This is a genomic window from uncultured Sunxiuqinia sp. (assembly GCF_963974515.1).
In the GTDB taxonomy this organism is placed as follows: Bacteria; Bacteroidota; Bacteroidia; order Bacteroidales; family Prolixibacteraceae; genus Sunxiuqinia.
Genome location: NZ_CAXBDD010000016.1, coordinates 1 through 57635, shown reverse-complemented (window position 1 = coordinate 57635; position 57635 = coordinate 1). Strand labels below are relative to the sequence as shown.

43 protein-coding genes are annotated in these 57635 nt (G+C 45.5%); 19 read left to right on the top strand and 24 right to left on the bottom strand.

Annotation, left to right across the window (positions count from 1 at the left end; translation table 11 throughout):
• Window positions 1-60: 60 nt before the first annotated feature.
• The 3 genes from AAC033_RS06360 (at window position 61) to AAC033_RS06350 (ending at window position 1767) form a co-directional block, all read left to right on the top strand.
• Entirely contained in the window at window positions 61-636 is a 576-nt protein-coding gene (locus tag AAC033_RS06360) for a DJ-1/PfpI family protein (protein WP_339736509.1), read from the top strand.
• A 32-nt stretch (window positions 637-668) separates the two neighbouring features.
• Window positions 669-1088, top strand: coding sequence for a DUF3788 domain-containing protein (locus AAC033_RS06355; protein ID WP_339736508.1), 420 nt, complete (start codon window positions 669-671; stop codon window positions 1086-1088).
• Between the two features lie 97 nt (window positions 1089-1185).
• Window positions 1186-1767, top strand: a complete 582-nt coding sequence (locus AAC033_RS06350) for a YdeI/OmpD-associated family protein (RefSeq protein ID WP_339736507.1) — start codon at window positions 1186-1188, stop codon at window positions 1765-1767.
• A 432-nt stretch (window positions 1768-2199) separates the two neighbouring features.
• Here the strand turns inward: AAC033_RS06350 and rocD are convergent, their stop codons facing one another.
• Window positions 2200-3423, bottom strand: coding sequence for an ornithine--oxo-acid transaminase (gene rocD, locus AAC033_RS06345; RefSeq protein WP_339736506.1), 1224 nt, complete (start codon window positions 3421-3423; stop codon window positions 2200-2202).
• Window positions 3424-3638: 215 nt separating this feature from the next.
• On the opposite strand from rocD, the gene AAC033_RS06340 reads away from it, so the two are divergent.
• Entirely contained in the window at window positions 3639-5546 is a 1908-nt protein-coding gene (locus tag AAC033_RS06340) for a tetratricopeptide repeat protein (RefSeq protein WP_339736505.1), read from the top strand.
• Between the two features lie 55 nt (window positions 5547-5601).
• Here the strand turns inward: AAC033_RS06340 and AAC033_RS06335 are convergent, their stop codons facing one another.
• Entirely contained in the window at window positions 5602-7659 is a 2058-nt protein-coding gene (locus AAC033_RS06335; protein ID WP_339736504.1) for a BatA domain-containing protein, read from the bottom strand.
• Window positions 7660-7903: 244 nt separating this feature from the next.
• On the opposite strand from AAC033_RS06335, the gene AAC033_RS06330 reads away from it, so the two are divergent.
• Window positions 7904-8785: a MerR family transcriptional regulator gene (locus tag AAC033_RS06330; protein WP_339736503.1), complete on the top strand. Its 882-nt coding sequence runs from the start codon at window positions 7904-7906 to the stop codon at window positions 8783-8785.
• 34 nt (window positions 8786-8819) lie between these two features.
• On the opposite strand, the gene AAC033_RS06325 is transcribed toward AAC033_RS06330, so the two are convergent.
• The 4 genes from AAC033_RS06325 to AAC033_RS06310 form a co-directional block, all read right to left on the bottom strand.
• A complete protein-coding gene (locus tag AAC033_RS06325; RefSeq protein ID WP_339736502.1) occupies window positions 8820-11639 on the bottom strand; it encodes a PAS domain S-box protein in 2820 nt (939 codons plus the stop codon).
• Between the two features lie 439 nt (window positions 11640-12078).
• Window positions 12079-12576, bottom strand: a complete 498-nt coding sequence (locus AAC033_RS06320; protein ID WP_339736501.1) for a DUF4625 domain-containing protein — start codon at window positions 12574-12576, stop codon at window positions 12079-12081.
• 28 nt (window positions 12577-12604) lie between these two features.
• Window positions 12605-12901, bottom strand: a complete 297-nt coding sequence (locus AAC033_RS06315) for a hypothetical protein (protein ID WP_339736500.1) — start codon at window positions 12899-12901, stop codon at window positions 12605-12607.
• Window positions 12902-12974: 73 nt separating this feature from the next.
• Window positions 12975-15359, bottom strand: coding sequence for a TonB-dependent receptor (locus AAC033_RS06310; RefSeq protein WP_339736499.1), 2385 nt, complete (start codon window positions 15357-15359; stop codon window positions 12975-12977).
• Between the two features lie 591 nt (window positions 15360-15950).
• On the opposite strand from AAC033_RS06310, the gene AAC033_RS06305 reads away from it, so the two are divergent.
• From AAC033_RS06305 to AAC033_RS06295, 3 genes are all read left to right on the top strand, one after another.
• The gene (locus AAC033_RS06305; RefSeq protein ID WP_339736498.1) at window positions 15951-16337 is read left to right on the top strand and encodes a hypothetical protein; all 387 of its coding nucleotides are present in this window, start codon (window positions 15951-15953) and stop codon (window positions 16335-16337) included.
• 82 nt (window positions 16338-16419) lie between these two features.
• On the top strand, window positions 16420-16782 hold the full coding sequence (locus AAC033_RS06300) for a cation transporter (protein WP_339736497.1): 363 nt from the start codon (window positions 16420-16422) through the stop codon (window positions 16780-16782).
• Window positions 16783-16793: 11 nt separating this feature from the next.
• Entirely contained in the window at window positions 16794-19037 is a 2244-nt protein-coding gene (locus AAC033_RS06295; RefSeq protein WP_339736496.1) for a TonB-dependent receptor, read from the top strand.
• A gap of 118 nt (window positions 19038-19155) precedes the next feature.
• Here the strand turns inward: AAC033_RS06295 and AAC033_RS06290 are convergent, their stop codons facing one another.
• Window positions 19156-19743: a DUF3365 domain-containing protein gene (locus tag AAC033_RS06290; protein ID WP_339736495.1), complete on the bottom strand. Its 588-nt coding sequence runs from the start codon at window positions 19741-19743 to the stop codon at window positions 19156-19158.
• A gap of 262 nt (window positions 19744-20005) precedes the next feature.
• Here AAC033_RS06290 and AAC033_RS06285 point away from each other — a divergent pair, with 262 nt between their 5' ends.
• The gene (locus AAC033_RS06285; RefSeq protein WP_339736494.1) at window positions 20006-21175 is read left to right on the top strand and encodes an MFS transporter; all 1170 of its coding nucleotides are present in this window, start codon (window positions 20006-20008) and stop codon (window positions 21173-21175) included.
• A 336-nt stretch (window positions 21176-21511) separates the two neighbouring features.
• Here the strand turns inward: AAC033_RS06285 and AAC033_RS06280 are convergent, their stop codons facing one another.
• The 3 genes from AAC033_RS06280 to AAC033_RS06270 all read right to left on the bottom strand — a co-directional run bounded on the left by AAC033_RS06280 (window position 21512) and on the right by AAC033_RS06270 (window position 25335).
• Window positions 21512-22564 (bottom strand): acyltransferase, encoded by a 1053-nt coding sequence (locus tag AAC033_RS06280; protein ID WP_339736493.1) that lies wholly within the window; start codon window positions 22562-22564, stop codon window positions 21512-21514.
• A 571-nt stretch (window positions 22565-23135) separates the two neighbouring features.
• Window positions 23136-23873 (bottom strand): hypothetical protein, encoded by a 738-nt coding sequence (locus AAC033_RS06275; protein WP_339736492.1) that lies wholly within the window; start codon window positions 23871-23873, stop codon window positions 23136-23138.
• 751 nt (window positions 23874-24624) lie between these two features.
• Window positions 24625-25335, bottom strand: a complete 711-nt coding sequence (locus AAC033_RS06270) for a DUF4386 domain-containing protein (RefSeq protein WP_339736491.1) — start codon at window positions 25333-25335, stop codon at window positions 24625-24627.
• A 371-nt stretch (window positions 25336-25706) separates the two neighbouring features.
• Between AAC033_RS06270 and AAC033_RS06265 the strand changes: the two genes are divergently transcribed.
• The gene (locus AAC033_RS06265) at window positions 25707-27269 is read left to right on the top strand and encodes a family 43 glycosylhydrolase (RefSeq protein ID WP_339736490.1); all 1563 of its coding nucleotides are present in this window, start codon (window positions 25707-25709) and stop codon (window positions 27267-27269) included.
• A 124-nt stretch (window positions 27270-27393) separates the two neighbouring features.
• Window positions 27394-28497, top strand: a complete 1104-nt coding sequence (locus AAC033_RS06260) for a Gfo/Idh/MocA family oxidoreductase (RefSeq protein ID WP_339736489.1) — start codon at window positions 27394-27396, stop codon at window positions 28495-28497.
• Between the two features lie 575 nt (window positions 28498-29072).
• Here the strand turns inward: AAC033_RS06260 and floA are convergent.
• The 4 genes from floA to AAC033_RS06240 form a co-directional block, all read right to left on the bottom strand.
• The gene (floA, locus tag AAC033_RS06255; protein ID WP_339736488.1) at window positions 29073-30053 is read right to left on the bottom strand and encodes a flotillin-like protein FloA; all 981 of its coding nucleotides are present in this window, start codon (window positions 30051-30053) and stop codon (window positions 29073-29075) included.
• On the bottom strand, window positions 30053-30526 hold the full coding sequence (locus AAC033_RS06250; RefSeq protein WP_339736487.1) for an NfeD family protein: 474 nt from the start codon (window positions 30524-30526) through the stop codon (window positions 30053-30055). The genes floA and AAC033_RS06250 overlap by 1 nt, the downstream gene beginning before the upstream one ends.
• An 11-nt stretch (window positions 30527-30537) precedes the next feature.
• Complete coding sequence (locus AAC033_RS06245) at window positions 30538-30819, bottom strand: ATP-dependent Clp protease adaptor ClpS (RefSeq protein WP_339736486.1); 282 nt, start codon at window positions 30817-30819, stop codon at window positions 30538-30540.
• A 66-nt stretch (window positions 30820-30885) separates the two neighbouring features.
• The gene (locus AAC033_RS06240) at window positions 30886-32199 is read right to left on the bottom strand and encodes a tetratricopeptide repeat protein (RefSeq protein ID WP_339736485.1); all 1314 of its coding nucleotides are present in this window, start codon (window positions 32197-32199) and stop codon (window positions 30886-30888) included.
• A 150-nt stretch (window positions 32200-32349) separates the two neighbouring features.
• Here AAC033_RS06240 and bcp point away from each other — a divergent pair, with 150 nt between their 5' ends.
• The 5 genes from bcp (at window position 32350) to thrC (ending at window position 39110) form a co-directional block, all read left to right on the top strand.
• The gene (bcp, locus tag AAC033_RS06235) at window positions 32350-32817 is read left to right on the top strand and encodes a thioredoxin-dependent thiol peroxidase (protein WP_339736484.1); all 468 of its coding nucleotides are present in this window, start codon (window positions 32350-32352) and stop codon (window positions 32815-32817) included.
• A gap of 2 nt (window positions 32818-32819) precedes the next feature.
• Window positions 32820-33845, top strand: a complete 1026-nt coding sequence (gene recA / locus AAC033_RS06230; RefSeq protein ID WP_339736483.1) for a recombinase RecA — start codon at window positions 32820-32822, stop codon at window positions 33843-33845.
• Window positions 33846-34069: 224 nt separating this feature from the next.
• A complete protein-coding gene (thrA, locus tag AAC033_RS06225; RefSeq protein WP_339736482.1) occupies window positions 34070-36499 on the top strand; it encodes a bifunctional aspartate kinase/homoserine dehydrogenase I in 2430 nt (809 codons plus the stop codon).
• Between the two features lie 74 nt (window positions 36500-36573).
• Window positions 36574-37782, top strand: coding sequence for a cofactor-independent phosphoglycerate mutase (locus tag AAC033_RS06220; protein WP_339736481.1), 1209 nt, complete (start codon window positions 36574-36576; stop codon window positions 37780-37782).
• Window positions 37783-37808: 26 nt separating this feature from the next.
• A complete protein-coding gene (gene thrC, locus AAC033_RS06215; protein WP_339736480.1) occupies window positions 37809-39110 on the top strand; it encodes a threonine synthase in 1302 nt (433 codons plus the stop codon).
• Between the two features lie 66 nt (window positions 39111-39176).
• Here thrC and AAC033_RS06210 read toward each other — a convergent pair whose 3' ends face one another.
• From AAC033_RS06210 to AAC033_RS06190, 5 genes are all read right to left on the bottom strand, one after another.
• The gene (locus tag AAC033_RS06210; protein WP_339736479.1) at window positions 39177-42974 is read right to left on the bottom strand and encodes a glycoside hydrolase family 2 TIM barrel-domain containing protein; all 3798 of its coding nucleotides are present in this window, start codon (window positions 42972-42974) and stop codon (window positions 39177-39179) included.
• Window positions 42975-43067: 93 nt separating this feature from the next.
• Complete coding sequence (locus AAC033_RS06205; RefSeq protein ID WP_339736478.1) at window positions 43068-43652, bottom strand: isoprenylcysteine carboxylmethyltransferase family protein; 585 nt, start codon at window positions 43650-43652, stop codon at window positions 43068-43070.
• Window positions 43649-44971: an SO_0444 family Cu/Zn efflux transporter gene (locus tag AAC033_RS06200; RefSeq protein ID WP_339736477.1), complete on the bottom strand. Its 1323-nt coding sequence runs from the start codon at window positions 44969-44971 to the stop codon at window positions 43649-43651. The genes AAC033_RS06205 and AAC033_RS06200 overlap by 4 nt, the downstream gene beginning before the upstream one ends.
• 243 nt (window positions 44972-45214) lie before the next feature.
• The gene (locus AAC033_RS06195) at window positions 45215-46639 is read right to left on the bottom strand and encodes an NfeD family protein (RefSeq protein WP_339736476.1); all 1425 of its coding nucleotides are present in this window, start codon (window positions 46637-46639) and stop codon (window positions 45215-45217) included.
• A gap of 104 nt (window positions 46640-46743) precedes the next feature.
• Complete coding sequence (locus tag AAC033_RS06190) at window positions 46744-47271, bottom strand: lipocalin family protein (protein ID WP_339736475.1); 528 nt, start codon at window positions 47269-47271, stop codon at window positions 46744-46746.
• A 353-nt stretch (window positions 47272-47624) separates the two neighbouring features.
• On the opposite strand from AAC033_RS06190, the gene lipA reads away from it, so the two are divergent.
• The 3 genes from lipA to AAC033_RS06175 all read left to right on the top strand — a co-directional run bounded on the left by lipA (window position 47625) and on the right by AAC033_RS06175 (window position 50207).
• Window positions 47625-48488: a lipoyl synthase gene (lipA, locus tag AAC033_RS06185; protein ID WP_339736474.1), complete on the top strand. Its 864-nt coding sequence runs from the start codon at window positions 47625-47627 to the stop codon at window positions 48486-48488.
• A gap of 77 nt (window positions 48489-48565) precedes the next feature.
• Window positions 48566-49234: a lipoyl(octanoyl) transferase LipB gene (gene lipB / locus AAC033_RS06180; RefSeq protein WP_339736473.1), complete on the top strand. Its 669-nt coding sequence runs from the start codon at window positions 48566-48568 to the stop codon at window positions 49232-49234.
• A gap of 61 nt (window positions 49235-49295) precedes the next feature.
• Complete coding sequence (locus AAC033_RS06175) at window positions 49296-50207, top strand: D-hexose-6-phosphate mutarotase (protein WP_339736472.1); 912 nt, start codon at window positions 49296-49298, stop codon at window positions 50205-50207.
• Between the two features lie 199 nt (window positions 50208-50406).
• Here the strand turns inward: AAC033_RS06175 and AAC033_RS06170 are convergent, their stop codons facing one another.
• The 5 genes from AAC033_RS06170 to AAC033_RS06150 all read right to left on the bottom strand — a co-directional run.
• Window positions 50407-51816: a putative oxidoreductase C-terminal domain-containing protein gene (locus tag AAC033_RS06170; RefSeq protein WP_339736471.1), complete on the bottom strand. Its 1410-nt coding sequence runs from the start codon at window positions 51814-51816 to the stop codon at window positions 50407-50409.
• 109 nt (window positions 51817-51925) lie between these two features.
• Entirely contained in the window at window positions 51926-53980 is a 2055-nt protein-coding gene (locus tag AAC033_RS06165) for a DUF2264 domain-containing protein (protein ID WP_339736470.1), read from the bottom strand.
• A gap of 107 nt (window positions 53981-54087) precedes the next feature.
• Window positions 54088-55461 carry a Gfo/Idh/MocA family oxidoreductase gene (locus tag AAC033_RS06160; protein ID WP_339736469.1) on the bottom strand — a complete coding sequence of 458 codons (1374 nt, stop codon included), beginning with the start codon at window positions 55459-55461 and terminating at the stop codon, window positions 54088-54090.
• A 23-nt stretch (window positions 55462-55484) separates the two neighbouring features.
• Window positions 55485-56411, bottom strand: a complete 927-nt coding sequence (locus tag AAC033_RS06155; protein WP_339736468.1) for a ThuA domain-containing protein — start codon at window positions 56409-56411, stop codon at window positions 55485-55487.
• 50 nt (window positions 56412-56461) lie between these two features.
• Window positions 56462-57635 (bottom strand): PmoA family protein (locus AAC033_RS06150; protein WP_339736467.1); only part of this gene is annotated, 1174 nt, incomplete at its 5' end.

Sequence of the window (57635 nt, the reverse complement as noted above, 5' to 3'; positions counted from 1 at the left end):
TTAAAAGCCCTTCATCCGCTTGAACCAACCATTTTAGTAATCCTTTAAAACCGCAAACCAATGAAGAAAATTTTGTTTTTAACCGGAGATTTTACTGAAGATTACGAAACCATGGTGCCCTTTCAAATGCTGGTCATGGTAGGTTACGAAGTGCATACTGTTTGTCCTGACAAAAAGAAAGGACAAACGGTAAAAACGGCCATTCATGATTTTGAAGGCGACCAAACCTACTCCGAAAAACCCGGTCACCTTTTTACCTTAAACTACAGTTTTGCTGATGTTGATGCTTCGCAGTACGACGGGCTGGTCATTGCCGGAGGTCGGGCGCCGGAGTATTTGCGTCTCAATCCGAAGGTCATCGAAATCGTGAAGCACTTTTTCGAAGCCAATAAGCCGGTAGCTGCCATCTGCCATGGCATCCAGATTCTAACTGCTGCCGGGGTTGTAAAAGGCCGTAAACTGACCTGCTATCCGGCAGTTGGTCCGGAAGTAACTTTGGCTGGTGGAGAATATCAGGACATTTCGGTCGATGACGCCTTTGTTGATGGGAAGTTGGTGACTGCGCCGGCCTGGCCCGCACATCCGGCTTTTATGCGTGAATTTTTGAAAGTGATGGGAGCCAAAATTGAATTGTAGCACTTTTCCCAACTTCTTGGAATTGAACGAAGATGACCCTCAGCATTTTTACCGACAAAGCCCGGCAGCCAAATCCCAATGATTTGGTTGCTCCACTGGGCAAAACCTATGCATTGTGGAAACAGATCCGGCAGTTTATTCTGGAAAAATATCCACGCGGAGTGGAAGAGTGGACCTATCCGGGGAAAACCTATGGCTGGAACTTCCGAATCAAAGACAAGCGACGCGCTATTGCCTATATGCTGCCTCGCGAGGGCTACTTTAAAGTGGCTTTTGTATTCGGGCAAAAAGCGACCGACCAGGTTCTGGCAAGCACGGTGGGCCCGAAAATTAAACAGGAATTGTTGCAGGCCCGTGTTTATGCCGAAGGACGTGGAATTCGGATTGATGTGCGTGACGAGCGAATAGTGCCTGACATTCAGCAACTGGTTGAAATTAAGTTGGCGAACTAGGATTTGGAGTGAGAAGTAAACTTAACTCGAGACAGAACGCCCCGCCAAACAATCCAAGCAAACTGCCTGTTTATAGAGCATTCAAACGAAGTTGAAAATGGAAGCAATTAATCAACCAATATTTTTTGAATCGGCTGCCGAATTCAGGCGTTGGCTCGAGGAAAACCACAAAACAGCCAGCGAAGTACTGGTTGGTTATTACAAGGTGAAAAGCGGGAAAAAGAGTATGAACTGGAGCGAATCAGTTGACCAGGCCATTTGTTTTGGTTGGATTGATGGAATCCGGAAGTCGATTGACGAGGAGCGCTACATGAACCGGTTTACACCACGCCGTCCGAACAGCAACTGGAGCGCCGTCAATATTCGAAAAGTGGATCAATTAACCAAGCTCGGACTGATGAGACCATCGGGATTGGCAGCCTTTCAAATCCGCAAGGAAAGTCGATCGGAAATTTACAGTTTTGAACGAAAAGCGCCCCGCCTGTCGGAGGAATTTGAAAGACAATTTCGGGCCAACAAAAAAGCATGGGCTTTCTTTGAAACGCTTGCGCCTTCGTACCAAAAAGCAGCCATCAACTGGGTAATGAGCGCCAAGCAGGAGGTTACCCGGGACAGACGCTTGGCCGAATTGATGGCCGACAGCGAATCGGGACTTAAAATCAAAGCTATGAGGCGCTGATAAGCTGGTTTTCAGCACCGAAGATTTTGAAAGAAAGAATTATACCCAACGGCTCTTTGAGATCGAATAAAAATGTAATTTTACAAAGGATTGAATGCCCGAATGGATTCATTCCGGATTTCTAAAATTAACCTTTTAAAAAGGAACGTTATGGCAAAATCACACGACACGAAGAAAAGCGAAAAAAAGGAACCTCTCAAGACGCCAAAAGAACGAAAAGCTGAAAAGAGGGAGAAAAAAGCAAATCGCAATTCGTTTTGATCGGTGTTAAGTTCAACAAAGAACGAATGATCGGGTATGAATAGTTACTCCGATGTGATCAAAGCGACCGGGTAAATAATAAATGGGTCAGTGACCTTAGCTCTGCTGATGGAGCCAAACATAAAAATGTTTGGCTCCATTTTTTTCAACACGAAGGGAAGCAGGCTTATACTAAACCCCGAATTCGTCAAAGGTTTTTTTAATCCGCCCAATGGCTTCCATCATTTGCACCTCGTTGATGATAAGCGGTGGCGTAAACCGGATGATATGCTCATGGGTTGGTTTGGCCAGAACACCATTTCCTTTCATGGCCAGGCAAACATCCCAGGCTGTTTTTCCTTTCACCGGTTTAATAGCAATCGCATTCAACAAGCCTTTTCCGCGAACAATTTCAATCATTTTCGAATCGATCTTCACCATTTCACTGCGAAAAAGCAAGCCCATTTTTTCGGCATTTTCTGCCAGCTTTTCATCCACAATCACATTCATGGCAGCCATGGCTACTTTCCCGGCAATGGGATTGCCACCATAGGTTGAACCATGCTCTCCTGGTCGGATGGTCATCATCACTTCATCATCAGCCAACACGCAGGATACGGGAAACATGCCGCCAGAAATGGCTTTACCTAAAATCAGGATATCGGGGCGCACGCCTTCGTGGTCGCAAGCCAGCATTTTGCCTGTGCGTGCCAATCCGGTTTGCACTTCGTCGGCCACAAACAACGCTCGGTGCTTCTTGCAGAGTTCCGAAGCTTTCTTCAGAAAACCATCTTCGGGCACATAAACTCCTGCTTCGGCCTGAATAGGCTCAACCAGAAATCCGGCTACGTTCGGATCATGCAACGCCTGATCCAAGGCTTCGAGATCGTTGTAAGGAATGTTCACAAATCCTGGCGTGTAAGGTCCGTAATCGTTGTAGGCATCCGGATCGGACGACATGGATACGATGGTGATGGTGCGCCCGTGGAAGTTGCCGTTACAAACCACAATCTTCGCCTCGTTGCGTGGAATTCCTTTGACCTTGTAAGCCCATTTACGAGTTAGTTTCAGCGCTGTTTCATCTGCTTCGGCACCCGAGTTCATGGGCAGCATTTTATCGTAGCCAAGCAGATTACACATATACTCTTCCCATTCGCCCAGCACATTGTTGTAAAAGGCGCGCGAGGTCAAAGCCAAGGTCTGTGCCTGACTGGTCAGGGCATCAACAATTTTGGGGTGGCAGTGTCCCTGGTTTACCGCTGAGTATGCAGCCAGGAAATCCATGTAGCGGTTTCCCTCCACATCCCACACATAAATGCCTTCGCCACGCTCCAAAACGACCGGCAGTGGATGGTAGTTGTGTGCTCCAAATCGTGCCTCACGATCGATGAAAGATTGAGCTGATTGAGTCTTCATATTTTTGCAAAATTAAGGTGTTTATTCTGCTAACAGATTTACGGATTATCTGTTGTATTTCAAAGCGTTTTAGCCTGTTAAAGAAATACTTCGGAAATGATAAAACTATTTCCCGGTTACATATTTTTTACTTTTACCAGCATCCGGTGATAATTTCGAAGATTCTTGCTTGTTTTGTTTTATATTTGCGTTCCAATCAGTATAACTGGCTGTTCATGAAGCATAAAAAAGTAATTTCATTGTGTTTGTTCTTGTTTGTTTTTGCCTCTGCTTATAGTCAGACGGTCAAGCTTGATTCATTGAAATCAGTGCTTGACGAACACAAAAATAACAGGCTCGATTTGCTCATTGACTTTGCCGACCAATACCTGGACTCCGTTCACTACCATGATTTCGTATTTTCCTGCCTGCAAGAAGCTTTAGATAGTGCCATCCACCAAGGGAAAGATTCACTTGAGGTTGATTTGCATAATTACATGGGACTGGCCAACTACAACGTTGGAGATTTTGAAAGTGCCACCGATAATTTCTACAAAGGTCTAAATTTATTGAATAAGACTCCCAATATCAGGCAAGAGGCCAAACTCTACAATAATCTGGGGATGATTTTCGATGAATTGGAAGATTATAACCGTGCGCTGGAGTTTTACCGGGAATCATACCGGCTCGATAGTTTGAGCAGCAACGAAGAGGGACTGATCGGTTCGTACCTCAACCTGGGAATTGGTTATCAAAATCTGAAACTGTATGATTTGGCCAGATCGAACTATGAAAACGCCTACCAACTGGCTGAAAAATTGAATGACAGCTTGTCGATGATTCACGTGCTGAATAACCAGGGAACTTTGGCTTATGATCTGAAAAAATACGAAGAAAGTCTGGACCGCTACAATCAGGCGCTCAATTTATACGAGAAAGCCCGCGATTTAGGTGGGATCGCTTTCGCAAAAAACAATATTGGCCTGGTTTACCTCGATCAAAAGCAATATCCAACAGCCCTAAAGAACTTTAGCGAAGCGCTAAAAATCGCAAACGACCAAGACCTATATGCCTTTCAGGGTGATATTTTCGGTAATCTATCGATTTACTATGAAGAAGTTGGGGACTATAAAAACGCTTTCGAATACTACGATAAGTACAATGAAGTCTATGATAGTTTGAATACAGAGCGGCAAGATCAAATGATTCGTAAGCTCGAAGCCCAGTACCGGGCAGAAAAAAAACAACGCGAAATCCTGGAGCTACAGCAGGAGAACAGCCTGCAGAAGGAGTTGCTGAGCAGCACAAAAAACAGGCAAGTCTACCTCTATGTAATTATCGTTTTGGTTATCTTTTTCTTGCTGGTTCTCTTTGTCTTGCTGCGAAAAGAAAAACAGTTGGCCCGTGAATTGCAGGAAAAAACGCGCGAATTGAAAAAATTGAATGTTGCCAAAGATCGCTTCTTCTCCATTATTGCGCATGATTTAAAGAATCCATTCAATGCCCTGGTCAGTTATACCAGCTTGCTGCGATCCGAATTTGACTCGTTTAGCAAGGAGGAGCTGAGCCAGATTATTACCGACTTGAACGATGCTACGGAGCAAGGGTTTGCCCTGCTCGAAAACTTGCTCTACTGGACCCGTGCACAAACCAACCGTATCAAGGTGTACAAGACCTTCTTCAACTTAAAACGGATTGTTGACAATGTAGTCAGTTTGGCTACTCCAAACTTAGCAGCTAAATCACAAACCGTTGAGGTGGCGATCGATGACGAACTAGTTGTATTTGCCGATAAAGATATGATCGCAACGGTGATTCGCAACTTGGTATTCAACTCCATCAAGTTTTCATACTCTAATTCCGTGATTCGGATCGAAGGAAGAAAGATTGGGCACAGCATCCAGGTTTCTGTGATTGACCAAGGCGTGGGAATTGATGCTGAAAAACAACACAAGTTTTTCAATTACGAAGAGAACACCACATCGGCCGGAACCGCGGGTGAAACAGGCAGCGGACTTGGCTTGGTTATTTGTCGCGAGTTTGTTGAAAAGAATGATGGCCTGATTTGGGTAGAAAGTGAACCGGGAAAGGGCGCTACTTTCCGGTTTACCATTCCTTATATTGAATCCACGCAAAACACCTAGCCCACGAGATCAGGCGACTGCATCAGACATCTAGAATCAAGCATCCAGTCGTCCCCTACTTCCAATAACGGCTGATGGCTATTTCAGCAGCTAAAAACAGTAAGCCAAGTACCAGAAAAAATTTCCAAAGTGCAAGGCCGTCGTTGGCCTCCTGTACCCGGGCTTCAAAATTAGCGTCACTCCCATCAAGCAGTTCGAAACCATGTAAATTCGCCTGTTCCAAAGCAGTTTCCAGCTGGGTAGTTGTGAGCGACGACGACAGCGACTCCTGCCGGTTAAAGTTAAAGGCCAGCGTTTTAATTTTATCCTGATGCAAGCGCAACTCGTAAAATCCAGCTTGGCGAATGGTGTTCTGCAAATCAACGCGAATTTGATTGCCATATTGATTCATAACCGGCACCTGAATGTTTTCATCGCTTCCCAATGGAGTGATAATCAAATTCTTTCCTGCACCTACCGCCTCATCCACCGGAAGACTGACAATCAGATTGTTGGCAATTTCGTACTGAATTTCCTGCGGATCGAAACTGTTGAGCGCAATGTTGTAAACCAGGGGAACAAAGATGGCATGCCGGGCAAAATCAGTTAGTTCGTCATCCAACGGAAAACTAAAACTGACAAGACGCCCCAAGCCCACTTGGTATTCTGACACAGCCGGTTGCAAGTTGTTAAACCCGATTACCTGAGACTGCGTGCTTCGGCTACTTTTCGAGAACCGATAGCTGAAGTTGACAACAGGCAGTTCGAGGTTTTTACGTTCGTGCAGAAAAACGTCTTCCAACAACGAATGATTGTAGTTGATCGCTTCCATTCGCAAACTGGCCGAATCGGCTGCCGAGATCCGATCAACTTGCAATTGCCCGTAAAGTTCGTTATACGAGGCGATATCGGCTTTCTTACCCGGAAATACGGCCAGCGAACCACCTTTTTGCACAAACTGATTCAGCGAATTAATCAGGCCAGAGCTAAGCTCGTTAAGATTGAGCAGATAAATGCACTGAAAGTTTTGAAACTGGCCAACCTGGACTCGCTTTTCCGTCGTCTTTTCAAATTCAATGTTTTCATCGTTCAAAACAAGCGCTTGTAGCTTGTCCATTGCCGGATCGCCGTCGGGTGAAATGGCCAGCACCCTGTTTTTATCTCGCACATCATAGCTAAAGAAAAACTGGTTGTCGTAAATCATGGGATAGTCGTCCAACTCAACCACTCCACGATGGGTCCCCACCCGATTGTTCTTGTAAACCAACTCAATCACCTGACTTTCGCCGGGCTCCATGTTCAAATTGTTGATGGCCTTGATCGTATCATTGATTTTAAGGCGAACCGGAATATTCTGGTAGCTTTGACTTGATCGGTTTTGAATACGTGCAAAAAGCGTCTCTTCGCGATTTTTCTTATGCCCGGGCGTTTCAAACCAGCAAGTGTCAATAAGCAGGTTATTGGAGAAAGGGCTGCCCATCGAAATCAGAAAAGTGTGGCTGTTCGTATCGTTTTCCATCTCCGAAAAATCAGAACGATAAGCTTGAAAGTCAGAGATCAGGTAAATCATTTTTCCTGATTTAAGCTCCTGCTTTTCCAAGTTGTTTTTGAGCAGGCTGCGGGCATTTGACATGGAGAGTGACCCCGGACTTTCACGAATGGCTCCCAGTTGGCTGATCAATTGGGTTTTGTTGAGCAATTGTTGCTGCTCGGGCAGATTTTGGTTATTCATCAACACAAAGCTGGTCCCCGGGCCGTAGCTGTTGGCAATACTTATCGCCTTATTTTTCGCTTGTTCAAGCAGTAGTCCATTTTCCGATTCACTGTTCATACTGAATGAATTATCGACATAAAGCCCAATTAATTGGCGGCCGAGCTTCTGTTCCTGTCTGTTGGCGGGCAAATAAGGCTGCGCAAAAACCAGAACCAAAGCCGCAATGGTCATAATCCGGCTGATAAGTATGAGCAGTTGCTTGAGGTTGTTCTTCTTTTTCGTTTCTTCCTTAATGGCTTTCAAAAAGCTAACCTGGCTGAAATAAATGGTCTTGTAACGTTTGAAATGAAGAAAGTGGATGAGAATGGGAATGCTAATAAATAACAGTGCCGGTAAAAATTCGGGATAGATAAACCTCATTTCAATTGCTTAATGATTGAAGACCAAAATTAATGGAATTGTTTGATCTCTGAAATTAATTTCTTCTTCTGTTTCGGCCCTTTTTGACTTCACTCTGGTGTTTATTAATTATAGAATAAGATTAAACAAAATTACTTGTGCCGTGTTAAGCTTATTGATTTTAATGTAGATTTCAAAAGTGATCGATTTTGCTTTTATACTGATCTCAAAAATCAATCATCCAAGACACGTAACTGAATACGCCATGAATTATTATACCATTAAAGATTTGGAGACACTCTCGGGCATTAAAGCTCATACCATCCGGATTTGGGAAAAACGCTACGGTTTGCTGGTACCTGAGCGTACCACAACCAATATCCGCTACTACAGCGATGAAGAACTACGGAAGCTGCTGAATGTTTCGATGTTGGTTAAGCACGGCTATAAAATCTCGAAAGTTTCGGTTTTTGACAACGACCAGATTCACAAGGAAGTACTGAAGCTGAATGAACAGTCACTTTCATCTCACGACATCATCGACCAGCTGATTGTTCACATGGTGAATTTTGATCATAAAAACTTTGAAGATTTGCTTGAACAGCAGATTGATAAACAGGGATTTGAAGAGACTTTTATGACGGTCGTGTTTCCACTGTTTGAGAAAATTGGCATTTACTGGCAGATCGGGTCCATTTTCCCGGCACAGGAACATTTTGTTTCCAATATCACACGCCACATGCTGATTCGCGCCTGTTCCTCCTTTGCCAACCACGATGCATCGGCTTCAGTGTTGTTTTACTTGAAGGAAGGTGAGTTGCACGAACTAAGCTTGTTGTTCTATCAATACCTGGCACTTAAATCAGGATACCGAACCATTTATTTGGGACAAAATGTGCCGTTTGAAGATTTGACAAAGCTAGATGGTCTTCAGGATATTGATCGCGTATTTACTGCTTTTATTAACGGGATTGAACCCGAAGAGCTGGAGGAATATGTTAAAAAGTTAAGCGGTATTTTCAAGCGAAAGAAGGTATTTGTTACCGGTGCTCAGGTGGCGCTGGTAAAGCCCATACTGCCTTCCAACTTTAAGGTAGTAACCGATGTTCGCGCATTCAAAAAGTACTTTGGAACTTTAAGTGCTTAAAATTTTCCCGATGAAGCTGTCTTAATACAGGAAATCAAACTCTATTTACTGGTATTCGGAAAGTAAAGGTGGTGCCTTGCCCGACTTCCGAATCCAACTGGATATCGCCGCCCATGAGTTCAATAATTTTTTTTGAGATTGACAAACCAAGTCCGGTTCCCCCATAAATCCGGGAGAAGGATTCGTCGGCTTGCCGAAATCGGTCGAAGATGCTACCTTGTATTTCTGGGCTGATTCCGATGCCTGTATCAGAAACAAAGAAACTGATTTGTTCCGCTGTAAATTCAGCGATGCCGAACCGAATTTCGCCTGCTTTGGTAAACTTAATCGCATTGCTCAGCAGGTTCATGAAAACCTGGCTAAAGCGGACTTGGTCGGTATGAAGCAGGATATTGTCGGCAGGTGCCACAACCCGGAGTTGAACATGGGATTTGTCGCTTTCATTAATCCGTTGCTGAAATATGAGATATAGCTCATGGAGCAATGGCTTAATCTCCACCTCCCTTGGATACATGGTCAGTTGTCCCGTTTCCAGTTTCGAAATATCCAGAATATCGTTGATGATCTGCATCAAGTTTTCGCCGCTTTGCTTCAGAATGGAAGAAAATTCGAGTTTGCTGGCTCGATCCAGCTGCTCATCATCAACCAGAAGATTCGTAAATCCGAGGATCGCATTCATAGGCGTGCGAATTTCATGGCTCATGTTGGCCAGGAATGAGGTTTTTAGACGGTCGCTTTCTTCTGCCTTTTCCTTGGCCTTTTGCAAATCGGCCATAATTTTTTTCTTTTCAGTGATATCTTCCTTCGCTCCCAGCAAATGGGTGATCTGTCCGTTTTCATCCACAATGGAAGAAATCACTGCGCTTTCCCAATATAGTTCACCGTTCTTTTTTCGGTTCTGGAATTCTCCATTCCAGTCCTTGCCTGATAAAACTGTTTGCCACAGTTCCTTGTAAAATTCGTTGGTGTGTCTTCCGGAGTTTAAGATCGAAGGAGTTTTTCCAATAACTTCCTCCGCAGTGTAACCTGAGGTTTCTGTGAATTTCGGGTTGACATAGCTGATGATGCCGTCCGGATCAGTAATGACGATGCTTACCGGGCTTTGCTCGGTTGACTTACTCAGCAGCGACAATTGGCTTTCGGCTTCCTTCTTTCCAGTGATATCGTGAATGATGGAATGCAAGTATATTTTGCCTTTGAAAATAATTTTACTAGTATAAACTTCAACATCGCGAATGGATCCGTCAGCGAGTCGGTGCTGGTATTCCCGTTGTTTATTGTTGTTTTTTTGAGCGATATCCAATTGCTGTTTAAATTCTCCCTCAGCAAACAAAAAAATATCCTGGACATTCATTTTTTTCAGTTCCTTCCTCGAATAACCGTAAAAATCTCTGGCGGCCCGGTTGGCATTGGCAATATCGCCGGTGTACAAATCAATGAGCAATTTCATGGCCGAATCGTTCTCGAACAGGTTTTTGTAGCTTTTTTGGCTTTTTTTTAAGGCCTCCAGGGTTTGGATTGATTCGGTGATGTCCAGACTAATCCCACGCAACTTTTTGAGTTTTTCCACTTCATATTCAGGAATGATCCGGTTCATGACCCATTTGTATGATCCGTCAGGCGTCATTATCCTAAATCGGATGTCAATGGAACTTTTTCTTTGGCTGATGAGCTTTTCTCCACGATTCAGTTCTTCGATGTCATCAGGGTGTACGATGCTGCGCAGGAGCTTGTAGCTGGGTTTTTGTTCGTATGGCTCTAGCCCAAAGAGGCGGTACAAATTTTCCGACCAGCTTATTTTTTTCTTCGTCAAATCAAATTCCCAATGGCCCATCCCTGCAATTTCCTGCGCTTCTTTAAGTGATCGCTCACTCAACCGAAGCTTCCTTTGCAATTCCCGTTCTTCATTTTGATCTCTGAACACCAGCACCACACCATTCATGCTGCCATTTTCATCGCGGATTGGTGCGCCACTGTCGGCAATTGGCAACTCATTTCCCTGCCGGGTAATTAATAGCGTGTGGTTGGCCAGGCCAACAATCGTTCCGCGCGAAAGCACTTTTTCCACCGGACATTCAACGTCACTCCGGGTGCTTTCGTTAATGATATGAAATACTGATTTAACCGACTTGCCCAAAGCTTGATCTTCACTCCAGCCGGTTAATTCTTCGGCAATCGGGTTCATAAAGGTGATGAGCCCCGAATTATCGGTGGTAATAACTGCGTCGCCAATACTGTTCAGCGTCGTTCGGTAGCGTGTTTCGTTTTCGCGGATTACTTTTTCTGCAGCAATCCGGTTAATTTCATTTTTTAGTAGCAGCCCCATCAGTATAGTTGCTCCGGGGAAAATGAGCAGGATCGGGAGCCAGATCTGTCCGATTACCTGCCAAACTGATTCCCAAGGCAGCAGCAATTGGCAAAGCAGCATACCCACATGAGTAATCACGCCCATCAGCAGCAAATGAATTAGGCTAATATTTTCGGGCTTGTTCTTGTAGAACCTCCGAAAAAAAAGTCCGGTCAATGCCGAAATGATGATTGTTGCCCCGCCGGCCCAAATTCCTGCCCCCCCGAGGTACAACCGATATCCCAAAGCAATCAGCGCCGCGATACCTGAAACAATGCCTCCTCCAAAAAGTCCGGCAAGTGAGAGAACAATTGAGCGTCCATCGTAAATAATGCCCGGTTGGTAACTGACTGGCATATTCATGCCGATAATGGTAATGAAGCCAAACAGTAAACCAGCTATTGCTTTAAAGCGATAGTTGGCAGCTCCCAGTTTCCTGAACAGAAAGCTGTATAACACAGTCAGGGCTATGAGCAGGGTTGAATTCAGCAGGAGGTCAGTGATCATTATGCTTGGGTCTCCTTAGGTTTTTTCTCTTTCTGTCAGCTTTTTTTCTCGCAAACAAATTGTTTTCGTTGTCTACGCATCGAAGATAGTATTTTTTTTATTTCAACATAAGCTTTTTGCTTAGTACTAGTTAAGCCAATCGTTTATTGCGAATTCCGGTTTCGCTTGAGGCTCCGGCTACTGACGAAAATCCTTGTCGCCAAAGCCGGCCCGGGCGACTTTGACGGCCCATGCTGCTGTCACCTCAGGGCAAAGTAGGGGACCTATGGTTTGAAGCTTTCCGTTAGCTTCTATCTTCTGGCTTTTTGCAAATAGTCCAGATCATGTGAGGATCAAAACTCATAGGGTTGTGTATTAAGCATAGCTCACTTGAGGGGTTCTGAAAAAAAAAGAGATCACAATGAAGGTGACCTCTTTTGAATGTTAATGTTAGAACCGGTTACTCGTGATGATGTTCGCCATCACCTTCACCAAGAATGACACCGATAAACACGTGACTTTCGTTTCCAGCGATATCGGTACAATAAACTCCAAAATGATATGCTCCGTGTGCCACAGGAACACCGTCAATACTATCCGGAATGACAATTTCATGGTGATGAATCAGTGAATTTTCTAAACCTTCATCAAATGTCCAGCTGTTGGAATAGCTAAAAGGAACTTCCTCTTCTTTAACCATATGGACGCTCTTTTCATGGTTATGTCCATCAAAGTTGTCGTGTATCTCAATTTTATACGAATGAAGTTCAACATCATCTGAAAAATCACACTCAAAATGAATATCGCTACCGATTGATAAGTGTTCGTCGTCGGCAGGCTCAATAATTGATATCACAGGCGGAGTATTGTCAACATCGTCATCTTTACATGCGTTGAAAATAAGAATGATTGCGAATAGCACAAGTAATGCTTGGTAAGTTATTGTCTTGAATCTCATAAAATTTACACTTTTTGTTTCTATTTAATTATCTAGCCTGGATTGCCAGGCATCTCCTTGTCTTTTTAATTGCTTCAACGCCCAGCGGGGGAGCTCGCAGATGATATCCCAGAACGTAATTGCTGGTGAAAACAATCGGGATGGTTGTCAGGTAAATTGATTCGAGGTGCTCGATCAATGAGTAGAAATGGGCCAATGAGAATGGTTCGCCCGGTAGTTGTATGGTATTCTCGTATGGACAAAAATTTTCGTTCTCAACCTGTGAAAAGGACAATTGCTCCTGCTCCAGTTGATGATCGTGATGGTGAAAAAATATAAAATGCAAGTCTTTCGATCCTTCATTGAACAAAAGAATCAAACTTAGAATGAGGGCTATATGACGAACTCGCTGATTCATGTTACAATGAAACGGGTATTTTAATCAGCAATTGGATATTTCGCCCAGGCTCCGGAATTTCAAGTTTGCGATAAAAACTGATGTGGTTAAAATACGTTGCATCAAACAGGTTATGTGCTTGTAAAATAAGCTCCACCGGATTGGAAGCAGTTTCAATTTTTGCAGAGAAACCGGCTCCAACGATTTGATAACCCGGAGTATTCTGCTCGTTCCGGGCAACGCGGTTCTGATCCAAAGCCACCTTTGTGTTTATAAAAATTCGGACATCGGAGATTTTTTTTCCTGGCTGTCGGAATTTATATTCCGCCTCAGCAAATGCATTTGAAGGCGGTGTGAAGGGCAAAGGATATCTGCTATTTTTCGTATCCACAAACTGTTTATTTCTAATATATTCCACGTTCGTGCGGAGTTCTAATTTTTGGAACAAAAGCTGATGAACGCTAAATTCAAAGCCAGACAAAACCGCTTTGGATTGGGTGTATTTATAGACTTGTCCGGCATGGGGAAGTTTTGACCATTCCCCTGAGGGATCCAAATAGAGATAATTGGAGAAAAAATAAAGGTATGGGCTGAAGCTTATTTCGATTCGTTCATTTTTCCATTCCAGACTAGCGTCAGCGTAGTAACCTTTCTCTGACGCTAACATGCTATTGCCTTGCTCATGCCTGAACGAGCCATGGTGAATGCCATTCGCGGTCAATTCGATGGCCGTTGGTGTTCGGAAGGCTTTTCCGAGGTTAAACCTGCCGGTGATACGGTCGGAAGCGGTGAAAAACACACCCATCAGCCAACTCACGTCATGAAACGAACGGTTAACATGATCGCTACGGCTGGCATATGCTGAAGCTTCGTCTTCGGGCACGCCTGTTCCGCCGAGGTAGTCAAATAAAATCGAATCGAACAATGCTGTGGTTCTGATGCGAGCCCAATCGTAGCGAATAGCCAGGTTGATTTGCACGTTTGGCGATATCTGAATTGCATCTTTTAAAAAAGCACCAACCGTATAATTGTCATACCGAGGTAGCAAAAAGTTGTAACCTCCTACCCGATTATTCTTCCACTGATTCTGAGCACCTGCAGTCAACTGGTGCCCCTTCCATTTTCGATAGCTTGTCTTCAGGTTCACCTGATAGGTTTTCAGCCTGAACTCTAATTCTTTGTCCGGATTATTCTCGGGTGCCTCCTGTCCTGGGTAATGGGTATGAAATTCACTCCACTCCGAGCGATTATTATTCTGAAATCCGACGTCCAGATGAATTGATGCGTCTCTGGTCGAGTACCGGTTATTGCTGACTAATTTAACATGTTCGACTTGCTGTCGTGGATATTCGATGTTTCGTCGGTTCCCATCATCTTTCACCCGTTCCTGGCTGGGAATGCCGTGCGACCCGGGAAAGAAGCCTGATTTTTGACTTACCCGACTAAGCGAAGCCGTTGTGCGGAAGCGATTGTAAACCAGTCCCGCGTGCCCTGATAAATCAAATTCTTGCCCTGCTGTATTCTTTAAGTATTTGTTGGCAACAGGCATTTTTTGGGTTAGGTAAACAATCGTATCCGTTGGAATGTGGTAATCACCAAAATCGAGCACCGTCCCGCGCAGTTTAAAAAAGAAACGATTCTTTCTTCCCTCCGCTGAAGTGGAGACAGCCAGCGTATGATTGACGGACTTTGTCAGTAATTGGATTTGCGCATTGAATTCTTCGTCTTCAGGGATACGGTCATTCTTAATATGAACGTAACCCCCAATAGCATCACTCCCATATTCAATGGCTGATGGTCCTTTTACGACTTCGCCCGTTTCAACAGCAAACGGGTCCATCTCAAGCCCATGGTCGGCACCCCATTGCTGGCCTTCTTGTTTTATTCCGTTTTCACTCACCACCACCCGGTTGAAACTTAACCCGCGTATCACAGGTTTTGATGCGTTGGCTCCTATATCCATGGTGTTTACTCCTGAAATCTGATCCAAAGACTTGATGAAAGTTCCTCCCATGTTGCGCGTAAGAAACTCTTGCGTGATCACTTCATTTTTTAGACTCTTCGCTGCGTCAGTCCGGTTTGATTTAACCAAAACTGATCCGATATTTTGTACCGCAGGTTGAAGCTGAATCACCAAATCCCGGTTTGTATTACTGATTAGGGTGTCTTTCGGGGCGTAGCCAATAAAAGAAAATTGCAGAAGCAGGCGTTCTTCTCCCACACTTTCAACAGCGAACCCGCCATCAAAATCGGTGATCGTAAACAAATCATGATAATGAACATGACAGCCTGGTAAGGGCTTGCTGTTTTCATCCAATACAATACCATGTAGAACACTGTTTTCTTGAGCATACAAAACTATCGGCAGGCTGAATAGCAACATTGCCGCAATAAAATACGTCCTCATAGAAAGGAGTTTTTTTTATTATCCGTTAGAAGGCCTGAGCATTTGAAACATAGACAAGCCGGCATCAATACAGCATGATGCACCGTCTTACATTTTCATAATTCAGGCCGGATTGAAAATTATTTTAGAAGCATTAAATCAGGAGTAAACAGGTGAAGGGGGAGCCCGCAACGATGGAACAGACTGAATATCCGATGCGACATGAGCAGGTGTAGAAAATAGCAGAATTTCGAAATTGATTGTTTTACTGAAGCCAACTTCACGAAAGTAGGGCTTCTCAAAAATCGCAAATTCATATTCGCAGATTGCGCAATGTTTAGATTCAGCGTCGAAATTTTCCGTGCTTGTTTCTTCATGATGCGTGCAATCGTGTTCGCAGCCATCATCTGACAAACGCCCCACTCCGCTATGTTCAAAGCTATGAACCAGTTGAAACCAAATCGGAAATGCAAAGAGCACAACCAAGGCCAGGGCGATATGTTTTCTGAATTTCTCCAACAGACTCAAAAGTATGAATAAATAACCTCAAAAGGAATGAAAGGTTTAGCAGGAAATGAAGCAGTTTATTTTTTATTGTTATTTTTGCATCAAATGAAAAAAGCAGTAGCGACCATATTATCTGTTTTTTACCTGCTGGTTACCGTTGGATTGGCAGTTGATGTGCATTATTGCTCAGGCAAAATTGCCTCAGTACAACTTTTTTCAGAAACTAATTCGTGTTGTGGCGCAGACGGTGATTGCAGTACCAACTGTTGTCATTACGCTTCACAGGTTATTCAATTTGAAGAACCACAAACACTCCGGAGTAATTTCAGGTTGAACACTGAGCAGCCAGTCGCTCAGTTAGCTATTTCGGCCTTGGTTCATTCGCCTGATTTTTCAACGAAACAGGATTTTCCGATCATTAACAATGCTTTTTCACATCCGCCAAACGAACCGGTTTGGTTGCTGCTTTGCTCCCTGGTTTATTACGGTTAGCTTTTCAATTGATCGATAACTAACGGGCTGTTATTTTGATAGTCCGGACATTCTTATGGTATCAATTTAAAAACTAACAAAAATGAAAACATCAATAGTTTTTTCAGTAATCCTTGGCCTGTTCTTTTCTGTGGCTGTTTTTGCCGAAGATGGCGAAAAAAAGAAGAAAGTGGAAACCCTTGAATTTGAAGTTTCCGGAGTTTGCGGTGCGTGCGAAAAACGCATTGAAAAGGCGGCGCTCATAAAAGGCGTGAAATTGGCCGAATGGAACAAGCACACTCAGAAAATCAAAGTCATCTATTCCACCAAGAAGACAGATGAAAAAGCCATTCATCAGGCCATTGCTAAAGTAGGACACGACACCGAAAAGGTGAAAGCCGCCGATGAAGCTTATGCTCAACTTAACGATTGTTGCAAGTACCGCGACGGAGTAGAAATTCACTAATTCAAATCAAGATGAATCAGAAGGGATGGCTTGTATCCCTGCTACTTGTATTTCCGTTTTTGGGATGGGCGCAGCTTGCCCCAAATGTGGTGGACGGAAAAGTAGCAGAGAAAACAGAAGGTGGGAAAACTGCACCGTTGGTTGGTGTCAATGTGTACTGGGAAGGGACCACCATGGGGACCAGTTCAAATAATGATGGCCAATTCACCATTGAGCGGACGAATAAAACCAACCGATTGGTGTTTAGTTATATTGGTTATCTCAATGACACTTTGGAGGTAAACTCAAATAAAATTCCGGTCGTTGTCATGGATGCTTCGCGTGAATTGGGTGAAGTGGAGGTTGTACACCGACAAAAATCAACTGAAATTTCCATGCTGGGCTCCATTAAGGTGGAGCAGATTGGGGAGAAAGAACTGTGTAAAGCAGCATGCTGTAACCTGAGCGAAAGTTTTGAAACCAGCCCAAGTATTGATGTTTCCTTTACCGATGCGGTGACCGGATCGCGCCAGATTCAGATGCTGGGACTGGCCGGGCCGTATGTGCAAATGACCCGCGAAAATATTCCGGATATGCGTGGGTTGGCTTCGGTCTACGGGTTGACCCTGGTTCCGGGCACCTGGATCGAAAGCATTCAACTGAACAAGGGCACTGGCTCGGTGGTCAACGGCTATGAAAGTGTTGCCGGCCAAATTAACATCGAAATGCGAAAGCCCGAGGTGGCCGAGCGCCTGTATTTGAACTTGTTTGCCAATGCTGAGAGCCGTCTGGAAGCGAACCTGAACCTGGCGCACCGGTTTAAGAATGATAGCTGGTCAACAGCCCTATTACTGCATGGAAAGGACAATTCAGAAAAGCTGGATCACAACCACGACGGCTTTATGGATATGCCCACGGGGCAAACCTTTACCGCGTTGAACCGATGGACCTACAATGGCGATCAGGGCTTGCACCTGCAATTTGGGATTAAGGGATCGACCATGACCAGCGAAGGCGGCCAGTTGGACTTTCAACCTGAAGATGCACTGACAACCAATGCGTGGGGCATGAGCGTCGATGTGCAACGATTGGAAGGTTGGGCAAAAATTGGGAAGGTGTTTTTCGATCTTCCTTGGAAATCGCTGGGGCTACAACTGGCCGGAACCACGCATGAGCAGGACAGCTATTTTGGCTTGAATGCCTATCATGCAAAGCAGCAATCAGCCTACGCCAATTTTATTTACCAAAGTATTATTGGCAACACCAACCATGAGTTTAAAACAGGGGCTTCTCTTCAGTACGATGATTTTCGCGAAACATTGAACGACACCATCTTTAACCGGGAAGAATCGGTGCCAGGTGTTTTCTTCGAATACAGCTGGCTGCCGTCTGACGCGTTTAGCCTGGTCGCTGGGTTACGGGGCGATTATCACAATTTGTATGGTGGCTTTTTAACTCCGCGCCTGCACATTCGCTATGCGCCGGCAGAGCAAACCGTGTTCCGGCTGTCGGCAGGACGCGGGCAACGCACAGCCAGTGTGATCAGCGAGAACAGTGGCATGCTGGCCAGTTCGCGTCAGATTGTTTTCCAGGGTCAGGCGAATGACCATCCATATGGATTTGGTCCCGAAGTGGCCTGGAATTACGGCGTGAACCTGACTCAGAAGTTTGAATTGGGCTATCGGCCCGGAAGCATCAGTCTTGACTATTATCAAACGGACTTTTCAAGCCAGGTGGTGCTCGATTTGGATCAAAGTCCTCAGCAGGCCGTATTTTTTGAGTCGGATGAAAAATCCTATTCAACCAGTTTTCAGGCACAGCTCGACTACGAACTGATTTCGCGATTGGATACGCGCCTGGCCTATCGTTGGTATGATGTGAAAACCACTTATCAGCAAGGCTTGTTGGCGAAGCCTTTGTTGGCCAGCCACCGGGCATTTTTGAACCTGGCATATGAAACCCGCAATGCGTGGAGTTTCGACTACACGATTAACTGGCAAGGCGAAAAGCGGATTCCCTTTACGGCCTCCAATCCGGAAGAATTTCGGATGGAGGATTATTCGCCTGACTTTTTCCTGATGAATGCTCAGGTGAGCAAACGGTTTAGCGAGCGGTTTGAAGTGTATGTGGGCGTTGAAAACCTGGCCGACTACAAACAGAACAACCCGATTATAGCCAGCGACCAGCCGTTTGGACCCTATTTTGACAGCTCCTTGATCTGGGGCCCCATCTTGGGACGCAAGTCGTATGTTGGCCTTCGTTTTCGAATTCAATAAAAAAAGCAGTTGGAATTCTTTCAACAAATGAATGTTTGAAGAAGAAGAGCAGGCCACTTGTGTTACTCCCGACGCAAGTGGCATTTTTTTTAGTTCATACTGAAAATCCTAAAAGCGATTAAAATTCCTGTGCAAATTCAATCTTCCACAGGCCCCGGAGTTCGTTGAGTTGATAGCCGGTGGCCAGATCGTCAGGGTAAAGTGTTTGCAGTTTTTCATAGGTGTCGACCTGAATTGTTTCCACGGGGCCGTGGCATTGCAGGCAAGCCATTAGGCCTGTTCGGATGGGTTTGTAGTAAACAGCCTGCGATTCCACTATAACCAGCGTATCCTTCATCGGATCATCCAGTCGTTTGGCCCAAGCCCACAGTTGTTTATCAGCTTCCGTTTTTAGCTTATTCTCCGGATTTCGGTTCTTTTCCGAAACGCGCGATATCGTGCAATTGAAATGATTGCTCAAGCTGTCGGTTATTGAGGAGGCTTTCAGATTGCAAAACTCGACCGCGTAAAGGCTCCCGCCCTGCTTCATGGCACCGGAAACGTGGGCCAGCAAGGAGGCTTGGGCTTGTGCCGAAATATCGTTACCGGTCTTCAGAAGCTTGGCATAACTTTCCACATCGAGTTCATTTTTCGTATCTTTTTGTCTACACGACAGCATGGAGAAGCAAATGTGAACTGCAATTAAAAAGAGTAGTGTTGGTTTCATTCTTAGCGTTCTTTTTGTTTGTATTGTCAATGCCTACGATGGATCGTCAAATTTGGATTCAGGATTGGCTTGAATTTTCTGCTTATGAAAGAGAAACTTAGCCCATTTCAAACCACGAAATCATTCGCTGTTTGATCCATTTGAATCAAAAAAAGAAAACTCACTTGATCACTTATTTTTGACAACAAGTCGTTATCTTTCGCCTCGTTAGACAACCAAAGGTTGTGAGAATGGATGAACAAACCAACTAAACCAAATACTCATGAACGATAAAATGCAAGTATCGAAAGTCCTGCCAGTGTTGTTTGGATTTTTTGTGATGGGATTTTGCGATGTGGTCGGAATCACTTCAGCACACGTTAAAGAAGATTTACTGGGGGCATACAGCCCGGAGTTTCGCGACACGCTCTCGAACATGATTCCGGTGGCCCTTTTCTCCATGTTTTTGCTGTTTTCAATTCCTACGGGAATATTAATGAACCGGATTGGCCGGAAGAAAACGGTGATTCTGAGTAATGTTATCACCATCGTGGCCATGTTTATTCCGTTGATTGAATATACCTTTTTTATGTCGTTGGTGGCTTTTGCCTTGTTGGGTGTTGCCAACACCATTTTACAGGTGTCGCTTAACCCTCTACTGACCAATGTTGTGAAGGGCGACCGCCTGACCAGCAGTCTCACGGCCGGGCAGTTTGTCAAAGCCATTTCTTCGTTCAGCGCCCCGTTTATTGCCGCTTTTGCCGCCATGCAGTTCGGAAACTGGCAATACATTTTCCCCATTTATGCTGTCATCACACTGCTGTCAACCATCTGGCTGATGGCCACGACAATTGAGGAAGAGCCGGTGGCCATTAGCGCGACCTCGTTTGGCAGCGTGTTTGCCATTCTGAAAGATCGAACCATCCTGCTGCTTTTCCTGGGCATTTTGTTCGTCGTTGGCGTTGATGTTGGTGTGAATACTGCCGCTACCAAAATATTGATGGAACGAGCCGGGCTGGATTCCATTCAGGCAGGCTACGGGCCGAGCGTTTATTTTGCCTTGCGCACCTTAGGAGCTTTTTTAGGTGCTTTTCTGCTGGCCAAATTTTCGTCGTCCAGGTTCTACCAAGTCAATATTGTCATTGCCGTTGCCGCTTTGGGTGTCTTGATTTTTGCCGGAGACAAGTTCCTGATCTTCGGCTTGTATGGTGTCATTGGCTTTACCATTGCCAATGTGTTTCCCATCATTTTCGGCATGGCGATTCAGAAACGCCCCGATAAGGCCAATGAAATTTCGGGGCTGATGATCACCGGCGTATTTGGAGGGGCGGTGCTTCCGTTTTTTATGGGAATCACATCCGACCTGATTGGTTCGCAAGTGGGCTCGGTGCTGGTTATTTTGGCTGGTGCCCTTTACTTGTTATATGCGGCTTTTGCGATCAAGGTCGGTTAAATAACAGGACCACGAGATAACAAGGAATAAGTAGGACAATCCCTGTCCGCTTGGATAGCTTCCCGTGGATGCAATTGACAAGCCCGCTACGGATGCGTGGATTCATTCAGTGTAGCCTCCTTGTTGTCAACGTTTTCCTTCTTGATGTGAGCCCGGGAAGTGCGTCAGACGATCGGCACAGGTGACCTGCTTTTTATCCGATTCCATCATCCATGAATGATTCAACCGAAACAATCCACCACATCCAGCCTGACAAAACAAGTCCTTCAATTACTGGTTCTCCTTAATGTCAGACAAAATAAATTGAAGCGCCACATTTTTCTGGACGTTAAATAGTTACGCGTAATTTTGCAATCTCATCGTTTCAATTTGATTGCGCTTTTTAGCTATGGTCTTTTTTCTTTTACCCAAAAATAGGAAATCTAAGGTCTCATTTAACTCAATAAGTTTTGAAATGCCAATGGCGATGTAACATATCGGTATAGCGATAGCTGTGCATACGACGAACAGGAGAATGGGATTTAAGTTGTTAAACAATAACATTGGAGAATCCACTGTCAACTTTGTAAGGTAGAACTGAATTACATAGATCCCTAAAGAGTATTTCCCGAAGGTCATGATTTGTTTTGAAATGAAAGGATTCCATTGTGTTCGAATTGTTACATTTAAAAACACAATAAATGAAAAGCTTGATATTAGTACTTTTAAGATGTCATCATATATTGTCCCACGGATATCCCAAAAGCCACACAATGTAACAAACAGAATAAAGCTGAAGGCAAAAACCAGAGGATTCATAATCGTTGCTTCCAAAAAAGGATATTTAGAAACAAAAACAGCCATATAAAAAAATAGGGAATAAAGTAATAATGACGATAAAACTTTGTTTCCCAAAAGGATACTGTACCCACTTGTTAAGATTACAATTACAGCAAATAGAAGAAGATCGATCCAAAAATTGTTCTTTTTAATTGAAGATACCCAAGCAAAAATTCCGTAAAAAGCAAAGATTTCAAAAAGTGTTTTAAAAAACCAAAGATTAGGACGTAAGATGGTATTCGTGATATCTTCAATTGTAATTGAAATTCCTTGATGCTTGAAAAAGATCTCATTTGCTATCAGACTCCAAGTTAACAGCGGAATACATAAGCCTATAAATTTTTTTTGTAAATGCTGCAAAAACGAATTTATATCGGAAACTTTAATTGTTTTATACCCGATGTAGCCACTAATGAAGAAAAATAGAGGCATATTAAAAGAATAAATAATGTTAAGAACACGATTGTCCAGTCCTCCTTGGATATTATTGAATTGTATGATATGCCCGATAACAACGGACAATATTGCTAATCCTCTAATTTGATCGACATACTCCAGTCTTTTTTTCATGGTTTTTTATCTAAATGGGTTTGATTAGTAGTTTGCTTTAAGAAATAGCTATCCGGTCGGAATTAAAATTTGAGCCAATTTACTTTGATTAAAATAAATAACTCTATCTCCAGAACTCAGCATACTGAGGGGTTTCATTTAGTCATTTTAGATGACTTGTATCCTGACCATCCCGTAGCCCAATATGTTGGATACTTACTCAATCGCGTGGGGTTGATAAGGGACTGTAAATCGAGCGGCTAACCTGTTTTGGGGGAGCCTCTTGACGCGATAAGCATGGCAGTACAAAAATACAGAGGTACTGCTTGAAAGGGGTTGATCGTTTTTTGTGATTCCACAGATCCTGGTTTTTTTCCAATCCACAAGTTAATTAATCATACAGAATAAATTATTTAGCCAGCACTAATTTAGTTTCATTCAAAATAAGAAGAAGGAAATCCCAAACTCCATGATTCAAATTCCAAAAACGGCGGAGGTACGCTCGCTGACCAATCAATAAAGGCGTCTTTGCGTGGAGAAGTGCACGCTGCAAGACGCCAGCATCCAGCAGCCCCCCGGCCCTCCCTGAAAATCAGGGAGGGGAAGGCGCGAAAAGGAAGTTGCAGGTTGCCTGCCAGTCGGGAATACTCGCCGTCTTTTGCCCGCTGCCATCTTCGTAATGAGTGCCGTAATCCAGGATCATCCGGGCACTTTCGTAGGCGGCATAAAAAGCGGGGTCCTCGGTTTCGTATCGGCCCGTCATCCGGTCCAGGCCGTTCTTCAGCAGCTTGTCTGCTCGTTTAAACAGGACTTTAAGGCGTGCGTTGGCCGCTTTGCGCTCTGCGACCGAAACCCGGTTTATAGGCAGGAGTGCTTCAAACTGGTCGGCTTGCTCCTGTAGTGCGGTTATCAGATCAATCGTAATTCCACTGGAAATCAATCCCTCCAGGTTCCCTTTAGCCAGGTTGGCTACTTGACGCCCGGTAGCCACTTGTTGCTGGTCTGGCTGGCCCCTCAGTGTCGATTCAGAAAAATTAACCTGAGCCGCCAGTACCTCGTTGCTGATTCGGTCCGCCCTGGCCATCAAAGCCGAGGATATCGAGAGGATCATCCGAATTAATGTTTCCTGCATCGTTTCTTTTTCATCCGATTGGCCCATAATCTCAGTACTGATCAAAAGTTGCGTGGCTTCAATTTCGTCGACCGTCAGTTTTAACTCGTTCACGTCATTCACAACATCAGGAATCATTTTCCACACGTTCAGGTTCGACATCAACAAAGCGAGAACCGCTTTAATCATTCTCAATTTGTTCCAAAGCTTTTTAGTCATTTTTTAATTTTTATTGGTTTGTACTCATGGGCCGAAAGAAGTTAGCGCATCCAGGTTTCGACGGGTTTGGTCTACGATTGGTGCAACTGAATAAAGCCCGTTGATCGGCGAAGCTGGCTTGTTTTTATGTCTTTTGGCAGCCCTGTCTATTGATCTATTTTATTAACTTATCTTAATCATTTGACTTACAATTCATTTACGATCATCTTCATGCATCTTCGAATAGTCTGCCGACACTCAATAATCGGCCTGTGAGGCCAAATAATATGATGCTGTCGGAAAATAATCGTGGAGTGACACTGAAGAATTGAATTCGTTCGAAAAGAAAATGGCTGTTGTGTTCAAAATGTCCGATTCAAATAGGCACGATTTGGTGTCTGATTATTCCCATTCTGTTGGATACCGCGAATAATTGAAAGGCAGAACTTAAGGTTAATTCAAAGAACGTTGATTTTTTTCTTTTCAATTTATAGAAATCACTTCTTTGAATGAAGAAAAAGTTGATTCATTTCATGAATGAGCACTTTTGGGGCCTAAAACAGCTCGAAACTCAGACGAACGAACATTTCCGCCTAAAAAAAGGGGGTGAAAAAGGTCCAATTTTCAGCAAAATTTACCCTTATTTTTCATCAAAACATCAGAAAATTGATTCAGCCGGAGTTTTTTTGTTGGTTTTTCAGGCACTCGAAGTTGACCACGGGCGTATCATTTTTCGGAATTACAAATAAATCATCAGCAAAGTAGCGTGTCACTACTGTTTGTCGAATTGTCTCCCAATTCCTATGAAGAGCAGGAAAAGACACAACGACAATTCTGAAACCACAGCAACGGTCATCACCAAAATTTCACTGGTTGCGGCCAACTCCGGCAACAGGAAGTTGACAACACAATCGATGAGATAGCTAAATCCTGCAGCAACAACCAGCACGCCCAGCCATTGCGGCAAATACCACGATCGGATAATCAGCCATCCAAGAAGAACACAGCTGATTCCAAAAAACACCCCACTGAGCAGGTAGCCATACGCATGAGCATTTAAGAAGAGTAAAACCATGGCGTTGATTTGTTCGGCGGAGAAGCTACTCAAATATCCTGATTGGTCCAACAGCAAAACCGGCATAAAATAATTCAAGAGATTGATGCCCAGCACGGTGGCCTGTGCCAACCTGAAGGATGCTGCAAGCATCGACATCCCTTTGTTTACCGGTTTTAATACCAGATAGAGCAAAAGAGCAACACCCACGTCGCTCATGACCATGATCAAATCGCTGATTAAACCAATTCGAAATAAAAAAAAATTGTCTGAAATATTTTCGACAGTTGTTGTAGCGTCGCCAGGTACGATGATGCCGGAGCGGACAAACAGTTCGCTGAATAGTCCGCCAACAATAATGAGCAGGTATAAAAATCCGGCCATCCTCGCAGTTGTTCTCATTTGGCCAAAAGTCTGACTTGTTCCCATTCGATAAAAATTATTTGTTATCAGTAGATCCGATATGGTCACGACCTCAAAAAAATACAGTCGTTCTAAAAGGCTTCTAAAGATAAAGAATTACCAACAAAAAAGTCTTATTGGGTTTAGCACTGTGAAGCACCTTTTTGATATTCTTTCTCAAAATCGTCAATCTGATTCAACAAGTTAAGCGCGTTATCAACCGGACTTTCGCTTCGTTTCAGAAGCCAATTCAGCTTTTCTGCTGTTTTGATTGCTGCAAAAAAGGAGGCCGAATGTACATCGAATGGATTCGAAGCATTGTTTTTTGGAGATGAGTAAAAACGGGCTGAAAAGTGTATTAAGATTAGTCATATGAAATCAAATCTAAACCCGTTTCGATGAAGAATCTTCCTCTTTCTACCATTGTCCTTTTACTGTTCTTTCAGTTTTCCAATGCACAACAGCAAACTGCGGTTGAATATTATCAGAATCCGGTAATTGCGGGCGATTTTCCCGATCCGACGGTGATTCGTGTTGGAGACACCTATTATGCCGCGGGCACCAGCTCCGACTTTGCTCCCAACTACCCGCTATATGAATCGACCGATTTGATCAATTGGAAACACATTGGTCATATTTTCAACGAACCTCCGGATTGGACTTCTAAGAATTTCTGGGCTCCCGAACTGTATTACATGAACGGAACATTCTATGTGTACTATACCGCCAAGCGTAAAGGCGACCACGTTTCGTGCATTGGAGTGGCCACAACCACCGATATTCGTAAGGGCTTCACCGATCATGGAATTATCATTGAATGGGGCAAAGAGGCCATCGACGCCTTTGTTTTTCGCGATGATGATGACAAGCTTTATATTTCGTGGAAGGCGTATGGCTTGACCGAAGGACGGCCAATTGAGCTGCTGTGCTCCGAGTTAAGTCAGGACGGCTTGGAGCTGGTTGGCGAACATTTTACCTTGACCGACCACTCAAAAGGTTGGCAGGGCGCAGGCGACGAAGGACAGTGCCTGGTGAAGCACGGTGACTACTATTATCATTTATATTCTGTTGGTGGCTGTTGCGACAACCGTTGCGATTACCAGGTCATGGTTGCCCGATCTACCGAACTGCGCGGAGACTGGGAGCAATACCCCGAACCCATTCTACAGGGAGGAGAAAACTGGAAATGTACGGGCCATGGCACTTTGGTGTCAACTCCGGATAACCGCTATTTCTATTTGTATCATTCTTACCACGCCACCGACTTTGAATATATTGGTCGGCAGGGTTTGTTGGATGAATTGGTTTGGGACGAGCAAACCGACTGGCCTAAGCTTAGGCAGGGAACAACCGCATCCGTCAAGGCGCCGGTTCCGTTTGCGGGCACCAGCCAAAAGCGCGAGACAACGATTATTGATAACTTTTCTTCGGATATAAGCGTCAAACTTTGGCAATGGGATTTGAACCTGCCCAAGCCTGCTTTCAAAATTGCCAAGGGCGAGCTAGTACTTTCAGGAACTGCAAAGGGGCTTGGCTTCCTGGGCATGCGTCCCCGCGTTGGAAACTACGCAATGACCACCGAAGTTTCGAACAGGTCAGATGCAGCAAAGGGTATTTGCATCTATGGCAATCACCAAAACTACCTGGCTTTCGGTTGTCATTCAACTGGACTTGTCATATTTCAGGTCGCATCAGGCAAAAGAACAGAACTGGCCACCATCGCCACGGCTGAGAATAAGCCTTTCTATTTAAAGGTGGAAGTTCAGAATGGCCGTTACTACCGGTTCTTCTGGTCCGAAGATCAAACGGTTTGGGTGCCATTTGGGTCTGCCGATGACTTCACGGTTGATGGAAAATTTCTGCCGCAGTGGGGAGTTGCCCAACGGGCCGGTTTATTTGTTGAGGGCGACGACTCGGCCACTGGCCGGTTTTTGGAATTGAAGTTTGAGTACCAGTTTTAATCTGAAGTTTGCCCCCCCGCCTTCGAATCGGGCTGCATAATAATTGGTCGGTCAGTTCACAAGCTTTTGTATCTTTACGGGTATTGAATGGAAGAATAATGAATGAACTAAAAGCTTGAATCGAATGAATCAACGATGGAACAAGACTTTGCTTGTCATAGTTACAGTGCTCTTCTCGCTGAGCATCCGTGCGCAAGAACCTCTTAAATTGGCGGTTGCCGGCGTAACACACGGTCATATTTCATTTATTTTGGGTCGACCCGACAAAGGAGATTTTAAGCTCGTTGGTGTTTGTGATTCGAACCGCGAATTGGCTGAGAAACTAGCCACGCAATATGATTTTTCAAATGATCTGATTTATACCGACCTGGAAAAAATGTTGGATGAAGCAAAACCCCACGCAGTCGTTGCTTTTGGTTCAATCTACGACCACATGGCTGTTGTTGAAGCCTGTGCTCCGCGTGGAATACATGTGATGGTTGAGAAACCGTTGGCAGTCACCAAAGAACATGCCTGGCGAATGGCAGACCTGGCTAAAAAACACCAGATTCATTTGCTAACCAATTACGAAACGTCGTGGTACCCCACCATCGCTTATTCATTCAACCTGGTTCATCAGGAGGATTTTGTTGGCCCCATACGCAAGGTTGTTGTTCACGACGGGCATCAGGGACCAAAGGAAATTGGATGCGATGCTTATTTTTTGGAATGGCTGACTGACCCTGTTTTAAATGGCGGTGGGGCGTTAATCGATTTTGGTTGCTATGGAGCTAATTTAATGACGGCGTTAACGAAAGGTGAAAAACCGCTTTCTGTAACCGCCGTCACCCGACAGTTTAAACCGGAGCTTTACCCCGAAGTAGATGACGATGCAACCATTGTCGTTTCTTACCCCGAGTCGCAGTGCATCATTCAGGCATCGTGGAACTGGCCATTTACCCGAAAAGATATGGAGATTTATGGCGTGTCGGGCTATATTAAAGCCGACAATAGCCAGAATATGCGTATCCGGGGAAAGGACATCCAAAATGAAAAAAAGCTGAAGGTCCTGGCCGAAGATGTTGAGGTTTACACGGACCCGTTCGATTACTTTGCCGGTGTGATTCACGGCACCATTAAAGTTGAACCATTCAGCGTCTATTCGTTGGAAAACAATGTACGGGTGGTTGAGATTCTTGATGCCGCCAGACAATCAGCAAGAAAAGGAAAAGCCATCTATTTTGATTGAACGGCTTCTTTTGCCGTCTTGCAGCCGAATGGAGATTAATTGAGATGGGACCAAGAAGCCAAATCATCTGTTGAATAAGATCCCGCGAATTCTCCGCAAGAATTTGAATTAATCGGCGGCTTTGGAATCTGAAGAGTTTAAAACAAAAAAAAAGAGTAGATCTCTATCTACCCTTTTCTAACCTAACTAAACCAATAAAACTAATCAAACCTAAACTTATGAAATAAAATCTACGACAAAGATATGCTGAAAAACACATCCAGGTGTTAAGTGAATCTTAAAATTGTGTTAGAAAACATGTTTTTCTAAAAACGTGTCGTTGGCGTGAGAATAAAAAAAAAGAGTAGATCTCTATCTACCCTTTTCTAACCTAACTAAACCAATAAAACTAATCAAACCTAAACTTATGAAATAAAATCTACGACAAAGATATGCTGAAAAACACAATTCTGTGTTAAGCGAATATTAAAAAAAGTGCTGTAGAACATTTTTTAACAATTGGAATATTTGTATAGCAATAAAAAAGCTGGTCTCTGTTGAGCCAGCCTTTTTATTGGTTTGTTTACTGCTTTGGTCTATTTCTTTCTGCCTTTGCTTTTCTCGTCTTCGGCAATGGAGTCACGCATGGATGTATCTGCCATGATGTTTTTGTATTTCATGTAGTCCATGATTCCGAGGTTTCCGGAGCGGAAGGCTTCTGAAATCGCCAGTGGCACTTGAGCTTCGGCTTCAATGACCTTAGCACGCATTTCCTGGGCTTTGGCGATCATTTCCTGTTCGAGGGCGACAGCCATAGCCCGTCGTTCTTCTGCTTTTGCCTGGGCAATATTTTTGTCGGCATCAGCCTGGTCAATTTGTAGTCCGGCACCAATGTTTTTACCGATGTCAATATCAGCAATATCGATTGACAGGATTTCAAAGGCGGTTCCGGCATCGAGACCTTTGTTTAACACTACTTTCGAAATGGAATCGGGGTTTTCCAATACGGCCTTATGCGTATGCGACGAACCGATTGACGAAACAATCCCTTCACCTACACGGGCCAGGATCGTATCTTCGCCGGCTCCACCCACTAATTGTTTGATGTTGGCACGAACCGTTACACGGGCTTTAGCAATGAGCTGGATCCCGTCTTTGGCAACTGCAGCAACAGGTGGAGTGTCAATTACTTTGGGGTTAACCGACATTTGAACGGCTTCGAATACATCACGCCCAGCCAGATCAATTGCCGTAGCCATGTTGAAGGTCAGGTCGATGTTTGCTTTTTCTGCCGACACCAAGGCATGCACCACCATGTCCACCTTTCCGCCCGCAAGGTAGTGGGCTTCCAGTTTGTCTCGGTCCAGCTTGATTCCTGCTTTGGTTCCCTCAATCAGTGCCCGAACGATTACCGAAGGGGGCACTTTCCTGAAACGCATCAGGAACAATTGCATGAGAGAGATACGGACACCCGATACCAAGGCTGAAAACCATAATCCGATCGGGATAAAATAGAGGATGATAATGAGCAGGACAAAAATCCCGACAACTAAACCTAAAGTTCCAAAATATTCCATTATTCTTGATTTATTGGTTCAACAAGTACTTGTGTTCTATAAACTTCAATAACCTTGATTTTGACATTCTGATCAACAAAGCCGGTTGCTGATTTGGCTTCCATACTTAAATTATTGATTTTCACCCGACCGGTAGGTGCCAGACGCCCCAAGGTAATTCCTTCATCACCAACCCGGATGAGCTGATCGTCAATTTTATCCACATGTCCGTCGATTTCTGAGTTTAAGAGCATCTTTTTGCCCCCACGGCTTTCAAAGAGGCGGTAGACAACGATCGGGACAGCTATAATAACGAAAGCCAGCGTGATGATTCCGGCCAACACTCCGTAGGTGTCGAATGCTAAATAAACACTGCCTCCAAGCAAAATCACCCCACCAATTCCAGCGATGGTTATTCCGGGAATAACGACAAATTCCAAAAGCAGGAGCAAAATTCCCAGGAAGATCAGGAATAGAATGATTAGTATGGTCATTTATCTTTAGGTTAATCGATGGTAGCTGTCAATTCACGTGCTGCCAAGGCTTTCTTCATCGGACTAAGATAAGTAAAACTTCCCTTTTTGACATCACATTTCCCTTTATAATGTGTAATTAAAGTGCATTGCGTAGCTTGTTCCGGTTCATGCTCACATACATTGATCAAAGCCTCAATTACATAGTCGAAACTGTGGTGGTCATCGTTGTGAAGAATGAGGAATCGTTCGTTCTTTGGTTTCACTTGCTCATCCTTTTCCGGTTGCTTTTTGGTTTGCTCTCCTGGTTTCATATCGTCTCATGCTTTATTTTATAATGGCAATACGCATCGGTATTGTTGTCCGTATGTTGTTCTGCTTTATTCTCCCGTTATTTGCCTGGCTTGTTTTAACGGAATCCGTTCGCCATCCTTGTAGGCGGCAATAAACGCATCACTAACTCCTTCGGTTCGCACTTGCGACTGCATCTGCAAGGCATCTTGGTACGATTTCAGTTCACCAACCGTGTAAACCGTCACCCCGTTGTCGTCGGTATACTGATCGATACGGCGAATGACCGATAGCTTTTTAAAGAGCCGTTGTACCCAATCGGGCGGCGTTCTGCTATAGGCGCCAATCTGAATCCTATAGGTGATGCCCGTGCTGGCAGCAACTGGTTCTTCGGGAATTAAGTTTTCCACCAAACTGTCGGGTAATACAATTGGCCTGCTGGCCTCAAGTACCTTTCGTCTTTCGAGCTCCCTGGCTTGACTGATGCTGTCTTCCATTGTACGGATTTCTTCGACGAAAGCCCGGATTGACGCCGGATCTGCCTGATCCCAGAAATCCATTTCGCTCCGGCGCGCTTCTGTGTAGTTCCGGCTGACCTCCTGACTTTTGGCATAAGTTTCGCGCTCAAGAACAAGAATGGCGTTGGCAATATCTTCTTTTTCGGTCGCAAAGGCATCGTTGTATTCCTCGCGCAACCTGCTGGTCTCATTGACCATTCCCTGAAGTTCTTGTTCAGCCTTCCACGCACGTATAAAAGCTTGCAATGCCGAGGCATGCTTAAACTGATCAATCTTCAAGTATTTGATTCTTGAGTTAACCTGAAACTGAATCAGGCTGTCTTCGAGTCCCGCCGGTATTTCCACATCTTCGGACTGAACTTCAGGAACTGCTTCCGGCTCTTCTTTCGTTTTTTCTTCTGCGATTTCAACCACAGGTTCTGGAAACGGGTTGATTTGCCGTTCGCATAAGCCGACCAGTTCGTCCAGTTTTGTGCGTCGCTTTTCGCGCGCCCGGGCCTCGTCATCATACTGCCGATAATAGTTGAGGGCTTCTGAAAAGTTATTTTCGGAATGAAAACACTGCGCAAGGTAATAAAGACTCTTGTCTGGAGTCTCTTTCCCGAGCGATGTTTGCAGAGCTGTTCTAGCCTGCTGTGTGAATTGTTCGTTTTCAACCAAGCACATGCCCAGGTAGTAGTTTAATTCCTTGTCGGCCGGATATAGATGCACCAAGTCTTCGAAATACGGAATGGCTTCGGCATACTGTCCTTTTTCTGCAAGGTCTTTCGCAAGCTGTTCCGGATCGCTTTGTGCCTGAACCGTTTTCCCGAAGAAAACCGGATTCAACACAAACAATAAGAGAAAGGAAGTTGTTTTCAGAAAAGTTGTCTTGTTTCCGCACATAATAGCTAAATCGTTTTCGATATAAAATTACAAAAAATGTTGAAAGCTAATTTTTCTTTAACTGTTTAGTTTTTGTTAGTTTTTCACCCGCAATTAATCTGATATTTATCATTAATTCAAGTATATTTGTCTAATTAAACAAAAAAAATCATGGCACTGCTAAAAAAAGGTGATACTGCACCTGACTTTAAAGGATTTAATCAAAATAACGAACCCATTGCTTTAGCTGATTTTAAAGGCAAGAAGTTAATTTTGTACTTCTATCCAAAAGATGACACCCCTGGATGCACGGCTGAATCCTGCAACTTGAGTGACAACTATGATGCCTGGATTGAAAAAGGCTATGAAGTCGTCGGCGTTAGTCCTGACAGCGTGGCGTCACACAAAAAATTCGCCGAAAAATATGGGTTGAAATTTAACCTGATCGCCGATACCGAAAAGGAGATTTTACAAGGCTATGGCGTGTGGGGTGAGAAAAACATGTATGGAAAAACATATATGGGAGTCATTCGCACAACCTATGTCATCAATGAGGCCGGCGTGATTGATGAAGTTTTCGAAAAAGTTCAGACAAAAGATCATACAAACCAAATAATCAAATCTTTAGACTTAGGATAACTATGGCAAAAGAAGATTCAAATGTGAATAAAGAAAAGCTGAAAGCCCTTCAGCTTACGATGGATAAAATTGAAAAGAGTTATGGCAAAGGTGCCATTATGAAAATGGGCGACCGCCCGGTTGAAGACGTACCTGCGATCTCATCGGGCTCCATTGGCTTGGATATTGCTTTGGGAATTGGTGGATTTCCGAAAGGGCGTGTGATTGAGATCTATGGGCCGGAGTCATCAGGTAAAACCACCCTAGCCATTCACGCCATCGCCGAAGCTCAAAAGGCTGGCGGTATCGCGGCCATTATTGACGCGGAGCATGCATTTGACCCATATTACGCCAAAAAGCTGGGAGTTGACATCGATGAACTGTTAATTTCGCAACCAGACAATGGAGAACAAGCCCTGGAGATTGCCGACAACCTGATTCGCTCCGGAGCGATTGATATTGTGGTTATTGACTCGGTAGCTGCCTTAACTCCGAAAGCAGAAATCGAAGGTGAAATGGGTGATTCGAAAATGGGATTGCAAGCCCGTTTGATGTCGCAGGCCCTACGGAAGCTGACGGCCAACATCAACCGCACCAAAACCTGCTGTATTTTCATTAACCAGTTGCGCGAAAAAATCGGTGTGATGTTCGGTAACCCCGAAACTACAACCGGTGGAAATGCCTTGAAGTTTTACGCCTCGGTTCGTCTGGATATTCGTCGGATTGGACAAATTAAGGATGGCGAAGAAATCATGGGTAACCATACCCGGGTGAAAGTGGTAAAAAACAAAGTGGCGCCACCGTTTCGCAAGGCGGAGTTTGATATCATGTATGGAGAGGGAATCTCTAAAACAGGCGAAATTATTGACCTTGGTGTGAATTATAACATCATCAAGAAAAGTGGTTCGTGGTTCAGCTATGGAGAAACCAAGTTGGGCCAAGGTCGTGAGGCAGTAAAAAATATCCTGCGTGACAACCACGAGCTGGCACACGAACTGGAAACGAAAATTATTGAAGCAGTTGCAACCACTGCTATGCCCGTCGAATAAAAAACATTGTTTTGCAGTTAAGTCTGGATGAGGCCGCAAACTGCTTCATCCGGATTTTTTTTTATAAATCATACACCAAAGTATCAGGTATGAAACGAGCCATGGAAACTAAGGCTTATACGTTCGCCGATGATTATTTCAGCGAGCTCCATACCGCTGGGCAGTGTCTAAAGTGACGACCTGCAATACGCAATTGTAGTTCCGTAAATTGAAAAAATAAACGTATGAAAGTGTTGAAATTTGGAGGCACTTCTGTCGGAAGTGCTGAAAACATCCGAAAGGTAAGAGAGATTGTGAAAAGTCAGCAGGACGATGTGGTCATCGTGGTTTCTGCTTTGGGCGGAATAACTGACAAGATATTAAACGCAGCGAAAATGGCTGTTTTGGGAACGGAATATTTCAACACGGAGATCACAGAAATAAGAACGCGCCACGAAGATGTGGTTGATCATTTGTTTGAAGGCGAACAAAAATTGGAAGTTTGGGAGGAAGTGAGCTTATTACTCGACGAATTGGCCCGGATTATCCGCGGTGTTTCAATGATTGGAGAACTGACCCCAAAAACCATGGACAAAATTGGTGGTTTCGGCGAACGTTTGTCATCATACATCATCGCTCAATTTATTGAAGGGGCCAAATGGATTGATGCTTCACAAATGATAAAAACGGATAGCGCCTTTGGGCGGGCCCTGGTAGATTTTAAACTGACGAATCAACTGATTAAGGATGCCTTTGGCGGTTTTTCAGGCATTTGCGTGGCGCCAGGTTTTGTTTCATCCAACACTGCCGGCGAGTACACCACTTTAGGTCGTGGGGGGTCCGACTATACTGCCTCGATCTTTGCTGCGGCACTCGATGTTCGTGTTTTGGAAATCTGGACCGATGTTGATGGTTTCATGACCGCCGATCCACGAATCATTCGCAAGGCCTATACCATCGAGTCGCTAAGTTATTCCGAAGCGATGGAGCTGTCGCACTTTGGAGCCAAGGTTATTTATCCACCCACTATTTTGCCGGTTTATCAGAAAGGCATTCCAGTGCAAATCAAAAACACCCTGCGCCCCGAAGGTGATGGGTCACTCATCCGAAGTAGTCAACAGAATGGAAAAGATCGTCCAATTAAGGGAATTTCGTCAATTTCAAATATCAGCCTGATTACCGTGCAGGGCTTGGGAATGGTTGGTGTGACTGGAATTTCCATGCGATTGTTTGGCGCCCTGGCCCGCGAAAACATCAATGTGATTTTGATCTCGCAGGCTTCATCCGAAAACTCGATTTCCTTCGCAGTTGACACCTTGAAAGCGGAAACGGCAGAGGAAGCCATCCGAATTGAGTTCGACAGGGAAATCACCGGTCAGCAGATCAATAAAATTGAAGTGGAAAACGAGCTTTCGATTGTAGCCATCGTTGGAGAAAACATGAAGCACACCACCGGCATTGCCGGAAAATTGTTCAACACGATTGGAAAGAACGGGATCAACATCATTGCTATTGCACAGGGTGCATCGGAGCTCAACATTTCGTGGGTGGTGAAGGATTCAGACTTACGGAAAACGCTGAACGTGGTGCATGAATCATTCTTCCTGTCCGAGAACGTTGAGGTGAATGTCTTCTTGCTGGGCATTGGCTTGGTGGGCGGCAATCTGCTAAAACAAATTATGCAGCAGCAGGAAAAATTATTAAAAGAAAAACACCTCCGGCTGAAGTTGGTTGGGGTGGCCAATTCCAAGAAAATGTTACTTGACCGAGATGGGATTTCCATCGAAGGATTCAAGGAGCGACTTGACGCCGAAGGACAGGCATCCGATTTGAAAATGTACAAAGATGCTGTTGTTGCGATGAATATTTACAATTCAGTTTTTGTTGATTGTACGGCCTCTGATTTTTCGGCTGATTTGTATGCGGATTTGCTGAATTCCAACGTGTCGATTGTTACGGCCAATAAGGTAGCCGCTTCGTCGGACTATGAAAACTACCTGAAACTGAAAAAGATTGCCAAGCAAAAAGGCATTAAGTTTTTGTTTGAAACCAACGTTGGCGCTGGTTTGCCAATCATTAATACCTTGAACGACTTAGTGAACGCGGGCGATCAGATCCTGAAAATTGAAGCCGTTCTTTCCGGAACACTCAACTTCATTTTCAACACCATTTCGGCACAGGTTCCGATGAGCCAGACTATTAAAATGGCGAAGGACGAGGGCTATTCAGAGCCGGATCCGCGAGTGGATTTGAGTGGTATTGATGTCGTGCGCAAGCTGTTGATCCTTGTTCGCGAGTCGGGTTACAAAATCGACAAGGACGATGTCGCCATCAATAAATTTATTCCAGATGAGTTTTTCGATGGAAGTATGGACGACTTTTGGAACGGAATCAGTGGGCTGGATGCCGACTTTGAAGCCCGCCGACAAGTGCTGGAAGCGGAAAATAAATGCTGGCGTTTTGTGGCCAAGTACGAAAATGGCCAAGCCGAAGTGGGCTTGCAGGAAATCGAACAGGGACACCCCTTCTTTGATTTACAAGGCAGCAACAACCTTGTGATGTTCACCACTGAGCGCTACCACGAATTCCCGATGATCATTAAAGGCTACGGCGCCGGTGCTGAAGTAACCGCTGCTGGTGTTTTTGCTGATATTATTCGGGTGTCAAATCTGTAACTGGAAATATAAAACCTGAAGAAAAAGATCCTTGGTTCATCAGAGAACTTGAAACTAGAAACTCAAAACTCTTTATGAAGTACATAATCGTTTTAGGGGACGGCATGGCTGACGAGCCATTGGAAAACTACGGAGGAAAGACCCCATTACAAATGGCTAAAACGCCGGAAATAGACCGACTGGCAAAACTCGGATGCTGCGGGCAGTTGTTAACGGTTCCGGAGAATATGCACCCGGGAAGTGAAATCGCAAACCTTTCGGTGTTGGGCTACGATGTACCTGCTGTGTTTGAAGGCCGTGGTACGCTTGAAGCGGCCAGTATAGGCGTAAAACTGGAGGCTGGTGATTTGGCGCTTCGCTGCAATTTGCTGACCATCGATGGTGGTAATTTTAAGAACCATTCAGCAGGGCACATCTCCAGTGAGGAAGCCCACGTGTTAATCGATTTTCTGAATGAAAAATTGGGCTCCGATAAAATCATCTTTCACAAAGGCGTTTCGTACCGCCATTTGCTGGTGATTAAAGGTGGCAACAAACTGTTGGCTTGCACACCACCGCATGATGTTCCGGGACAAGCCTACCAAAAATACCTGGCAAAAGCGAAAGTGGAAGAAGCCCAGGAAACAGCTGACTTGATGAATGATCTGATTGTAAAATCAATGGAACTACTTCCAGAGCATCCAGTCAATCAGAAAAGGAAAGCAGTAGGTAAAGATGTTGCCAACAGCATTTGGCCGTGGTCGCCGGGCTACAAACCACAAATGCCGACCCTGAAAGAACTGTTTGGCGTGGAAAAATCGGCCGTTATTTCTGCGGTTGACCTCATCCAGGGGATTGGTGTGTACGCCGGCATGGATGTGATTAAAGTGAAAGGGGCAACCGGACTTTATGACACAAATTACGAAGGCAAAGCACAGGCTACCATTGATGCGCTGACAGATTATGATTTGGTCTACCTCCACATTGAAGCCAGCGACGAAGCCGGACATGAAGGCAATGTAGAACTGAAAACCAAAACCATTGAATATCTGGATCAGCGGGTGGTAAAATATTTGGTGGAAGAAACCGCCAAAATGGGCGAACCGGTGGCAATTGCCGTTTTGCCTGATCATCCAACCCCTTGTGCAACCACCGTACACACCAAAGACCCGGTGCCCTTTATCATTTATAAGCCAGGTATTGAAGGAGACAGCGTAGAAACCTACGATGAATTCACCGTGCGAAAAGGAAGCTACGGCTTGCTTAAAGGCAATGAATTTATGAAGGCCTTATTATCAGATTAACTCGAACTCGAAACTGAAAACTCACAATGAACTATTACAGCACCAATAAATCAGTTCCGGAGGTGTCGCTGAAAGAAGCGGTGATCAAGGGGCTGGCCGACGACAAAGGCTTGTTTATGCCCGAGCGCATTGAAGCCTTTCCAAAATCATTTTTCGAAACCATTCACCAGCTTTCGTTTCAAGAAATCTCTTTTGAAGTAGCCAAAAAGTTTTTTGGTGAAGATGTGCCGGAAGCCGACCTGAAAAAACTGGTTGACGACACCTTGAATTTCGATTGTCCGGTTGTCCATGTCAATGACAATATTTTTTCGCTGGAGCTGTTTCATGGACCAACACTTGCATTTAAAGATGTAGGCGGTCGGTTTATGGCCCGGTTGCTGGCTTATTTTCTGGAAGGAAATGACCAACAGGTGAATGTATTGGTGGCTACTTCGGGCGATACTGGCAGTGCGGTAGCCAATGGCTTTTTGGGTGTTCCCAGAATTCATGTGTATGTGCTGTACCCCAAAGGTTTGGTAAGCGAAATTCAGGAGAAACAGTTCACTACGCTTGGGCAAAATATTACCGCAATCGAAGTGGAAGGAACCTTTGATGATTGCCAGCGACTGGTGAAAGCTGCTTTTTTGGACAAACAATTAAAAACCGGACTGACACTGACTTCGGCCAACTCAATCAATGTGGCACGTTTTCTTCCGCAGGCTTTTTATTATTTCAACGCTTACGCCCGGCTGCGCGAGCGGGGCGTAAATGAAGACATTGTGATTTCGGTGCCCAGTGGTAATTTCGGCAATCTCACGGCAGGTTTGTTTGCCAAGAAAATGGGGCTTCCCATTAAGCGGTTTATTGCGGCCAACAATGAAAACGACATCGTTTACAACTACCTGAAAACCGGAAAATACGAGCCCCGGGCTTCTGTAGCTACCATTGCCAACGCGATGGATGTGGGCGACCCCAGTAACTTTGCGCGAATCCTGGATTTGTATGATCATTCGCACGCTGCCATTCAGGCTGAAATAACCGGATATCGCTATTCGAATTCGGAGATTAAAGACGTGCTGAATGAAGTGTATCACAAATATGGCTACCTGACTGATCCGCACGGAGCAACCGGTTATAAAGCGCTGGACGAAAGCTTGCTTGACGGCGAAACCGGTGTATTTTTGGAAACGGCACATCCGGCCAAATTTACGGAAACGGTCGAAAAAATTATCGGTGTGGGGAAAGTTCCGCTGCCCGAAAAGCTAGCTGAATTTATGAAAGGTGAAAAACTCTCCATTCCGCTAAGCAAGGAGTTTGACGACTTTCGGGCTTTCTTATTGCAACAATAAGAGCAAACGAAATGAGGCTGTCGCTGATTCAGAGGCAGCCTCATTTTTTTGTTCATTCTTGCGACTTCAAAATAATGGTTTGATGGTTAGCCGGTATGTTTTTGCCTGCGGTTTAACCCGGTACTTTTCCAACTGCCTTATTGCTGTTCCGCCAACACCCGAAACTTCGTAATCAACGGTTAACGTATTGAAAGGGGCCTCTTTCAGCTGGTAGGTATACATTGCCCGTGAGAGGTTGTCTGTGCTGTATTTTTTCAAACTAAAATTCAGCAATTCGTCACTTTTAATGAGCAAAGCTCGGTCGTTTGGTGTACTCACTTTTAGCCAACGCACGTCGGTGTGGTTTCCGTAATCCTGCGGAATGATGTATGGAACGTACTCCCGATCTGTATTGGATTGATAAAGGCCAATTTTAGCTCCGGTTTTTCGGTCAGGGTAGGTTTCAAACGGGCCACGGCCATACCAATCAACGATGTTGAATGCTTTGTCCAATTGAAATTGCAGGCCAAGCCGGGGAAGTAAATCGGGGGTGGTCCCATGCGGTATGATTTCCTGCTCCAGTTCGATCGTTCCATCCGGATAAACCCGGTAGGTTTCCTTGCGTTCGAAGCTTGCGCGCTGGTTGGTGGAGTTTGACCAGGCATGAACTGTTACGTCAACCGAAGAGTCGCTTCGGTTGCGGGCGGTGATTTCGTCAACTTGGTTCACGAGGTCTTTCAAACCCAGCGTACGAATCTGGTTGTCAATGCTTCGTCCTAGCCCTGTTGTGAAATTGGTCTTGGTAAACTGATAACTTCCCCAAGGATCAATATCATTTGCCAGCGGAGCACGCCAAATGCCGAAAACCGGCCCCTCTTCCAAATAATTAAACCCCTCGAAGTTCAGCTTCGAAAATTGGCCTGTTTCGCGATTAAACGAATAGTCAAACTGTTCGCCTTTCAGCGTGATTTCGTTTTCACTTTCAATAATTTCAATGGCGCTATTTTGTTCTTCTTCAGCCCTTGAAAATTCCTTTTCTGAAGAAAATACAAACTGGCTCCAGGCAACTTCGTATCCGGGTTCAGCCCAGGCGGTGGCTTCTTTCAGGGCAAAGGAAATGGTCAGTATAAGTTCTGCGCCGTTTTCAACCTGTGGAATGTCTAGCGGAATAGAAATCTCCCGTTCGGTTTGCGCGGCAAGTTCCAACTGCAACTCTCCGTTGTGAATCATTTCACCATCTTTCAGCAATTCCCAATAGGTGCTGAATTCATTCAGATTTTTAAAATGGTGTCGGTTTTTGACAAGAAACTGTCCGTTATTCAGGTCAATGGCTTTAACCTGGATGGGTTGCGCCGATTTTTTGATTTGGTGAATTTCCGGCTGTATTTTTCTGTCCGGCCAGATGATGCCGTAGGTTCTGCCTCCCAGTCCAACCGCAAAGAAATCACCTTTGCGGGTATCCTCTTCAAAATCAAGAGCCAATGCGGCTGTGGCTTGAGCTGATTTTGATTGTAATTCCTTCAGCGAAATAGCCTGATTAAATATCATCACATCATCAAGAATCATGTTCGACATGCGGCCTGAATATTCGCCTTGATCCTGGGTTTCGGCCTCGCGACCAATACACAAGGGAAAGGGGCTGTGGCTGATGTTTCCTGAGAAAGCGGTTTCGGCAACCAGCTTGCTGTCCACAAACAGTTGTAAGGATGCACCATTGTATATTCCGGCAACATGGTGCCAATTACCGTACCAATCGGGTTGCACCTTCGCTTTGGCTGAAATCCGACGGGAGTTATTGCTGTAATAAGGCGAATGCAAGGTGTCTTGCAAGTTGTTGGTTTGAAGGTAAAACTCCAGGCTGTCGGTCGAACTCATGATCAGCCCGTATTGGTGCTTTCCTTTGGTGAGAAAGGTGTTGGGTTGCGGAATCTCCATTGGATTCACCCAAAAGCTTATCGTCAACTGGTTACTTGTAATGTCCAGGCTTGGGTCCCGGTAAAACTCAATCCAGTCGTCGTGCCCCGAGAATTTCAATGCCCGGCCATTTCTCCCTTCCACAAATGTTGGCCTACCCATGATTGCTCCATCGTTGCCATGAGCCGATGCGTCGGGCGTAAGCCAAAGCGGGGTGTTTACGCCCGGGCTAATCCAATCCCAAATGGCGCCACCTGAAAGCCGCGGGTAGTTGTAAATCAACTCCCAGTATTCATCCATTCCGCCGAGCCCATTTCCGGTTGCTGCCAGGTATTCGTCCATAAATGAAGGGCGAAGATCGGTCTCGCCCAATATTTTTCGTTCGGCCAGATTCTTGAGTTGATATGGAATCCAGTAGCGCGGGCCGGTGATGTCTTCAAACGGAATATAAAACGTGTTACCTCCATACATCCATGCCGGACGACTGGGATCGATAACTTTGCCCGTTTCAATCACAGCTTTGATGTTTTCGCCAGAGCCGGACTCATTGCCCGCACTCCAAACCACAACCGATGGATGATTTCGGTCGCGATGTACCAGTTTGCGCGAGCGGTCTTTGTACATTTCTGTGTAGCTTGGATCAGATGACAGTTCGATATTATCGTGAGCTTCATCGCCCACTTCATCAAAGATGTAAAGACCCAGCTCATCGGCCATTTCAAGGTATTCGGAAGTGGGTGGGTAGTGAGAAGTGCGCACACAGTTGATGTTGAACTGTTTCATAATGAGCAGATCCTGTCGAAGTATTTCCAGCGGAACAGCCTGTCCGTGCTGTGGGTGATGCATGTGGCTGTTTACTCCGTTGAACTTGACCGGCACTCCATTGACCAAGATCACCTCCCCGTTGACTTCCACTTCGCGGAAACCAATTTTTTGGGTAAAAGCTTCGGTTGTTTTGTCGCGCTCATCTTTCAACTCAACAAGCAGGGTGTATAAATTGGGATGTTCGGCTGACCATTTGTCCGGGTTTTCAACCTGAGTCGAAAGAAGTATTTTTTCTGTTGATCGTCCTTCAATTTCAAAATCTCTCAAGAGACTTGAACGAAGGATGGACTGGCTATTTTCGTCCAACACATCGATCACCAATGAGCCACTTTGAACGTTTTTCATTGCGTTTAGCGCGCTAACTTCAATTCGCAGTTGCGCATCTGTGTAATCTTCATCCAAATCGGTAACCACAAAAATATCCTGAATATACGTTTTGGGTTGAGCGTATAATTTCACATCCCTGTAAATTCCCGAGAGGCGCCACATATCTTGGTTTTCGAGAAAGGATCCGTCGCAAAATCGCATCACCTGAACCGACAGATCATTTTTTCCTTTTTTCAAAAACGACGTGATGTTATATTCGGCTGGCTCAAAACCGCCTTGGTTGTATCCAACGCGCTGTCCGTTCACCCAAACATAGGAGGCTGATTTAATGCCTTCAAAGCGAAGCATCACTTCTTTTTCGCTCCAATTGGATGGAATGGTAAACTCTCGCTTGTAGCAACCGGTGGGATTGTAGTAGGCTGGAATATACGGAGGTTTTGTTTCGATGGTCATGGCAATATTTCGAAACTTGGCATGTCCGTATCCCTTCATTTGCCAGTTGGAAGGAACGTCGATTTTGTCCCAGTCTCGGGTGTCAAAATCGGATTTGTAAAAATCTTCCGGCACCAAATCCGGACGTTCCACCCATTTGAATTTCCACGGGCCGTTCAGCAACTGAAAGTTCGGGGCCTCAGCCGGATTGTTGCGCAGCGCTTCTTCGGCCGAAGCATAAGGAATATGAAAGGCATGCGGTAAATTTTGGCCCTTTTCGAATACGGCCGGGTTTTGCCAGTCTGCTGGTTCAAAAACAATTTGTTGCGAAAAGGAGCTGAGGGTGATCAGAAGAAAAATGGTGATTGTTGAAAGTACTCTTTTCATGATCGGGAAGCTTAGTTATTTAGTTTGCTACCAAAGTTATAAAAAGAAAAAAGTGTCGAGTACAATGGAGCTGATTCTTTTCAGTTTCTTCACCTACAAATAGCGAGAAGTATTTTTCTTATAGTCAGCATATGCGTTTCCAAACGCTTTCAGTAAAAACTTTTCTTCATTCAAAATAATAAAATGATGGGTGACCAGGCAAAAAAGGATAACTACGGCCATAAAAACACTGGGCACCAGCAAAAAACAAGCTGCAAAATAGAACAAAAAGCTGGTGTACATGGGATTCCTGCTGATTCGGTAAATCCCCTTTGTTTGCAGGGCGTGATCTTTTGTAGGTAATCCAACACGCGTAAAAATGCTCATGGAGTAGTAAGCTGGTATGAGCAAAAGATTACCGGCAAAAATGAAAGCCAGGCTCAGAAGCTTTTGCATTTCAGGCATTTGCAATTGAATGGGTCTCGGAAAATGCACAAAAAAGTCTGGTTGAAGACTGGCCCAAAAAAGGGCAACCATCAGAAAACCTGTCAGTAACTTGGCGGGGTAAAAAAGCCAAGGCGAGATCGTGGGCGTCCCAAAAGCGCCCTGCCCGTTACGCAAAAGCTGGTAGGCCAGTGCAGCAGTGGACAGGATGGGTAAACCACTGAGCAATATCAAGCCAACTTGCAGGGGTGTCATAACACTTCGCCTTTGTATTGATAGCCGATTTCCGTGACTACTTTTTCAATTTGACCAAGATCGATCTTTGGGCCTTTTATCTTGACTTCCGAGGTGTTTCGATCGGCAAAAACTTCATCAATTCCTTCCAGCTTCGATAGGTTGCGGGTTATGCTGGCCTCGCAATGCGAACAGGTCATCCCTTCAACCTTCAGTGTTTTTGAATTCATGGTGCTTGTCATTTTCGATTTTTCAAAACGTTCATAAAAGTAGCCAAAAATCAGCGAACCTATTAACAGCACGGTTGACGAAATTTGCAGCCATTTGGGTAGCATTTCGTGTTCCCCATCGCCATGAATATGGGCCATCTGACTCATGATTAAATCGGTTGGAATCAACCAGTTGGTCAGCATTCCAAAAAGTACCGCACCTCCGATAATGGTGCCCAGGTACACGTACAACGCTTTGCGTCCCATGGTATTCCCAAGCACCGTCATAGTGGCCACGTTGGTTGCCGGTCCGGCCATCAGAAAAACCAGCGCTGCGCCTGGCGATACACCTTTCATAAGCAGCACGGCGGCAATGGGGATGGACCCGGTAGCACACACGTAAAGCGGAATTGAAGCAGCCAGAACAATGAGAATCTCGAGGATGCCCCAACCCTGAAAGCGGCTGAAGAAATCGGCTGGCAGCGCCACTGAAATCAGGGCTGCAATTAAAAAGCCTATGACAAGCCACTTGGCAATATCCTGCAGGAGTTCGATAAAAGCGTAATGCGCGGCACGAACAAAGGTATTTCCTTTCGGTGCTGGATTATCTTGACAACCGCAGGAGTCATCGTCACAACTTGCGGCCTGCTCCTTTTTACCAAGTGCAGCCGTATCCAGTTTGAAATTGGCAAACGGATTGTTTGGTACCGGTTTGTCTTTGACCAGCCAGTTCGTCAGAATTCCGCCCACTATACCTGTTACAAAAGCTACAATGGGACGAAGAATGGCAAATGGCCAGCCCAGCATCGAATAGGTAGCAAAGATCGAATCAACACCCGTTTGTGGCGTTGAGATCAAGAAGGAGTTGGTGGCCCCTTTGGATGCGCCGTTGCGAAAAAAAGAGACTCCGGTAGGAATCACGCCGCACGAGCACAGGGGCATGGGAATGCCCAGCAACGAAGCATTAACCGCTGATTTGGTGGTTGACTTGCCCATGTATTTTTGCACTTTACCTTCCGGGAAAAACACTTTCAGCAAACCGGCAAACACCAATCCCAAAATCAGCCACGGCGCCATCTCGTTCAGTAAATAAACTAACTCAGAAATATAATCGACAAAAAACTCTTTCATCTGGAATCCCTTTCTTTTATCATGGTGCCCATGAGCGTTGCCTGCCTCTTCTGTCCCCGGAGAAACTAGTCGTCACTTCGAACTCAAAACACCACATGTATCTTCTTCTAAAAGCAATGCAAAATTAGAATTGTTTTTAGTTCTAAAGAAAAAAAGGATAAATACTTCCAGATATCTACATATTTGTTGTTGTACGGGAATACTGTTTTGTCTTTGCTTTCTGATGTTTCCAATGTTGCGTGGCTATTGCCCATCAGGCTTTTTCTCGACGTAAAGTTGAGCCGACTCGGTTCGGATTACGATGATCTCGTCGCCGCGGTCAATCATGCCCAAGCCCGAGACAGCATCGTATAGTTTTCCATCAATTTTCACCTTGCCCGAAGGACGAAGTGTGGTGTAAGCCACGCCCTCTTTACCAACCAAGCTTCGAGAGCTGGTATCAACGCCCACAAAACCTTCATTCTTATCCTGAATTGAATGAAGCGACAGATTTTTGAATGCGCCCGAATTGGCCGTGAACAGCCTTTTACCGAGGACAAGACTAAGAATAAAACCACCAAACAAGGCAACAATTACTGTGGTCAACGCACTTAATATTTTGTCAGGATGAACACCCTCAAAGTCAAAAACAACGTTGTTGATCAAGCTTAACACCAACGCAGTGAAACTAAATAATATGCCCAACAATCCTGCCACACCAAATCCCGGAATGACAAAGATCTCCAAGGCGATTAAGATCAGGCCCACCACAAACAGCAGGATTTCCCAGTTGGCTGCCAAACCTTCGAGGTATAGCGGAGCAAAATAAGCGACGGCAGCCGTAATGGCAATGATGAGTGGAAAACCAATGCCCGGAGTTTGCATTTCGAAATAAATACCGCCCAAAATGGCCATAATCAGCAAGCCCGAAACCATGGGATTAACCAGAAAGCCAATAATTTTTTCGAGTGTAGTGGGTTTATACTCCACAATTTCGTATTCTGAAACGCCAATTAGCTCCAGCACTTCCGGAACGTTATCGGCAATGCCTTCGCAAAAACCATATTTCATGGCTTCGGAAGGGGTGAAGGTGAGTACTTTTCCCGTATCAATAATGCCGGGAATATAGACCCTTTCGTCAACCATGGCCTCGGCAATCTGAGGATCTCGAAACCACCGGAACGTGGTGTCCTGTCCGCTGATTATGGTGTCGCCGCCATGGGCTTCGGCTGTTGCCCGCATGGTCGAGCGCATGTACGATTGGTATTTATCGGGCATTTGCTGCCCGGTTTGGTTCACCACCGTTGCCGCGCCAATGGAGCCTCCCGGCCGCATGTAGATGCTGTCGCAGGCTACCGAAATCAATGCGCCGGCACTAGCCGCATTATTATCGATAAACACATATACAGGTATGGGGCTGTTCAGAATTTTGGTACGAATGGAGTCGGCATCCAGCACAGTGCCACCGTAGGTATTCATGTGAATCAGCATCAGGTCGGCGTTTAAGCTGTCGGCGGCTTCAAAAGCCTGCTTGGTTTGCCGCCAAATTGCTGGTGCAATATTTTCTTTGATATTGAACTTGTACACCAGAGTGTTCCGGGTTTCTTTGGGAACATCGGGTTCCTGTGCCCAGCTCGGAGTCGCGAGTATTAAAAGAAAAAGGATAACATACAGCAAGCCTGATCTCATGATTTTAGTTTTTTAGAGCGTTGTCCCAAAGTTAGGGAATTTTCGTTTGCGTTTGACAGCGATCTTGTATTGGTTGTGCCCAGAAACCGCCCGGAGAACAAACCTTATTTTTGTGGTACTTTAAACAATTTGCTGGTATCGTATCCCCGGCGTTTGGCTTCATCAACCAACTGCTGGTAAGTGGTCTCATCCAATTGTGGCGTGCGGCTTAAAATCCACAGGTAGTCGGGTGTGGAGCTGCCAATCAACACATGCTGGTAATCATCGCCCAGCTCCATAATGTTATAGTCGGCATAAAAAAACAAGAAGAAGGCTACCTTCAATTTTCCGGGTTCTTCGCGATTGGGAATTTTGGCTTTCCCTTTGGCTTCTTTATATTCTCCGTCCAGCGTATGCTTGTAACCGGCATTAATGACATCAATTTTGCCATCATCGCGCAACGAATAGGTAGCCGTAACGCCCACCAAATCTTTTTCAAACGAATGCTGAAACCGCGCAATTTCGTACCAGGTTCCCATGTAGCGTTCCACATTCAATTCCGAAACGGTTGTGGTATCAATCATTGGCTTGTTCGACCGGCAACTAAAAATCATAAACGATAAACTTAAAAAGATGAGCGTTTGGGTTTTCATTTGTTTGCTTGTTTGCTTTTTTATGACATTCAAAGGACCAGATAAAAGTACGTATTTTTTGACGACTGGGTGCATGGTCAAATAGGCCCCTCAAATTGTCAAAACTTAAAAGTCATCTCCCGAAAGAGTATCTTCTGCTGTCGATAGCCATTTATTTCTCTCCGATAGCTACTCGCTTCCCTTCAATAGCCAATCATTTCCCGTCGATAGCCAAACCAATCCGCCCGATAGCTGGCCAGGCAAGCACGCCCGAGGTTCGTTCCCGGGTCTCATCTGCCATGGATTGTCGGTTCATTATTCCTTTCCCATCTCCAATATTTCCCTTACTTTTACACGAAAATTGACCAACAATCATGAGTGACTCAAGCCCGGACCGCCCCCGTTTGCCCCGTTGGATGAAAATGAATCTGCCGAAAGGAGAAACGTATTCCAAAGTAAAAAACCTGGTCAGTCAGCACCATTTGAACACCATCTGTACCAGCGGCAACTGTCCAAACATAGGCGAATGCTGGAACCGCGGCACAGCTACCTTTATGATTTTAGGAGACATTTGCACCCGCAACTGCAAGTTTTGTGGGGTGACGACCGGAAAACCCTTGCCCGTTGATGGGGACGAACCTCAACGTGTCGCGAAATCCATTCAGCTCATGCAACTGAAGCATGCCGTCATTACCTCGGTTGACCGCGACGACTTAGCTGATTTGGGTGTCGGAGTTTGGGTTGAAACCATCCGGGCCGTCAAGCAGCTTAACCCCGTCACCAAACTGGAAGTGTTGATTCCCGACTTTCAGGGGAGAAAAGAATTAATCATCCAAGTGGCCAAGGCCCAGCCTGAGGTGATTTCACACAACCTGGAAACCGTGGAGCGATTGACACCCAAAATCCGCAGTGCAGCTAAGTACCGTCGTAGCCTGGAGGTCATCGCAACCATTGCCGAAAAGGGAGCCGTGCCCAAATCAGGCATTATGTTGGGCCTTGGCGAAACAGAACCGGAAGTGCTGCAAACCATGGACGACCTGCTGCAAGCCGGCTGCAAGGTAATGACCATTGGGCAGTACCTGGCGCCAAGCAAGGAACATCTGCCGGTGGTGGCCTACATTCACCCTGAACAGTTTGAAAAATACCGAACAATCGGGCTCGAAAAGGGTTTTTCTTTTGTTGAAAGCAGCCCGCTGGTTCGCTCCAGCTATCGCGCAGAACAACACGCAAGTGCCTGAACAACTCGAAACCCAAAACTGGAAACTTGGAACATGGAAAATGGAATTTGAAACTTGGAACTTGGAATTTAAACACGATGGCAAATTTTAGTTACGAAGATATTGGTCTGAAAGACTATAAAGCCTGCTGGGATTACCAGGAGGAAATTCTGGCAGCGGTGCAAGCCGATAAAAAAGCGAAAGATGCTCCCAGCGAAATCAACCGCTTTCTACTTGTCGAACATCCCCACGTTTATACCTTGGGAAAGAGTGGTGACGAGCACAATCTGTTGATCCATGATGATTTCATGAAGAAGATTGAAGCGACCTACTACAAGATCAACCGGGGTGGCGATATCACCTATCACGGTCCCGGGCAGTTGGTGGGTTACCCAATCATCGATCTGGAGTACTATAGAATTGGCGTTCGCGAATACATCGAAAAAATGGAAGATGCCATCATTGCCACCGTCGCCCATTACGGATTGACCGGCAGCCGAAAGGAAGGCGCCACGGGCGTTTGGCTCGATGCTGAAATTCCGGCAAAATCAAGAAAGATTTGTGCCATCGGCGTGCGGGTAAGCCGCTATGTTACCATGCACGGCTTTGCGCTGAATGTGAACACCGACATGCGTTATTTCAGCTACATCAATCCCTGTGGATTCATCTCCTACGGTGTCACTTCGCTCGAGCGCGAGCTGGGCAAGACGATGGACATGCAGGAAGTAAAAGAAGTGGTGAAGGAAAAGTTTAACGCGATTTATTGATGGGGCGTTAGATGATTGGTCATTGGTCATTGGATGACTGGGAGAAATTGAAAACAAAAAAATGAAAAGCATGATTGATATTGATTTACTGGATGAAAAATACAGCATCGAAGGCGAGATCGGGTTTATGGAAATGGAAGGCGAACTGCCGTTCATCAGCGTATCCAACAAATACGCCCAAGCCGATATTTGCCTGTATGGCGCCCATGTGATGAGTTTTACGCCACACAAAACCATGGAACTATTGTGGATGAGCCCAACCAGCTTTTCGGAAGAAGGCAAAGCGATCCGCGGCGGAATACCGGTTTGTTTTCCATGGTTCGGACCACATCCCACCGATCCGAAAAAGCCACAGCATGGCTTCGGACGGCTGATTTACTGGGATGTTGTTGAAACCAAATCCGAAGCTAACGGCGAAACCCTGATCCGCTTCCAACTCAACGCTTCCGAAGAAACCAAAGCCTATTGGCCCCACAACTTCACAGCCGAATTGGCCATTACCGTGGGAACCAAATTGCAGCTTGCCCTAAAGGTGACCAACAGCTCACAGGAAGCTTTTGAATACAGCGCGGCCCTGCATTCCTACTTCAACGTGTCGGGCATTGAAAACTGTACAATCGAAGGTTTACAGGGAACCAAGTACTTTAACCAGCTCACTGGAGATCACGAGGTTCAGGAAGAGCCAGTGCTGAAAATAAACGAGCCGGTAACCCGCCATTATTTGGATACGGAAACGCCGGTCGTCATCGCTGATCCTGTTTTCCGCCGCCGAATCCTGGTTGAAAAAGCAGGCAGCCGCGTAACCACGGTTTGGAACCCCGGGGAAGAAGCTACTGCTGGCATTCCCGACATTCCGGACGATGGTTACCACGCCTTTATTTGTGTTGAGGCAACCAATGCCTTCAACAATTGCATCACGCTGGCTCCCGGCAAATCGCACGAGACAACCGCGATTATTGGGTTAGAAGAATAAGAAGCCTGTTGCATGCCATTCAGTATCAACATCAGAATGTCAGCCCCGTTACAAGACAAAAAAATCGAAGACGGTAGAAGACCATTGAATACGATTGTATTCCAGGTCTTCTACCGCCTTCGACTGTCTTCAATTTTCTATAAACAAATTGATGTCCTGGGCTTGACATCAAGAGACTAAACCAAACTGGGAGAATCGCTTACTTCTTCGCCATTTCCAAAGCCTGGGTGGTGGTATAATACTTGGTTATCATATTGGGTACTTCCCATTCCGGCAATTTTCCCAAAGTCAGGTAATGCAAGTATTTTTCCGTTACCTGAGCAAAGTGCGCTTCATGTCCCACTTTATATTTATCTGGAATTTCAACGGTCCATAGTTTGTCTTCCAGTTTCACCAGCTTCAAGCCCGGGTACATGGTCGCAATATCCTGGTTGATGGCTTTCAGCAAACCACCTTCAAAAGTTTCCAATCCTTCGTCAATTGTTGCGCGAACATAAACGGTTGGCTTATAATTCTCCTCTTCACCCTGCTTGATAATGACATCGCACAGCGATCCCCGCATGATACTGTAGTGGGTGTCGCCTGCACCTTCAGGTGCCTGAAAGTTCCAGATAACCGACACTTTGGCATATTTTCCTTTCAACTTGTAAGTAAATTCGCCGTTGGTGTAAATCTGCAGTTTACCATCCACCACATCTTTTTGAAGAAATTCAGGAAATGCTTCCTTTTGGGTTACTTCCTGAAACTGCTCCAGGCTCAGGTCTGTCGTCCAGCGGCTGGCACTCACCATTTCCACATCCGATTTTTGAAGCGCTTGGTCCGGGAAAGCCTCCCACTGAATCATATCGACCAAGTGGGTTGTCACATCAACCATGCCTTCGCCCTGCTGCTCGGTATCAAAAAACCAATCCGGGCGTTTTAGCGGACTGCCGGCAACGTACTTGAAAATATGGTGCACACTTTCCTTGGTAATGGAAGGTTCTTCGGCCGTTCCATCTTTCAGCTGTCCAAAAACTTCAGGGATTTTGGATAACTCGCGTTGAATGATCGTCGTAATTTCATGCCGTTCAGTCATAATATCGTACAACAGCACATCATGGGCTTCAGCCACTTGAAACGCTTCTTCCAGCAAAGCAAAGTCAGCTGTATTGATAGCCATCGGTTTATCTGCAAAAATATTGATCCCGGCGTCAGCGGCAGCTTTTATGTACTCCGTCTTCTTCGCGTTGTTCCCCGAAACCACCATCACATTGCCCGGCTTTTCGGCAAGCATTTTCTCCAGGTAATCGTCGCCGGTATAGACTTCACTCACCCAACTGGTTGGATTATCGGCACGGGTGTTAAAACCTTCAATGCGGTTCAAATGATCCTGCAAATCTTCACCTTCAGGCGCATAAATATACACTGTAGGATCAACCTGATCGTACATGGTTTTTTGCACCAGTGCTGCATGAAAGTGTCCCGGATCGAGCGTCATTAATTTGACTTCGCCTTGGGCCCCGGTGAATTGAGATTGTGAAACTTCGGGCTGAGCTTGTTGGGAACCGCCTGTACAAGCCGAAACTAAAACCGCGACTGCCAGCAAGTTGATAGAAATTGGTCGTGTCATTTTTTTAAGTTTATTTAGAATTTAATCGATTTCCGTTAACGTTAACAAAAATACGATTTTTACCACATCTCATGCAGAATGAACCGATAAATTCAAAGACTCATGGTTCTTAACAGGTCCGTTTCCCATCCATATCTTTAAAATCGATCTCGTAGCTTTCGTCGTTTGACAAGGTGATCATCGCTCCCAAAGGCGAAAGCCCCCTCATGATGTCCATGATCTGAATATCCTTAATGGGCGACAATTCTGCTTCGGTCCACTCGCTGTCATCCATTTTATGAAGCATCACGGTAATCATCAGCTCCATCGGTGGATTTTTGGCCATACGCTTCTTATGGGCATAAATAACCGTGCTTTCGTCTGCCTCAGCATTCCTATTTTGATGCACCAAGCTTTCCAGCTTGTCCCAGCCACTGTAGGTGATCAGCGCCACCTGACGGCCGGGTATGGCTGCAGTGATGACGTTTTTGTCGCCATCGTCAAACTGCTTGACCACGGCCTTTTCACCATTCAGGTGCGGCAAGCCAAAGTGGCCAAGTGTCAACTCATATTCGAATGCCAATCGCGAACGATCGACACGAATAACACCACCGGGGATAGTAATCTCTGCCAAATCAATAATATACCCTACCCCATTGTTTGGGGGTTTGCGCATGATCGCCTGCCGGTACAAGACGCCATTCCGTACACCATTGAACAGCATGCTTTGCGAAATGGTGTAAGCCCTGTTTTTTTCCGAATCATTGGCTACAGCCAGTCCAGTGAGATAAAAGTTGACATCGTCGCCGCGCACATCTCTCGGATCCTGGCTGCGATAGCTGTATTCCATCGATGTTCCACCCTGCGGATTGTGGTCTTCCCACGGGAAATGGGTATTGTAAACCAGCTTCGAATAATTCGAATCGTCGTAATAAACCTTTCCGGGAATGATTTCTGATGTGCCTGTCTTTCCATGATTGACCAACACAAGCCCCGGACTCTCAAGGATAGTTCTTTGGGATTGATCACCCAGCGTTTCCCACATACCCTCGTTTTCTTTGACTGTCCAGAAGGGCGAATCATCAGGCAAAGCCAGGCATATAAACGGTAAAAACATCAGGAATGGGCTACCTGCACAACTGTAGTTTTGGACCATATACTCTTTCTGTCCGTAGAAGCCGAGGCTCGGAATATCATTGCAGAAAAACTCTTCGCGAGTAACAAACTGCAACAAAGAACCTGAGCAAAGCCGCCGGGCCCAGCCGCCATCCAACGATGTTTTATCCTTCAACATAAAAGCAACCGGGAAAGCACCCGAAACCCAGGTACGGTAGCAAATGCTCCGCGACCACATGTTAATATAGCCGTCGCGCCCAAAAAAGCTAGTAAGCGACTCCATCAGCTTTTGAGCGGACTTCTCAATAATTTCAGCAATCTCCGGATAATATTGGTCGCCGAACGTCCGGTTCCAGATGGTGGTATAAACAATAAACAGACTGATGGAGTAATAATTATACGTTTGTTCCAGATACCAGCCATCGCCCGAATGGTAGGAAGCCACCCACAGCAAGTGACTTTTCAACAGCTCATCATCAATCTCGTAGCCGTATTTTTTCAAAAATGAAAGGGTGACAATATTGAAGATTCGCCAGTTGTTTTGGGTGGTTCGGTGGTGTGCCCATTTCGAAATAGTTACCACCATCTCCTCTTTTTGCCTTTCGGTGAAATTCGACCAGATGGTGTCCGGCATCAACAGCAGTGTTTTAAACAAACCACCAAACTCGCAGGTAAACTGGTAGTTTGAGTCGGGCAGCTCTTCTGGCAGGGGCAATGAATTGGCGTGCCCTGGTGTAAAGGCATTGTAGAGCTGCAAGCTGTAGTAGTCGCGCAAATTGATCCCGTTGATTGTTGTTTCCGGATCAATATGGATGAGTGGCCCGGCGAGTGTGAAGGTTCGTTCCAGCGCCTCAAATTCGGCCGACCGGTACCGCCAGTCGGGCGCATTGGGCTGCGGATAAGTTTTGCCAGGAATGATCGGGAAATTCAGAGGGGTGTCCATTGAATCAACATGCTTAAAGGCCCGTCCCAGCAAATATTTGGCCAGTTCGATGTAATGTTTTTTAGTCATTCCCGTATATGGACTGAGTTCAAAATCGGGATTTTTTACTTCAAAAGCGTTTTTCATTTGCTAATTAAATATTGAATAAAAAACAAGAAATAAGAAAGGCAAAAATTCGACACTTCTTATTTCTTGTTCTGTGTTTCTATTTTTTATTCCGATAGATCTTGCTCCTATTTCAACACATAATTCGTCCCGTAAGGAAAGCGTTGCGGACGGCTGAGGTATGAATTGGCCTCATCATCATTTTTGAAACGCTCTGCAGCTGGATCCCATTCCAGTTTTCGTGGAAGTTTCATGGCGATGTGGCTGACCAAACAAACGGTACAGGCGCGGTGCCCAATTTCAACAGGCGAAATTGGCTCTTTCCGGCTTTGGATGCAATCCAGCCAGTTGCCGTGCTGGTTATCGCTCACATACAAATGAATCTCATCCTCTCCAATCTTCGAGTTCAAAATTTCCGGATCACTGGCATCAAGCGCCTTGGAGCTCTTCTCTTTATCAACCGGATCACTGGCCGAAGCCACATAACTGCCCCGCGAAACAAAGATCCAGCCATCGGTTCCTTCATAGCGAATGCCGTTTGTGAAACCTCCCGAGGTGTACATGGTGATGCCGTTTTCGTATTCGGCCTTCACCATAAAATCGCCATGCACATCCCAAAATCCAAACTTCGGGAATTGAGCGACCGCTTCCACAGAAACAGGACCGGTGTATTCGGTGTCCATTCCCCAAGCTGCCGAATCAAAATGATGTTGTCCCCAGCCGGTGATCATGCCCGCGCCAAACTGTTCGCGACGCAGCCAACCCGGACGACCGTAACCTTTTTGCGGATGAACCCCAATCTCGGTATAGGGCACTTCAGGAGTGGAACCCAGCCACATATGGTAATTCAAAGCGACGGGAACGGGCATCTCCGGTGCTTCAGGTCCTGACGGATCACCCGGCAAACCGACCTTTACGGTATGCAACTTCCCAATTCGGCCGTTACGAACCAGCTCGGCAGCGGTGCGGAATTGTGGTGAAGAGCGTTGCTGGGTACCTACCTGCAAAATCACACCCTGCCGGTGAACGATGTCACTCAACTGGCGGCCTTCCTCAACGGTAAGCGAAGTGGGCTTCTGCAGGTAGATATCTTTACCGGCCAGCGCGGCTTCAATGGCCGGCTGTGCGTGCCAGTGGTCAGGCGTGCTGATCATCACCGCATCAATGTCTTTATTCAGCAGCATTTCGCGGTAATCTTCATACATCTTAACATCCATGTAATTATCACCCAGCTTCTTGCCATAAAAATCCTCCACCAGCGTTTTACCATCGGCCATGCGGTTTTTGTCCACATCGCACACGGCAATCACCCGGGCTACATCATACTCCATCGTCTCCGCCAAGTCGTGACCACGCGCTATCCGCCCACAGCCAATTTGGGCGATGTTGATTTTATTACTAGGGGCATTCTTTCCAAAAACCGAAGATGGAACAATCGTTGGGAGGATCATTGTCCCGGCGGCTCCGGCTACTGTATTTCTTAAAAAATGACGTCGTTTCATAATTCTATCGTTTTATCGGTTAATTATTCATATTCAAGCTTGGTGGGCGAATCATCGCATTTCAGATCACCCAATACATATTGTGCTCCGTCCAGGTAAAACTTCAGGAGTCGGCTGTCTTCAAAACTTTGGGCGTTGTGCGACGGCGAAACATAGAACACCCGGCCTTTGCCATACTTTTTTATCCAGGATACATATTTGATTTGCTCATCAATCTCCTTTTTCTTGTTGGTGAGCTTCGACGTATCCATATACAGCAGCGGACGAAAATTCTTCTGCGCGTAGGCCTTGCTGAAAAGGTAAGGTTCATCAATATGAACGAAAGCCTCGCCCCGGAATGCTTTCAACAAGGGATGGTTCGGCTCGGCAAGCTCAAGGGTGATTTCCTGCTGTGGCGGATGATAATCGAAGCTGCCGCCAACCATTTCACTAAAGGGCATCGAGTTGTTCTGCATGACAATGGCGCCATGCACCACCATGAGGCCACCTCCTTTTTTGACGTACCGAATCAGGTTGGCCTCAAGCTCGGCTGCTTTCTTGGCTCTTTGCTCCGCTGTCAGGCTTTCGTCCTGGTCCAAGACATCCTGAAACAGGTCTCTTCTGGGTCCCACAGAACAGTTGTTGTTCAAAACCACCGCATCATACTCAGCCAGATTTTTCTTTTCAAACTTGAAAATATCGGTACTGATTTCAACTTCAAAAGCACCGGTTTTTTCTCCCAGGACTTTCAACACGGCGTTGGCGTGCGGAATGACCCAGTGATCAAAACCTGTAAACAGGCTAAAAACAAGTACTTTTCGCGCCTTCAGGGGCTGAACTTCTGCTTTTGCAGGAGCTATCTTTTCTATTTTTTGAACCCACGCTTCGTCGCATTCAAAGGCCTTTTTTTGCCCCTTTGCCACTGTAACTGAAAAGGCAATTAAAATACCAAGCAAGATTTGTCTATACATAATTTGATTTGTTAGATTGTTAATAATCAGAAGCCACATCTTCCAGCCTGCTACTCAAAGCTTACTCCTGGAGGATAGGCAAATGCCTGCCAATATTGCTCAGCTTCTGCTTCGGTGAGCTGCCCGTCAAAAATTAGCATCCGGTACTTTTGCGAATACGTTTTGCCCCGTTCAATCACCCAGTCGTTATGGCGGATGGGGCAAAACTGAAAATACATATCCCCTCTTCCACCGTTTGCATCGACTGGCCAAACCCGCATCGGCTCCGGGTATTCCCGGTTCGAAGGATGACTCATAAACAAAATGCCGCTGCGCCCGGGAACTGATTCGCCCTCAACGATGCACCAACGGGCTTTGGTTCCATCGGCTGTTAGCCTGTCGTTTCCTTCGGAAGTGAGCACCGAGCTGTTGTCTTTGGTCCATTTTTCTGTAGCGCGAAAACCTATTCCGCCACCATAGCGGTAGGCATCGAGCAAAATACCCGAATCCAGGGGACTGTTCAAGCTACTTGTATAGTCCACCAGCCAAGCCTTTCGCTGGTTGTCAATGTTCCAGGCGCACACGTCCAGCACTTCGCTCAGGGCTAGCTGGTCGGCGCCTTTTGCTCCAAAGTCGATGTGCTCCTGCAGCGCGCTAAATCCAGTAAAAACCGGCCCTTCCACTTCGGACAGAAAATTGGCAAATCGGACCGTTCCCTGCCCTTTCAGCAGGTTCCAGAAATCCACTTCACGTCCCTTGATATGGGTTTTGGTCCAAGGTCCCCAAACGCCATAATGATGATAATGGTCGGGCGCCTGAATACGGGTCAGTTCCTCGCCTCCGGGCGACCACAACGGATGAATGAACCCAGAGCGCTTAAAAAGCGGATCGACGCCTTCAGGCGGATAAACTTCGTCCGATTGGTAATGCAGTATAGGACTCTCATTCAATACCAGCTTTAATCCCCCATGGGTTCTCTCAACGACTATTTTTGATTCTGAAACGACAGTCTCCGATGCTTTATATACATACTGACGAGTTTCACCCTTGGGCAATTCGCCGTTCAGAATAAAACACAAGCGGTGATTCTTGCCCGATTCCAACTGGCTGGCTACAGGGATTTCCTTTTCTCCATCGACCTGATAAAGCTCAAAATGGTGGTTGTTAAGCTCCAAAACTGCCGATGAAAGGTCTACACTCACCGGACAATCGAGCCGATCATACTCGCCGGCAGATACCTGAAAC

Bases quoted from the DNA above. Each gene is read 5' to 3' on its own strand.
- AAC033_RS06170 (WP_339736471.1), bottom strand. From the start codon at position 51,816: ATGACACGACCAATTTCTATCAACTTGCTGGCAGTCGCGGTTTTAGTT.
- thrA (WP_339736482.1), top strand. From the start codon at position 34,070: ATGAAAGTGTTGAAATTTGGAGGCACTTCTGTCGGAAGTGCTGAAAAC.
- AAC033_RS06265 (WP_339736490.1), top strand. From the start codon at position 25,707: ATGAAGAATCTTCCTCTTTCTACCATTGTCCTTTTACTGTTCTTTCAG.
- AAC033_RS06360 (WP_339736509.1), top strand. From the start codon at position 61: ATGAAGAAAATTTTGTTTTTAACCGGAGATTTTACTGAAGATTACGAA.
- lipA (WP_339736474.1), top strand. From the start codon at position 47,625: ATGAGTGACTCAAGCCCGGACCGCCCCCGTTTGCCCCGTTGGATGAAA.
- AAC033_RS06275 (WP_339736492.1), bottom strand. From the start codon at position 23,873: ATGACTAAAAAGCTTTGGAACAAATTGAGAATGATTAAAGCGGTTCTC.
- AAC033_RS06280 (WP_339736493.1), bottom strand. From the start codon at position 22,564: ATGAAAAAAAGACTGGAGTATGTCGATCAAATTAGAGGATTAGCAATA.
- AAC033_RS06250 (WP_339736487.1), bottom strand. From the start codon at position 30,526: ATGACCATACTAATCATTCTATTCCTGATCTTCCTGGGAATTTTGCTC.
- AAC033_RS06350 (WP_339736507.1), top strand. From the start codon at position 1,186: ATGGAAGCAATTAATCAACCAATATTTTTTGAATCGGCTGCCGAATTC.
- AAC033_RS06310 (WP_339736499.1), bottom strand. From the start codon at position 15,359: ATGAGGACGTATTTTATTGCGGCAATGTTGCTATTCAGCCTGCCGATA.
- floA (WP_339736488.1), bottom strand. From the start codon at position 30,053: ATGGAATATTTTGGAACTTTAGGTTTAGTTGTCGGGATTTTTGTCCTG.
- AAC033_RS06290 (WP_339736495.1), bottom strand. From the start codon at position 19,743: ATGAAACCAACACTACTCTTTTTAATTGCAGTTCACATTTGCTTCTCC.
- AAC033_RS06335 (WP_339736504.1), bottom strand. From the start codon at position 7,659: ATGAGGTTTATCTATCCCGAATTTTTACCGGCACTGTTATTTATTAGC.
- AAC033_RS06260 (WP_339736489.1), top strand. From the start codon at position 27,394: ATGAATCAACGATGGAACAAGACTTTGCTTGTCATAGTTACAGTGCTC.
- AAC033_RS06305 (WP_339736498.1), top strand. From the start codon at position 15,951: ATGAAAAAAGCAGTAGCGACCATATTATCTGTTTTTTACCTGCTGGTT.
- AAC033_RS06240 (WP_339736485.1), bottom strand. From the start codon at position 32,199: ATGTGCGGAAACAAGACAACTTTTCTGAAAACAACTTCCTTTCTCTTA.
- AAC033_RS06155 (WP_339736468.1), bottom strand. From the start codon at position 56,411: ATGTATAGACAAATCTTGCTTGGTATTTTAATTGCCTTTTCAGTTACA.
- AAC033_RS06285 (WP_339736494.1), top strand. From the start codon at position 20,006: ATGAACGATAAAATGCAAGTATCGAAAGTCCTGCCAGTGTTGTTTGGA.
- AAC033_RS06190 (WP_339736475.1), bottom strand. From the start codon at position 47,271: ATGAAAACCCAAACGCTCATCTTTTTAAGTTTATCGTTTATGATTTTT.
- AAC033_RS06320 (WP_339736501.1), bottom strand. From the start codon at position 12,576: ATGAGATTCAAGACAATAACTTACCAAGCATTACTTGTGCTATTCGCA.
- recA (WP_339736483.1), top strand. From the start codon at position 32,820: ATGGCAAAAGAAGATTCAAATGTGAATAAAGAAAAGCTGAAAGCCCTT.
- AAC033_RS06165 (WP_339736470.1), bottom strand. From the start codon at position 53,980: ATGAAAAACGCTTTTGAAGTAAAAAATCCCGATTTTGAACTCAGTCCA.
- AAC033_RS06195 (WP_339736476.1), bottom strand. From the start codon at position 46,639: ATGAGATCAGGCTTGCTGTATGTTATCCTTTTTCTTTTAATACTCGCG.
- AAC033_RS06330 (WP_339736503.1), top strand. From the start codon at position 7,904: ATGAATTATTATACCATTAAAGATTTGGAGACACTCTCGGGCATTAAA.
- AAC033_RS06205 (WP_339736478.1), bottom strand. From the start codon at position 43,652: ATGACACCCCTGCAAGTTGGCTTGATATTGCTCAGTGGTTTACCCATC.
- thrC (WP_339736480.1), top strand. From the start codon at position 37,809: ATGAACTATTACAGCACCAATAAATCAGTTCCGGAGGTGTCGCTGAAA.
- AAC033_RS06160 (WP_339736469.1), bottom strand. From the start codon at position 55,461: ATGAAACGACGTCATTTTTTAAGAAATACAGTAGCCGGAGCCGCCGGG.
- lipB (WP_339736473.1), top strand. From the start codon at position 48,566: ATGGCAAATTTTAGTTACGAAGATATTGGTCTGAAAGACTATAAAGCC.
- AAC033_RS06325 (WP_339736502.1), bottom strand. From the start codon at position 11,639: ATGATCACTGACCTCCTGCTGAATTCAACCCTGCTCATAGCCCTGACT.
- AAC033_RS06340 (WP_339736505.1), top strand. From the start codon at position 3,639: ATGAAGCATAAAAAAGTAATTTCATTGTGTTTGTTCTTGTTTGTTTTT.
- AAC033_RS06210 (WP_339736479.1), bottom strand. From the start codon at position 42,974: ATGAAAAGAGTACTTTCAACAATCACCATTTTTCTTCTGATCACCCTC.
- AAC033_RS06200 (WP_339736477.1), bottom strand. From the start codon at position 44,971: ATGAAAGAGTTTTTTGTCGATTATATTTCTGAGTTAGTTTATTTACTG.
- AAC033_RS06355 (WP_339736508.1), top strand. From the start codon at position 669: ATGACCCTCAGCATTTTTACCGACAAAGCCCGGCAGCCAAATCCCAAT.
- AAC033_RS06295 (WP_339736496.1), top strand. From the start codon at position 16,794: ATGAATCAGAAGGGATGGCTTGTATCCCTGCTACTTGTATTTCCGTTT.
- AAC033_RS06300 (WP_339736497.1), top strand. From the start codon at position 16,420: ATGAAAACATCAATAGTTTTTTCAGTAATCCTTGGCCTGTTCTTTTCT.
- rocD (WP_339736506.1), bottom strand. From the start codon at position 3,423: ATGAAGACTCAATCAGCTCAATCTTTCATCGATCGTGAGGCACGATTT.
- bcp (WP_339736484.1), top strand. From the start codon at position 32,350: ATGGCACTGCTAAAAAAAGGTGATACTGCACCTGACTTTAAAGGATTT.
- AAC033_RS06245 (WP_339736486.1), bottom strand. From the start codon at position 30,819: ATGAAACCAGGAGAGCAAACCAAAAAGCAACCGGAAAAGGATGAGCAA.
- AAC033_RS06175 (WP_339736472.1), top strand. From the start codon at position 49,296: ATGAAAAGCATGATTGATATTGATTTACTGGATGAAAAATACAGCATC.
- AAC033_RS06270 (WP_339736491.1), bottom strand. From the start codon at position 25,335: ATGGGAACAAGTCAGACTTTTGGCCAAATGAGAACAACTGCGAGGATG.
- AAC033_RS06220 (WP_339736481.1), top strand. From the start codon at position 36,574: ATGAAGTACATAATCGTTTTAGGGGACGGCATGGCTGACGAGCCATTG.